The sequence below is a fragment of the Ancylobacter sp. VNQ12 genome, from assembly GCF_049445835.1.
GTDB lineage: Bacteria > Pseudomonadota > Alphaproteobacteria > Rhizobiales > Xanthobacteraceae > Ancylobacter.
In genome coordinates, this window is the sequence record NZ_JBMSDU010000011.1 from 113,778 (window position 1) to 166,851 (window position 53,074).

The following is a 53,074-nucleotide window of genomic DNA, read 5'->3' on the forward strand; positions in this document are numbered from 1 at the left end:
TTCCCTGCCCCCGAAATGTCAGGACAAGCCGGCCACGAGACGCGGCAGGGCCGCCTCCGTGGTGGCGAGATCCTGCACGAGCGCGATGCGCAGATAGTCCTGTCCCGGATTGCGGCCGTCCGGCTCACCGCGGCACAGATAGCCGCCCGGCACGGTACGCAGCCCCTCACGCTCCCACAGCCGGAGCGCGGCCGCTTCGCCGCCGCCGACGGAAGCGACGTTCAGCCAGAGGAAGAAGCCGCCATCGGGCCGGCGATAGCCGAAATGGCCCTCGAGCACGCGGTCGGCGATGTCGAACTTGGCGCGATAGAGCTCACGGCTGGCGATCACATGCGCCTCGTCGCCCAGCGCGGCGATGCCGACATGCTGCAGCGGCTCGGGCACCTGCGGCGCGGCCACGTTGCGGAATTCGGCGAAGGCTTCCATGAAGCGCGCGTCGCCGGCGCAGAAGCCGCAGCGCAGGCCGGGCAAGCTCGAGCGCTTCGACAGCGAGTTGAACGCCACCACATTGGCATAGTCGCCGCCGGCCACCTCGAGAATGCCGGTCGGCGGCTCGTCCCCGAGCCAGATCTCCGAATAGCACTCGTCGGAAAGGATCATCACCTCGTGGAAGCGGGCGAGGGCGACGAGGCGTTCGAGATAGGCGCGCGGCGCGATGGCGCCCTGCGGATTGGCCGGCGAGGCGAAATAGATGGCGACGGTGCGGTCGAGCAGTGCGCCGTCGAGCGCATCGAGATCCGGCAGGAAACTGCCGTCCCCGGCCAGCGGCAGGGCGACGCTCTCGCAGCCGGCGGCGTCGGCGCCGGCGCCATAGGCGGCATAGAACGGGTTGGGGAGCAGCACGGCGGGGGCATGGTCGCGCAGCAGGGACTGCTTGCGCGGCGAGATCAGCCGGCGCGCCATGAGGGCGGCGAAGAACAGGCCCTCGCGCGATCCGTTGAGCACCAGCACCTCGCGCTCCGCGTCGAGCGGGCGAGGGAGCGCGTAGCGGCGGGTGAACCAGTCGGCGGCGGCGCGGCGGAATTCCGGCAGGCCCTTGCCGGCGGGATAGCGGCCGAAGCCGTCGAGATGGGCCGCCAGCACATCACCCACAAAGCCGGGCGCCGCATGGCGCGGCTCGCCCACCGCAAGGCTGAGTGCCGGCTTGGCGGGCGTGACGCCGGCGAGCAGTTCGTTCAGGCGCACGAAGGGCGAACGGGCGGCCGGACCGGCATCGACTGCCGGCGCGGGCGCCATTCGGGTGTCGTTCTTCAAAGCGCGATCAGGCACGGAAAATGTCTCGCCGCAGGCCACGGAATGCGGCCCTCGCCTTAACTCTAGAGGGCCTGCGGTAAAGGCGCCCTTAACCATGGCGCGGAAAAGGCGAGGCGTGCAGGCGGGGATCTGCGCGCAGGCGGGGATTTGGCCAAGGGCACGACAGCTGGCGCGAGGCGTGTCCCCAAACAAAAAGAACCCCGGCGCGAGGCCGGGGTTCGAGAAGGCAGCGGGAGGCTGCTGGAAGGCGGTGACCGGCGCGGAAGAACGGAGTTCCGCCGCGCCGGCGCAGGATCGATCAGCTGTGATAGGCGCGCTCGCCGTGCTCGACGATGTCGAGACCCTCGCGCTCCTTCTCCACCGACGGGCGCAGCCCGATGATGATGTTGACGATGTAGTAGAGGATCGCCGAACCGACGCCGCCCCACACCAGGGTGGTCAGCACGGCCTGGATCTGCACCCACACCTGGTGACCCATCTCGTAGTCGGCGATGCCCGGGCCGCCGAGGGCCGGAGCGACGACGATACCGGTGCCGATGGCGCCGATGATGCCGCCGACGCCGTGCACGCCGAACACGTCGAGGCTGTCGTCATAGCCCAGAGCGTTCTTCACGGTTGTGCAGAAGAAGAAGCAGACGATGGCGGCGACGAAGCCCAGCACGATCGCGCCGAGCGGACCGGACAGACCGGCCGCCGGGGTGATGGCAACGAGACCCGCGACCATGCCCGAGATGGCGCCCAGCATGCTCGGCTTGCCCTTGGCCAGCCATTCGATGAGCGACCAGCCCACGATCGCGCCGGCGGTGGCGACGAAGGTGTTGATCACGGCGAGCGTGGTGCCGGCATTGGCTTCGAGGTTGGAGCCGGCGTTGAAGCCGAACCAGCCGACCCACAGGACGCTGGCGCCGACCATCGCGAAGGGCAGCGAGTGGGGCGGCATCAGTTCCTTGCCGTAACCCGTGCGCTTGCCGATGATGATGCAGCCGACGAGGCCGGCGATACCCGCATTGATGTGCACCACGGTGCCGCCGGCGAAATCGAGCGCGCCCATTGCGAACAGCAGGCCTTCCGAGAACCACACCATGTGCGCGATCGGGTAGTAGATGAAGGTCACCCACAGGATCGAGAACAGCACGATGGCCGAGAACTTCATGCGCTCGGCGAAGGCGCCGATGATGAGGGCCGGGGTGATGGCCGAGAAGGTCATCTGGAAGACGATGAAGATGTATTCGGGAATCTTCACGCCCTTCGAGAAGGTGTCGGCCAGGCTGTCCGTGCCGACGCCGGCGAGGAAGGCCTTCTCGAAGCCGCCGATGAAGGCGTTGCCGGCGGTGAAGGAGAGCGAGTAGCCGTAGAACACCCACAGCAGCATCATCACGGCGGCGATGACGGTGACCTGCATCAGCACCGACAGCATGTTCTTGGCGCGCACGAGGCCGCCATAGAACAGGGCCAGGCCCGGCACGGTCATGAACAGCACCAGGATGGACGAGATCATCATCCAGGTGATGTCGCCCTTGTCCACGGTCACCGCGTCGGCCGCGGCCTCGGCGGTCGCCACGGCGCCGGTCTGCGGCGCGTCCTGGGCGAGAGCGGCGGCTGCGATCAGCCCCGTCACCGCCAGCACGGGAAGGCCCGTGCGCATCCAGTTCTTAATCGTCATGGGTTCAATGCTCCGTCGCAATCGGAAAATATCGGGATCGAGGGTGCTGGCTCAGAGCGCGTCGGCGTCGGTTTCGCCGGTGCGGATGCGCACCGCCTGGTCGATCGCGTAGACAAAGATCTTGCCGTCGCCGATCTGGCCGGTCTTCGCCGAGGTCGTGATGGCGTCGATGACCTTGGTCACCTGATCGGAGGCAACGGCGACCTCGATCTTGAGCTTCGGCAGGAAGCTCACCGCATATTCGGCGCCGCGATAGATCTCGGTATGGCCCTTCTGGCGACCATAGCCCTTGACCTCCGTGACGGTCAGTCCGTGCACACCGATGCCGGTGAGCGCATCCCGGACTTCCTCAAGCTTGAAAGGCTTGATGATAGCCATGACGATCTTCATGGTTCCTGTCCCCGCTTGGCCCCAGACCCCACACAGCGGGCCTTGGGCGTTTCATGTCGGACTCGGCCAGGCGGATTTTTCGTAAACCCTTCGGTCAAGCCGGGCGGAAGGAATCAATTCGCGTGCCAACCCAGTCGGGAAAAGGATTTGCGACCCGCCAACCGTGCTTCTGCGCGCCGGGCGCATAGCGAGCCGGCGCAAAAGAGGTCACCGAAGCGTTACATCCTCTGCACAATTCTTGATCGGCGCAATATGGCAACCTTACGACCCGCCTAAAATCTGACACAGGCAGATTAATTATTAGGCAGCCCCTTCAAACGGGTTCGGCCACGGGGCGGATCAGCCCCTCCTGCGCCACGGAAGCGATGAGCCGGCGCCGCCGGTCGTAGATCAGCCCGCGGGCGAGGCCGCGCGCGCCGGAGGCGCTGGGGCTGTCCTGGACATAGAGCAGCCAGTCATCGGCGCGGAACGGGCGATGCAGCCACAGCGCATGGTCGAGGCTGGCCGCCTGGATGCGGGTACCGAGCACGCTGGTGCCGTGCACCACCGTGGTGGCCTCCAGGAGCGTCATGTCGGTGGCATAGGCAAGCACGGCGCGGTGCAGTTCCGGCGCATCCGGCAATGTGTCGGCAGCACGGAACCACACCATGCGGCGCGGCACGCTGTGGCGCTCGCCGAGCCCGATCGGCTTGAGCTCGATGGGACGCGGCCGCAGCCAGTAGTCGCGCACCGGCGCCGGCAGCGCGGCGAGCACGTCGGCGGCGAGCGCGGCCAGGCCCGGCACGTCCTCGGGCGCCGGCACGTCGACTTCAAGGTCGAGCTGGTGGTCGAGGCCGGGCTCCTCGCGATGGAAGGATACCGACATGATGAAGATCGGCCGGCCATGCTGGATGGCGACGGTGCGCCGCGTGGCGAAGCTGCGTCCGTCGCGCACGCGCTCCACCTCGTAGAGGATCGGCACGCTGGGGTCGCCCGCCAGCAGGAAATAGGCGTGCATGGAATGGGCGGCGATGTCGACGGTGCGCTGCGCCGCCACCAGCGCCTGCGCCAGCACCTGCCCGCCGAAGACGCGGGTGCGGAACGGCCACGATTCGGGTGGGTTCCGGCCACGGAACAGATTGTCGTCCAGCGTTTCCAGATCCAGCAGATCCACGAGTTCGGCCACGGTCGACATGTCGTTCCGGCTCCCCGGCGCGCGCAGGGCAGACCCGCGCGCGCTCATTGTCCCCCGCTCGTAGCTAAGGCATATGATGGCGCCCGCACAATGTGCCGGAAACAGATTTGGCGCCCAACCGATGCGCCGCTGAGAAGGGGTCGAAGCCATGCCGACAAGCGCGCCTTATGACGTGGTCGTCGCCGGCGGCGGGCTGGCCGGGCTGCCGCTGGCGCTGGCCTTGCGCCAGGGGCTGGGCGACGGCGCCCGCATCGCGATCGCCGACCCCGCCTTCGCCGTGCCTGACGCGCGCAGCACCGATATCCGCGCCTCCGCCTTCGCCGCCGGCGGGCGACGGCTGTTCGAGGCGCTCGGCGTGTGGGAACGCGTGGCGCGGGACGCGCAGCCCATGCTCGCCATGGAGATCACCGATTCGAAGCTGGGCGATGCCGCGCGGCCGGTGTTCCTGTCCTTCGACGGCGAGGTCGCGCCGGGGGAGCCCTTCGCCCATATGGTGCCGAACGCGGCGCTGCAGGACGCGATGACCGACCTCGCCCGCGCGCGCGGCATCGCGCTGCTGCCGGCCGGCATCACCACCTTCGCGGCAGGACCCGCCTCGACGCGGATCAGCCTCAGTGACGGCAGCGAGATCACCGCCCGGCTGCTGTGCGCCTGCGACGGCGGCCGTTCGAAGCTGCGCGCGCTTGCCGGCATCGGCGTGGTCGGCTGGTCCTATCACCAGTCCGCCATCATGCTCACCGTCGGCCATGAGCGCCCGCACGAGGGCAAGGCGATCGAGCATTTCCTCCCCGGAGGGCCGTTCGCCATGCTGCCGCTGACCGGCAACCGTTCCTGCGTGGTGTGGACCGAACCAACCGAGACGGCAAAGAGCCTTTTGCGCCTGCCGCGCATCCTGCTGCAGGACGAGCTGGAGCGCCGCTTCGGGCTGGAACTGGGCGCGATCGAGATTCTCGACGAGCCGAAGGCGTTCCCGCTCGGCTTCCAGATGGCGCGCGCCTTCGTGGCGGACCGCTTCGCGCTGGTTGGCGACGCGGCCCACACCATCCACCCCATCGCGGGCCAGGGCATCAATATGGGCCTGCGCGACGTCGCGGCATTGGCCGAGGCGGTGACCGACGCCGCCCGGCTCGGGCTCGACATTGGCGGGCCGGACGTGCTGGAGCGCTACCAGCGCTGGCGCCGCTTCGACACGCTGACCATGGGAGCGGCGACCGACGGGCTGAACCGCCTGTTCGGCGTGCGCGCGGATGTGGCGCGGCTCGTCCGCGATGTCGGGCTCGGGCTGGTGGAGCGGCTGCCGCGGCTGAAATCGTTCTTCATCCGCGACGCCGCCGGCATTGCCGGGGCGGCCCCGCGCCTGTTGCGCGGGGAAGCGCTGTGATCAGCGCGCGAGTTCTTCCTCGGTCAGCTGGCGGGCTTCGTCGGCCAGCATGATCGGGATGCCGTCGCGGATGGGATAGGCGAGGCGCGCCGCGCGGGAGACCAGCTCGCGGGCGCCCCGATCATATTCCAGCGCCCCCTTGGTCACCGGGCAGACAAGAATCTCCAGGAGCTTGGGATCGAGCTCGTAGCCGGAACGGGCGGCGGCGTGCGGGGTCTTCTCGGCCATGGCGGGTCACCAACTCCTTCTCGCGCCGGACGGAGGGATGATCCGCGGCGATTTGGGCTATATAGCGCAGCGAGCTGACAGTCTCACGTCATCCTTGCTCACGTCATCGCACAACGAATCGAAACGCATGGACGCTTCCCCGCTCGACCTCGTCACCGAACCGCGCCTGCATGGCGAGACCGTGCAGCAATGGGTGTTCCGCCAGCTGCGGCGCTCGGTGATGAGCGGACGCTTCCCGCCGGGGCAGGCGGTGACCATACGCGGCCTCGCCGAAGCGCTCGGTGTCTCCGCCATGCCGGTGCGCGAGGCACTGCGCCGGCTGGTGGCGGAGCGGGCGCTGGTGCTGCTCGACAATCGCCGCGTCCGCGTGCCGGAGATGACGGCGCGGCGCTTCGACGAACTGGTGACCGCGCGCACGCTGCTGGAATGCGAGGCCGCCGCCCGTGCCCTGCCCTACGCCGATTCCGCCTTCCGCGGCCGGCTCGACGCGCTCAACCGCGCCTCCGACGCGGCGGTGGAGGCCAACGACACCGAGGCGACGATCGAGACCAACCTCGCCTTCCACGCCGCGCTCTATGGCGGGCGCAAGGACAACGTCCTGCTGCCGCTGATCGAATCGGTCTGGCTGCAAATCGGCCCGTTCATGCGCATGGCGCTGGCCGACCTTGAGCAGCACTACCCGGTCGACCGCCATGCCGAGGCACTGGCGGCGCTGGAGGCGGGCGACGAGGACGGCCTCAGGCGCGCCATCGAGGCCGACATTCGCGACGGCATCGGCCATCTCAGGGCGCAGCTGGGCTGAGGCTCAGCCCACCGCCTTGAGCCTGGGACCGCCGCGACGGCGCTCGGCGGCGAGGCGTGCGGCCGCGCCGAAGGCAGTGAACACGCCGGTCGACAGCCGGTCCTCCCAGAAGCGCCATTCCGGATGCCACTGGATGGCCAGGTTGAAGCCCGGCGCATCCGGCACGCGGAACGCCTCGATGGTGCCGTCCTGCGCCCGCGCCTCGACGGCAAGACCGGGGGCCAGCGTGGCGATGCCCTGCCCGTGCAGCGAATTGACCCGCCATGTCGGCGCGCCGGCCAGGCTCTCCAGGAGGCCGCCCGGCTCCAGCGCCACATCGTGCGCCGGTGCGTACTGACCCTCGATATCGAGGCTCGAATCCTCGCGATGGTCGAAGCGGCCGGGCTGCTGGTAGAGCTTCTGGAACAGCGTGCCGCCGAGCGCGACATTCATCTCCTGGAAGCCGCGGCAGACGCCGAAGATCGGCACGCCGCGCTCCAGCGCCGCCTTGATCAGCGGCAGCGAGATGTCGTCGCGATGCGGATCGGCCGGCAGCGGCGGATCGTGCGGCAGGTCGCCATAATGCTGCGGGCCGACATTGGACGGGCTGCCCGGCAGGAAGATGGCGTCGACGGCGTCGAGCACCTCCTCCACCACCAGCCGCTCCGGCGCCATGGCGGCGTCGACCGCCGAGATGGTGCCCGGCACCAGCACCGGCATGGCCTGCGCGCCGCGCGCGACTGCGTAGATGTACTTCTCGGTGACGCCATGAACGACATGGCCGCCGCTCGCCTTGACGTCGCTGATCACGCCGATGACTGGACGCATGATGTCTCGATCCTGAAACCCGGTTCCCCGATGTGGGATCGGCAGGGCCCGCCTGTCAACGTCTCGCGTCGCCGGATCGGCTGCGCCGGGATCGCGGCGGATCGGCGCAGGACGCATGGCGGGGGCTGCGCGCGCGGCAAAGCCCGGCGCGTCTCGCGAAATTGAGCGCGCGGCGTATGACATGGAACATTTCAAATTATTTCCGAACGTGGCAGAAAGCCGCCTTCATGCCGACGGCTTCAAGCCATCTGCCTGCAGGGTTTTCATGGTTTTTTCGTCCGTCACATTCCTCTTCTACTTCCTGCCGGCATTCCTGATCTCCTATTTCGCCATGCCGGGCGTGCGGGCCAAGAACCTCGTTCTGCTGGCTTTCTCGCTGGTTTTCTACGCCTGGGGCGGGCTGGCGAACGTCGCCGTGCTGGCCGTGTCGATCCTCGCCAATTACGGCTTCGCGCTGCTGATCCAGCGCCAGCGCGAATCGTGGCGCCTGAAGGTGCTCGGCCTCGCCGTGGCGGCGAACCTCGCCGGGCTCATCGCCTTCAAATATGCCGGCTTCCTTGCCGAGAACCTGAATGTGCTGCTGGCGCCGGCCGGGCTCGCGCTGCCGGTGGTGCATCCCGCTTTGCCGCTCGGCATCTCCTTCTTCACCTTCCACGCCATCTCCTATCTCGTCGACGTCTACCGCCGGAAGGCGGCGGCGAACGGACGGTTCGAGGAGATCGCGGTCTACATCACCATGTTCCCGCAGCTGGTCGCGGGCCCGATCGTGCGCTACTCCACCATCGCGCACCGCATCCGCACGCGCCGCACCACGCTCGGCCGGGTGTCGGCGGGCCTGCGCATCTTCGTCATCGGCCTGTCCTGGAAGGTGCTGATCGCCGACCAGGTGGCGCCCATCGTCGCCACCGTGTTCGACGAGACGGCGGTGCCGAACCTCGCCGAGGCCTGGCTCGGCGTCGCCGCCTATGCGCTGCAGATCTATTTCGACTTCGGCGGCTATTCCAACATGGCGATCGGCCTCGCTTTGGCGATGGGCCTGAAGTTCCCGCGCAACTTCGACCTGCCCTATGGCGCGCTCTCGATCACCGATTTCTGGCGCCGCTGGCACATGAGCCTGTCCAGCTGGTTCCGCGACTACGTCTACATCCCGCTCGGCGGCAACCGGCGCGGCCATGTGCACACCGCGCTGAACCTGTGGACCGTGTTCCTGCTGTGCGGCCTGTGGCACGGCGCCAGCTGGACCTTCGTCATCTGGGGCATCCATCACGGCACTTTCCTGGTGCTGGAGCGCACGCGCCTCGGCGCGGCTTTGAGGGCGGCCCCGCCCGCCCTGTCCAGCGCCTATGTACTGCTGGTGGTGCTCTCCGGCTGGGTCTGGTTCCGCGCCAACGGGCTCGACGAGGCGCTGACGCTGTTCGAGAGCCTCGCCGGGCTGAACGGCATGGGGCCATTGTCGGTGAAGCTGTCCTCGCAGCTCGCCCCGATGACCATACTGGTCATGATCATCGGCTGGCCGCTCGCCATGTTCGGGCTGCCACAGCCGCGTGCGGGCTGGATGCCGGCGAAGGTGCGGTCCCTGCTCTACGCGACCTCGGACACGCTGGTGGTCGGGCTGCTCTATACGCTGTGCATCCTGTCGGTCGCCGCCGCGACCTACTCGCCCTTCCTGTATTTCCGGTTCTGAGGAAGGTCGCGATGCCCCTGCTTCTCGCCTTTCGCCGCTGGTGGGCCATTCTGTTCGTGGCTGTGCTCTGCCTGCCCGCCATCGGCCACTTCCTGCCCGACCTGCCCGCGCCGATGCGCACGACGGTGGCGCCGGAAGCGCGCTGGTGGGAAGAGGCCAACAAGCGGATGGATCCCTACATCAACAACGCCTTCGGCTTCCGCGGCGCCGTGCTCGCCGCCCATGGCGCCTATGTGCGCTTCATCGGCGCCCCGCGCGGACCGAACTACATGCGCGGCACCGACGGTTCGCTGTTCTACACCGGCGAGAACGCGGTGGAGCAGACCATCGGCCACCTGGTGCGGCCCGCCAAGGTCCAGGCCTTCGTGAACTGGGCCGACGGCTTCCGGCAGGTCATCGCGCCCTGGGGCGGCAAGCTCGTCGTCATCGTCGCGCCGAACGCGCAGACCATCGAATATGAGAAGCTGCCGGACTATGTGCGCCGGCAGATGAAGCAGCCGACCGAATACGACCTGCTCAATGCGGACCTCGCCAAGGCCGGCATCGCCCATGCCGACCTGCGCCCGCTGCTTACGGCGGCGAAGGCGGAGAGCAGCGTCTACTGGCGCTACGACACGCACTGGAACCAGCGCGGCGCGCTGCTCGGCTTCAACGCCGCCATGGCGGCAGCCGGACGGCCGGAGCTGGAAATCGATCCGGCCGTCGCGCTCGCCCCGCCGGAACCGAAACTCGACGGCGACCTGCTGCGGCTCCTCGGCGCCGTCACGGCCGATCCGCCGGACATCTTCTATCCCCTCAATCCCGCCGTCAAAGCGGGCGACAGACTGGTGCCGCTGCCCGGCCTGGTGGCGGCGCACTCGCCGCAATTCCCCTTCCAGCCGCTGGCCTTCGAGACCGGCCATCCCGGCCCGCGCATCATGGTGCTGGGCGATTCCTTCACCTACGGACATTGGAAGGACTATCTCGCCTATCGCAGCTCCGCCTTCGTGTGGACGCACCACCTGTTCTGCCGCGCCGGCACCGGTGCCGTACAGCGCTTCAAGCCGGACATACTGATCATCGAGGCGGCGGAACGGCTGTTCCCCTGCGCCGACAGGGTGCCCGACTGGGCTGCGGCCGAGACGGCCAACTGAGGCTTGCAGGCAAAGCTTGCGGGTGACGGCGCGGCGGCATTAGAACCCGCGCGAAAGGACCACCGCCCATGCCGCTTTCCTCCGACGACCTGTTCGCCCGCCTCGACGCGCTCGGCATCGAAACGCGCACCGTCACCCATCCCCCGCTGTTCACGGTGGAGGATTCGCAGGGCCTTCGCGGCGACATTCCCGGCGGGCACACCAAGAACCTGTTTCTCAAGGACAAGAAGGGCAACCTCTTCCTCGTCGTCGTCGAGGAGGAGGCGCGGGTGGACCTCAAGAGCCTGCACGGCCCGCTCGGCGCGGCGAGCCGGCTCTCCTTCGGCAGCGCGGAGCTGCTGGAGGAAGTGCTCGGCGTGAAGCCCGGCGCGGTGACCGCCTTCGGCCCGGTGAACGACACCGGCGGTCGCGTCACCGTCGTGCTCGACGCCGAGCTGATGCAGCACGAGGTGATCAACTGCCATCCGCTGATCAACACGGCGACCACCGCGATCGGCCGGGACGATCTCGTGCGTTTCCTGAAGTCCACCGGGCACGAGCCGCTCATCCTGACGGTGCCGCGCCGCGCCGACGCGGTGGAAGAGGCGTGAGCCGCACCGCCACGGTTGCATTCGCGGCCCGACCGACCATTTTAGGCGGCAGATAGGCTTTGAGTTTTGCGAGGATCCCCATGTTGCTGAACCAGCCCGCCAACCCGGCACAGGACGGAGCCTCCACGCCGGCCGGCGACGATGTCGTGATGGACGTCACGACCCGGAGCTTCATGAAGGACGTGGTCGAGGAATCGCGCAAGCGCCCGGTGCTGGTGGATTTCTGGGCGCCGTGGTGCGGGCCCTGCAAGCAGCTGACGCCGGTCATCGAGAAGGTGGTGCGCGCGGCCAAGGGCAAGGTGCGCCTCGCCAAGATGAACACCGACGAGCACCCCGCCATCGCCCAGCAGCTCGGCATCCAGTCGCTGCCCACCGTCTACGCCTTCGTCAACGGCCAGCCGGTCGACGGCTTCATGGGCGCCCAGCCCGAGAGCCAGATCCAGGCGCTGGTCGACCGCCTCGCCGGCGGGGCGGAGGGTGGCGACATCGCCGAGGTGGTGGCCTCGGGCGAGGCCGCGCTTGCCGAGGGCGACCTGGTCGGGGCGGCGGAGATCTTCGCCGCCGTGCTGGCCGAGGAACCGGCCAATCTGAAGGCCATCGCCGGCCTCGCCCGCACCGAGCTTCTGGCGGGCAACCCCGAGCAAGCCAAGGCGACGCTCGCTCTGGCGCCGGAGACCGCGGCGAACGATGCCGGCCTCGCCGCCGTGCGCGCCGCTATCGAGCTGGAGGAAGCCGCCGCCGCGCTCGGCGACGTGCGCGAGCTGGAGGCGAAGGTCGCCGCCAATCCGCTCGACCACCAGGCCCGCTTCGACCTCGCCGTGGCGCTCGCCGCCCATGGCAAGCGCGAGGAGGCGGTCGACGAGCTGCTCGCCATCGTCCGCAAGGACCGCAACTGGAACGAGGACGGCGCGCGCAAGCAGCTGGTCCAGTTCTTCGAGGCCTGGGGCCCGACCGACGAGCACACCCTCGCCGGGCGCCGCCGCCTGTCCTCCATCCTGTTCGCATAAGGCCGGACGGGCATGGCGCCCGTCCCCGCCGCTGAGGAGCGCCAATGGCGATCAACCGTGCCTATGGCGGCCCGTCCGATCTTCCGGACATCATCCCGCTCTTCCCGCTGGAAGGCGTTCTGCTGCTGCCGCGCGGCCAGCTGCCGCTGAACATCTTCGAGCCGCGCTATGTCGCGATGGTCGACGCCGCGCTCGCCGGCCCCCGCCTGATCGGCATCCTCCAGCCCGCGCTCGATGGCGGGGCGGGTGAGGCCGGCCCGCGGCTGACGCAGATCGGCTGCGTCGGCCGCATCACCGAGATCGGCGAGAGCGGGGATGGCCGCTACATACTGAACCTTACCGGCATCGCCCGCTTCCGCGTGCTGCAGGAGGTGGAGGCGGACACCCCGTTCCGGCAGGCACAGGTGGACTACAGCGCCTTCGGCGACGACTTCACCGCCAATGCCGGCGCCGAAGCGGTGGATCGCGGCACGCTGCTGCGCACGCTGGCGGATTATCTCGACGCCAACCAGCTGGAAGCGGACTGGAACAGCATCAAGGACGCGCCGAACGAGGCGCTGGTCAACGCGCTCGCGATGATGGCGCCGTTCGGCCCGCGCGAGAAGCAGGCGCTGCTGGAAGCCCCGAGCCTTGCGGCCCGCGCCGAGATGCTGATCGCGGTGACGCAGATGAGCCTCGCCCGCACCGCCGGCGGCGACGGCGACACCCCGCTGCAATAGTCCTCGCAGACGGGCGCCTAACGCCACCTTCTACTTTCCTCTCCCCGTCGGGGAGAGGTGGCCCGCGCAGCGGGTCGGTGAGGGGCCTAGCGATTGCGGGGCGTCGACGTCCCCTCACCCCAACCCTCTCCCGTCGGGGAGAGGGAGATATCGCCTTATTCCGCCGCCATGGGCGGGCGCGGGGTCGCCGGGCGCGGCATGGCATGGACGGTCGGCAGCACCGCGGCGCCGCCATGCTCGGGGGCTTCGTCCCGCGCGCCGACGAAGCGCCCGAAGATGCGCGCCAGGAACAGGCCGAGATCGTCCATCAGCGTGAACACGGCGGGCACGAAGACCAGCGACAGCGCGGTCGAGGCCAGGAGCCCGCCAATGACCGCGATGGCCATGGGCGAGCGGAAATCGCCACCCTCGCCGATCCCCATCGCCGAGGGCATCATGCCCGCCACCATGGCGATGGTGGTCATGATGATGGGCTGGGCGCGCTTGCGGCCCGCCTCGATCAGCGCGGTGGTGCGGTCGATGCCCGAATGCACCGCCTCGATGGCGAAATCCACCAGCAGGATGGCGTTCTTGGTGACAATGCCCATCAGCATCAGGAAGCCGATGACCACCGGCAGCGTCATGGCGTTGTTGGTGACGAGCAGCGCCACGAAGGCGCCGCCGACCGACAGCGGCAGGGCGACCAGGATGGTGATGGGCTGCAGGACATTGGCGAACAGCAGCACCAGCACCGCCAGCACCATCATCACGCCGGCGCCCATGGCGGTGGCGAAGCCGCCGAACACCTCGCCCATGATCTCCGCGTCGCCGCTCTCCTTGAGCACGACGCCGGACGGCAGGCGTTTCGCCACGGGCAGCGCATAGACCTCGGCCAGCGCCTCGCCGAGCTGGGTATTGCCGGCGAGATCGGCCTCGATGGCGATGCGGCGGGCCCGGTCGTAGCGGTCGAGGCTGGACGGGCCAGCGCCGAAGGAGATATCCGCCACCGCCGAAAGCGGCACGGAAGCGCCGGAGGCGGTGCGCACCTTCAGCGTCTCGAAGGTCGACAGGTCGGCGCGCGCCTTCTCGTCGAGCTGTACCCGGATCGGCACCTGCCGGTCGCCGGCGGAGAATTTGGCGAGGTTCTGCGAAATGTCGCCAATGGTGGCGATACGCACGGTCTGGGCGATGTCGGAAACCGAGACGCCGAGCTCGGCCGCCTCTGCCAGCTTGGGCACGACGCGCAGCTCCGGCCGGTCGATCGCGGCGCTGGTGACCACGTTCGACAGCCCCTTCACCTGGGTACGGATCTCGCGCTCCAGCTCCAGCGCGGCCTTCTCCACCGCCGCGCCGTCCGAGCCGGACAGGATGACGGTGAATTCGCGCCCACCGGGGCCGGCGCCGCCCGAGGCGCCGAAATTGAAACGCAGGTCGGGGATCTGCGCGATCGCGGCCATCATCCGCCCCTCGAACTGCTTCTGCGAGGCCTGGCGCTCCGCGCGCGGCACGAGGTTGACGATGACGGTGGCCTTGCGCACCTCGCCGCCGCTGCTCGCCGCGCCGCCGGCGACGCTCGAACCGGCGGTGACGAACACGCTCGCCACCTCGGGCTGAGCCTTCAGCTTGTCGGCGATGTCATCGACCACGCGGCGCGTCGCATCCAGCGTGGCGCCGGGCGGCAGCTCGACCGCCAGCACCGAGCGCGAGACGTCCGAATTCGGGATGAAGCCGGAGGGCAGCAGGGTGGACAGCCACATCGAGCCGATGAACAGCGCGATGCCGGCCGTGACGGTGATGAAGCGGTGGCGGATCGAGGTTTTCAGCAGCCGGACATAGAGGCGCATCAGCAGGCTGTCCGGCGTCTCCCGGTGCCCGTGATCGCGCAGGAAATAGGCCGCGAGCATCGGGGTCAGCAGGCGTGCGACCAGCAGCGAGAACAGCACGGCAACCGCGACGGTGATGCCGAACTGACGGAAATACTGCCCGGCGATGCCGCCCATGAAGCTGACCGGCAGGAACACCGCGACGATGGTCAGCGTGGTGGCGACCACCGCGAGGCCGATCTCGTCGGCCGCGTCGATGGCGGCCCGATAGGCGGATTTTCCCATGCGCATGTGGCGCACGATGTTCTCGATCTCGACGATGGCGTCGTCGACGAGAATGCCGGTCACCAGCGTGACGGCGAGCAGGCTCACCCCGTTCAGCGAGAAGCCGAGCATGTCCATCACCCAGAAGGTGGGCAGGATGGAGAGCGGGATCGCCGTCGCCGAGATGATGGTGGCGCGCCAGTCGCGCAGGAACAGCAGCACCACGATGACCGCCAGCACCGCGCCCTCGATGAGCGTGTGCATGGCGGATTCATAGTCCGCATGGGTGTATTTCACCGTCGAATCGATCAGCGTGATCGTCACGTCGGGATGCGCCGCCTCAAGCTTGCGCAGCTCCTTCTCGGCGGCCTCGGCCACCACGACGTCGGAGAAGCCCTTGGCGCGATAGATGCCGAAGGCGACCACCGGCTTGCCGTCGAGCCGGGCGAAGATGCGCGGCTCGGCCGCCCCGTCGGTCACCGTGCCGAGATCGGCCAGGCGCACATGGCGGCCGCCGGGAAGCGCGATGCGGGTTTCCGCAAGCTCGGCGACCGTGGTCGCGCCACCCAGCGTACGCACCGACTGCTCCTGCGTGCCGATTTCGCCGCGCCCGCCGGCGAGGTCGACATTGGTGGCGGCCAGCTGGCGGTTGACGTCGGCCGCCGTCACGCCGAGTGCGGCGAGGCGGTCGGGATCGAGCGAGATGCGGATTTCGCGGTCGACGCCACCCTCGCGCTTGACCTGCGCGACGCCGCGCACGCCCTGCAGCGCGCGGATCACCGTGTCGTCGACGAACCAGGAGAGCTCCTCCGGCGTCATGCCCGGTGCCGAGGCGGCATAGGTGACGATGGCCATGCCCTCGACATCGATGCGCTGGATCAGCGGCTCCTCGATGTCCTGCGGCAGTTCCGAACGGATCTTCGACACCGCGTCGCGCACGTCGTTCACCGCGCGGTCGACCTGGGTTTCCAGCTGGAACTCGATGACCGTGACGGAGGAACCCTCGGTCATGGTGGAGGTGATGTGCTTCACGCCCTGCACGCCGGCGACCGTGGTCTCGACGCGCTTGGTGACCTGCGTCTCCAGCTCGCTCGGCGCCGCGCCGGGCTGGGTGATGGTGACGGAAACGATCGGCACGTCGATGTTCGGCATGCGCGTGATCGGCAGCCGGTCGAAGGTGAACAGGCCAATCGCCGTCAGCACCACGAACAGCACGATGGAGGGGACCGGCTTGCGGATCGCCCAGGCGGAAATGTTGAGAGCCATCAGACGCCGCCCTTCGCATCGGCCGTCAGCGGCACCGGCGTCACCCGGTCGCCATCGCGCAGGAAGCCGCCGGCGCGGGCGACCACGCTCTCGCCCTCCGTCACGCCCTCGACGATCTCGATGACGCCGTCGCCCTGCAGGCCGGTCTTCACCGCCCGCCGTCGCACGATGTCGTTCTCGACCACCAGCACGAACACGCCGTCGGAGGCGAACTGCACCGCCGATTGCGGCAGGGCGACGCCTTCATGGCGGGCGATCTCGATGACGCCGCGCCCATAGGCGCCGGGACGAAGGCGCGGGTCGTCCGGCAGCGCCACGGCGACGCGGGCGAGACGGGTCGTGGTGTCGACATTGGCACCGACGAGCCGCACCTTCGCCTCGATCGGCGTGGTGAAGCCGGCCGGGGTGACCGACACCGGCAGGCCCGGCATCACTCGCGGCAGGGCGGATTCGGGCACTTCGGCATCGAGGTCGATGGCGCCGTCCCGGACGATGCGGAACAGCGGCTCGGCATTGGCGGACAGCACGATGGCGCCGAGCCGGGCGGCGCGCGAAGAGATGATGCCGGCTTCCGGTGCCTTGATGTCGGTGCGGGCGAGACGGACCTCGATCTCGTCGCGATTGGCCTTGATCTGGGCGGCGTCGGCCTCGGCGGCGGTGACCGCCTCCTCATTGGCGGTCACCTGCGCGGCGGCGACCTTCACCGCGCGCTCGCGCTGGTCCAGCACTTCCTGCGAGGTGGCGCCGGTCTTGATCAGCGTGCGGGCGCGCTCGACCGCCGCTTCCGCCTCGGTGCGCTGGGCCAGCGCCTGCTGCAGCTGGGCCTTCTGCTGGGCGATGGCGGCCTGGGCGCGGGCGGCGTTAGCGGTGTTCTGCGCCAGCAGCGTGTCGAGCGTGTCGCGCGACAGGCGGGCGAGCGCCTGGCCCTTCTCCACCCGGTCGCCTTCCTCGACGAGGATGTCGGTGATGCGGTAGCCGTCGATTTCCGGCCCGACCATGATCTCCTCGCGCGCCACCAGCGTGCCGGTGACCGGCAGGCGCTCGACCACCTCGCGACGGGTGGCGGGCACGACGGAAATGGTGATGCCGCGCACCGCGTTCGGCGCGGGGGCGGCGACATCGGCCTGCGCCGGCTCGGTGAGGCTGAGGCCGGCGGCGATGCGGTCGCGGAAGGCATAGCCGGCCACGCCGACCACGACGGCGGTCATGGTCAAAGCGAGCGCGATGCGGCCGCGAAAGGAGGGGGTCTTTTCGGTCATGGCGTAACGTCCGAGGGAGCGGCGGCAGGTGCGGTGGGCGCGAGCATGCGCCCGATCAGGCCGGCAAGCGCGGGCATTGCCCGGTCGAGCGACAGACCGGGTTCGAAACTGTGGCGCAGCACCAGTCCGTCGCCGATGGCGCTGATCAGCAGAAGGGCGATATCGGGGTCGATGGCGGCGTCGATCTCGCCGCGCGCCTGGGCGGCGAGGAAACAGCGGCGGATCGCCGCGTTCATCTCGTCCTCGACGCCGTCGAAGGTCGGCTTCAGGGCGAGATTGCGCGCCGCCTCGGCGTAGATCTCCGGGCCGAGCTCGAGGCAGACCATCGGCGTCTCGCCGGAGAACAGCGCATGGCCCATGCGCGCCAGCCCCTCAATGAAGCTCGGCGCGGTCTCCAGCATCTCGACGAAGCTCGCCCGTGCCGCCCGCTCCTCCTCGACGATGGCGATGATGATCGCCTCCTTGGAGCGGAAATAGCGATAGAGCGCGCCCGGGCTCATGCCGGCCTGCGCGCAGATCTCGTGCATCGAGGTGCCGTGGAAGCCGGACCGCGTGAAACAGGCGATGGCCGCATCCAGCACGCGGCGGCGCGGATCCGGCCGCGCGGGCGCGCGCTTCCCCTCGGCCGAAGCCGGGGCATCGGATGGCGGGACAGGACGGGCAAGCGCGGTCAAGCCGATCTCCAGTTCTGGAGCGAACGTTCGTTCGCATTTACGGCAGGCGAACGCCCCGAGTCAAGAACGAACGTTCGTTCGCATCTCCGCAACCGGACGCCTGCGCCGCTGCGGCTGGCTCCGCCTCAGCCGAGAGCGGCCAGCACCGGGGTGAATTCCTGCACCACCCGCAGATAGACCGGACGCTTGAAGGGAATGATGAGAGAGGGCGTGTGTTCCAGCCGCTCCCAGCGCCAGGCGATGAATTCCGGCTTGTGCTTGCCGCCGCCCGGCTGGCTGACATTGATCTCGCTATCCTCGCCGGTGAAGCGCAGCGCGATCCATTTCTGCGTCTGGCCGCGATAGCGCCCCTTCCACGCCTCGCGGGCGATGGGCTCGGGCAGGTCGTAGGCGAACCAGTCGGGCGCTTCCGCCAGCGGCTCGACGGAGGTGACGTTGGTCTCCTCATAGAGTTCGCGCAGCGCCGCCTCCCGCGGAAGCTCGCCGTCATCGATGCCGCCCTGCGGCATCTGCCAGGAATGCAGCGCGTCGACATGCTCCGCCCCGCCGATGCGCTGGCCGAGGAACACCAGCCCCTCGCGATTGACCAGGATGACGCCGACGCAGGGACGGTAGGGAAGCTGCTCGAAAGGAACCATCGCAAAAGCCGTTCAGACAAGCCGGACAGGGACAGGCGGGCACGAACATTCGCGCGGGAGGGCCCGCCGGGGACGAGGCGCCACGCAGCGCCATCATAGACCCGCACCGTGACACCGCGAGAAAGAGCTCGATTTATGCTTAGCGCGGCGTCGAGAGGTGCAGTGGGACCTTCGCCGGCACCTGCCGCTCAGCGCGCGACCACCGGATTTTCGGAAGCGCTGGAGGCCGAGCGGACCGGCGGCGCCATCTCGACGATTTCGCGCTGCCCGGTCGAACCGTCGAGGAAGGTGAAGGAGCCGACACCCGCATCCACGTCGTCGCCGGCGAAACCCGGCCGCAGCACCGGCATGTCGGCGCTCACCGCCGCGTTGATATCCTCGAAGACATTGAAGGCCTGCGCCGCCGGCCGCTCGCGCAGCGTGAGCCACAGGCCCGCCACGCCGACGATGGCGATGCCGACCACGGCGAAGATCGTCACGGCCGCGCAGTAATGCGCGTTGTCGCGGCCGGCGTCGCGTCCGAGCGGAGCATCGGCGGCAGCGTAATTCTGGGCGTCCATCGGCGACATGCGAAGCGTTTCACTGCTTTTCATGGCGCTCTTGTCGGCTCCGACCTAGGCGGGATCGCGGCAAAATCCGGCAGCGAAAGCGGCGGCGGAAAAAACAAAGCCCCGCTCTCGCGAAAGAGCGGGGCTTGTTGCCTTTGCGTCACACCGGCACCGGAGGGCTCTGGTGCCGTGGATCGCGCCTCAGTTCGGCACGGCCGCCTTGGGATCGGCGGGATAGGCCGCGTTCTTCTGCACGCCCTGCATCAGGTCGATGGCGAGCTTCAGCTGGGTGTCGTCCTTCGGATCCGGCGGCACATAGGCGGGCGAACCGGTCTTCTCGTCTTCGCCGTTCTTCAGATGCCCCTTGAGCGAAGCCTCGCCACGCGTCGTCTCGACGCCCGCGGCCTCCGCCTTCTCCTTCACTTCCTGCGGCACGTCCTGCACCAGCTCGATGTCGGGCTGGATGCCCTTGGCCTGGATCGACCGGCCCGACGGCGTATAGTAGCGCGCCGTGGTCAGCTTGATCGCCGCATTGCCGGAAACCGGGATCACGGTCTGCACCGAGCCCTTGCCGAAGGAGAGCGAGCCGAGGATGGTGGCGCGCTTGTGGTCCTGCAGCGCGCCGGCGACGATTTCCGACGCCGAGGCCGAACCGCCATTGACCAGCACGATCACCGGCTTGCCCTTGGCGAGGTCGCCGGGCCGCGCGTTGCGCCGCTCGGTCTCGTCGGCATTGCGGCCGCGGGTGGAGACGATCTCGCCACGGTCGAGGAAGGTGTCGGAAACGTCGATCGCCTGGTCGAGCAGGCCGCCGGGATTATTGCGCAGGTCGATGATGAAGCCCTTGAGCTTGTCCTCGCCGATCTGCTTGGTCAGGTCCTCGACCGCCTTCTTCAGGCTCTCGCCGGTCTGCTCGCTGAAGGAGGTGATGCGGATATAGCCGATATCGCCATCCTCGACGCGCGAGCGCACCGACTTGATGTTGATGACATCGCGAGTCAGCGTCAGCTCGAGCGGCTTTTCCGAGCCCTTGCGCAGGATGGTGAGCTTGATCGGGGTGGCCACCGCGCCGCGCATCTTGTCGACCGCCTGCTGCAGAGTGAGGCCCTTCACCTCGTCATCGTCCAGCTTGATGATGAGGTCCCCGGCCAACACGCCGGCCTTGGCGGCGGGCGTGTCGTCGATCGGCGTCACCACCTTCACCAGGCCGTCTTCCATCGTGACCTCGATGCCGAGACCGCCGAACTGGCCGCGCGTCTGCACCTGCATGTCGCGAAAATCCTTCGCGTCCATGTAGGTCGAGTGCGGATCGAGCGAGGCCAGCATGCCGTTGATGGCCGCTTCGACCAGCTTGGCATCGTCAGGCTTCTCAACGTAGTCGGCGCGTACGCGCTCGAACACGTCGCCGAACAGGTTCAGCTGGCGGTAGGTGTCGGAAGCCGCGGCCATGGCCTGGCCGGGCTGGAGCAGCAGCCGGGGCTGCGCAGCGCCCACGGCGACCAGCGCGCCGACGGCTGCGCCCAAGAGAAATACTGACGTCTTACGCATCATCCGCGTGCCTTCTCGCTCTCGCTCGTCGCCCACCATGGCGCTGGATCGATCGAGTTTCCATCCTTGCGGAACTCGACATAGAGAATGGGTTGGGCGGTTCCAAGGCCGACCGACGACACAAGTTGCGGTCCTTGTCCCATGACCGCCACCGGCTCGCCGGACAGCACGAACTGACCCAGTTCCACTGTGATCTTATCCATACCCGCCAGCAAGATATGGTAGCCGCCGCCGGCATTGATGATCAAGAGTTGTCCATAGGAGCGGAACGGGCCGGCATAGACCACCCATCCGTCGCTCGGCGCCAGCACCTGCGCCTCGATGCGGGTGCCGAAGGACACGCCCTTTTCCTGCCCGCCATAGCCGTCTTCCGTGCCGAATGCCTTCAGCGTGACGCCGCCCGCCGGCAGCGGCAGCATGCCCTTGGCCTCCTCGAAAGGCACGCCGGGCGTGAGCCGGCCGGGATTCTGCAACGCCGCCAGCCGGGCCGCGGGGCCTTGATCCGCCTTGCTCTGCGCCGCCTTCGCCGCTTCCGCCGCCTTGCGCGAGACGGAGACCTCGGTCTCCATCCGCGCCAGCAGCTCGCGCACATTGCCGACTTCGGCGGCCAGCGCGGCGGCGCGCGCTTCCTCATTGTGCAAGGCCGCCTCGCCGGCCTCCATCGATGCGCGGCGCTCGTCGATCAGCGCCGCCGTGCGGCGGCGTTCCTCGGCCAGCGAGCTTTTCAATTCTGCGAGAGCGTCGCGCTCGCGCGCCGTCTCCTGGCGCACCCGCTCCAGCGCGGCGAGCTCGCCCGAAAGCAGCTCGGTCTCCGCCTTCAGCTCCGGCAGCACCGCCCCGAGCAGGATGGCGGAGCGCACCGATTGCAGCGCGTCGTCCGGGCGCACCAGCAGCGCCGGCGGCGGACGCCGGCCGAGCCGCATCAGCCCGCCCAGCACCTCGGCGAGCACGTCGCGCCGCGAATCGAGCGATTCGCGGATGTCGCCCTCCTCGCGGCCCAGCTGCACGAGGCGCTGCTCGGACGTGTCGAGCTTGGCCTCGACCTCGCGCACCTTCTGCGCCGTCTCGAGGAGCGCGCTGGCGAGCTTCGCCCGGTCGCCCTTCAGCGCGGCGATCTCGCCGGCGAGGCGCTCGCGCTCGGCCGCGCTGCCCTGCAGGTCGGCATTGAGCTGGTCCATCCGCTTGTGATGTTCGGCCAGCGGATCGCTGCCGCCGGCGGCGGGCGGCGCCTCCTGCGGCCAGGCGGGCGAGAGCGCCGGCGAGGTGAGCAGCAGGACGCAGGCGAGCGCGACGCGCAGCGCATGCGGAAACCCGCGCCGGAGGCGGGGCGCGTCGAAGGCGGAAGGCGTGGGGCGCGCGAGCGGCATCGTGTGAGGGAACGTCGGCGTGGTTAATGTTCGGTTACCGACCGACGCCGGAAACGCTCAGGCCTTGTGGTAGGGGTGGCCTGCGAGGATCGTCGTCGCGCGGTAAAGCTGCTCGGCCATCATCACCCGAACCAGCTGGTGCGGGAAGGTGGCACGTCCGAAGGCGACCAACCGGTCGGCGCGCCCGCGTGCGGCATCGCTCAGCCCGTCGGCACCGCCGATCAGGAAGGACAGCGCCCGGACGCCACGGTCGCGCAGCGCGGCGATGTCGGCGGCGATCTCCTCGCTCGACGCCTCGCGGCCACGCGGGTCCAACGCGATGACCGCCGTCTCCTCGGGCAGGGCGGCGAGCAGCGCCGCGCCTTCCTCGGTCATGCGGTCGTCCGGCCGGCGCGCCGCGCTTTCGGCGATCTCGACGACGTCCGGCCCGGTAAGGCTCAGCGCCCGCCCGCTCTTTGCCGTGCGCTCGATATAGCGCGCACAAAGCTCACGCTCGGGCCCGGCCTTCATCCGGCCCACGGCAAGGATCAGCAGACGCACGAGCGGGTCTAGCCGCGCGCCGGGCTGGCCGCGCTGCCCGGCAGGGCGCCCGACCACATCTTCTCGATGTTGTAGAAGCCCCGCACCTCCGGCTGGAAGACGTGCACGATGACATCGCTGGCATCGATCAGCACCCAGTCGCAGGCCGGCATGCCTTCGACCCGAACGCCCTTGACGCCGTGCGCCTTCAGCGCCTCGACAAGGTGCTCGGCGATAGCGCCGACATGCCGCTGGGACCGGCCCGAGGCCACCACCATGTAATCGGCGATGGTCGTCTTGCCGCGCAGTTCGATGGAAACGATATCCTCGGCCTTGTCGTCTTCAAGACGGGCCAGGATGAGGGCCAGCATCTCCTCGGCGTCGAAACGCGTCTCGGAGACAGGGGCAGTCGCCGGTTCGGAGGCGGCTGCCGAGAGCGCCATGATGGACAGGGGTCCAGATCCTCTCGTCATTTCTGCAAGAACCACGGCGGGAAATTCCGCCGTCTCTGCGTGCCTAAGATAAGGCCGAAACGGCCCATTTTTCAACCGTCGCGCGTAAAATCGCGTCAGCCCTACACCGATGCCGCCCGCCGCAGCTGCGTGGATGACAGCGGCGACTTCAGCCCGTGCAGGAAAACCCAGGCCGGCGGAGACCGTCCCGCGAGCTTCGGCGCGGCGGCCTCGTCCAGCCGCCAGCGCCGCAGGGCGTGCGCCGCCGGCGCGCCCATCGCCGGAAAGGTGCAGCCCGCCCGATCGATCACCGCGATCGGCACGAGGCGGGCAATGTCGCGCCAGCGCTGCCAGCGATGGAACGAGGCCAGGTTGTCCGCCCCCATGAGCCAGACGAACCGGACCTTGGGATAGCGCCGCACCAGCGCCGCCACCGTGTCATGAGTGTAGCGCGTGCCCAGCGCCGCCTCGAGGCCGGTCGGCACCAGCGCCGGATGGTCGGCAACCGCCCGCGCCTGCGCCAGCCGGACAGCGAGCGGCGGCAGCGCGTCATTGTCCTTGAGCGGGTTGCCGGGCGTAACCAGCCACCAGACCTGATCGAGGTTCAGCCGCTTCAGCGCCAGCAGGCTCGCCGCGCGATGGGCGGCATGCGGCGGGTTGAAGCTGCCGCCATAGAGGCCGATGCGCATGCCCGGCGCAAGCGGCGGGAGGCGCGGCGCGGAAACGTTTCCTGCCGCGATCCCCAATGCTTCGCTCGGGCGATCCGTGCCGATGACGGCGCCCTCCGGCGTCAGCGGCGATGGGCGGAAGGACCGGAGACCCGATCAGCCGCCATTCTTCTCCGCCTCCATGCGGGCCTTGAGCGCCAGCAGCTTGGCGAAGGGCGAATCCGGATCCACCGGCTTGTCGCGGCGGGTATCGGGACGCGGCCCGGCCGAGAAGCGCTCCTGCGGCGGACGGCCGCCCTCGCGATTGCCATGCTCGCGGCCGCCGAATTCCTTGCGCTTATCGTCGCGGCGATTCTCGCGCCCGTCCTCGCGGCGCGGACCACGCGGGGCGCGCTCGCCCTCGCCGCCCTCGGGACGACGCTCCGGCCGGCCTTCCGCACGACGCTCGTCGCGGAACGGACGACGGCCACGCTCGCCTTCCGGCCGCGGCTCGCGCGGCGCGGCGGCATCGCCGGCAGGCGCGGCACCGGCTTCCGTGCGCGGCTGCGGGCCACGTCCCTGCTGCGGGCCGCCCTTGCGGTGATGGGCGGGACGGTGCTGGCCCGGCGGACGGCCGGGGCGCCACACCTCGATCATCGCCGGCTCGGCAGGAGCGGCAGCGTCGGTCGCGGTCTCAGTCTCGGTCTCGGTCGACACAGCTTCCACCGCCTCGGCCTCGACGACGGCTTCCAGCGCCGGCTCGACGGTCTGGTCGAACACCGGATCGGTGAACACCTCGCCGCTCACCGCGCTGACATCGGCCAGCGGCGCCACCTCGACCGGGGCCTCGGTCCGCGCCTCTATGGATTCGGCAACGGCCTCCGGCTCCAGCGCCGGCTCGACCGTGTGGTCGAAGGCGACATCGGTGCTGACCGGCACCGCGACCGCTTCGGTCTCCGCTTCGGTGGCCGGCGTCTCGGCTTCGACCGAAACGGCGTCAGCCGGCACGGCCTCAGCGGGGGCGGTCTCGGCCGGGGCAGTCTCCACCGGCGCGGGGCGGCGCTCCATGCGATAGCCGAGCGAGCGCAGGATCGAGGCGAAATCCTCACCCGCGCAGCCGGCCAGCGAGGTCATGGCGACCGTGGCGATGAAGCCGCTGCCGTCGAAGGCACCCGCCGGCTTCTCACCGGAGGTATTCGGCCGCCAGGCCAGCGCCGGGCGGATGAGATCGGCCAGGCGCTCCAGAATGTCGACGCGCACGGCGCGCTCGCCGGCGACGCGGAAGCCGACCGCGCGGTACAACCCCTTCTGGATCTCCGGATCGACCGGGATCGAGGTGCGGCCCGAAGCGGCCAGATGCGGCAGCTCATCCAGCCCCTTCTGCTGCAAACCACCATGCTTCAACGCCCAGAGCTGGGCGGCGAGCGCGCGCGGCGCCGGCTTCAGCAGGGTCGGGATATAGATGTGGTGGGCGCCGAAGCGCACGCCGTGGCCGCGCAGCACCGCACGGGCCTCCTGGGCGAGGCTCTTCATCTCCTCGGCCACCTTGTGGCGCTCCAAGACGCCGAGCGTCTCGACCAGCTGGAAGGCGATGCCGCGGCCGATGCCGGCAATATCCTCGGCCTTGCCGAGAACCATGAGCGGGCCGAGCAGCTTCTCGATATGCGCCTTCAGCCACAATTCGACGCGCGCCTGCACGGCATCGCGCGCGGGGCCGGTGAGATGCTCGTCGGCGATGATCTTGATCCGGGGGGTGAGCACCTCGTCGCCCGGAATGAGCTTGGCGACCGGATCGCCGATCCAGCGCAGCGTGCCATCGGACGAGAGCACGAAGGCATCGTCCGGCGCCTCGGCCAGGCGGGCGGCGCGCGCCTCGATCTCGCCGGAGAGCGCCTGCTGCGCGGCCGTGCGCAATGCCTTGGCCTCCGGGCCGCCGGCCGAAGCGTCGGCGGCGAACTGGAAGCCGAGCAGGTGGCCGATCACATGGCCTTCGACGACCACATCGCCGGTCTTGGTGATTTCAGTTTCGAGCATTGCATTCTCTCGCAAGCGCCGCATCAGCACGCTGGTCCGGCGATCCACGAAGCGGTGCGCCAACCGCTCGTGAAGCGCATCGGAAAGCCTGTCTTCCACACGCCGTGTGACACCCCGCCAGTGTTCCGGGTCGTCGAGCCAATCCGGCCGGTTCGCCGCGAAGGTCCAGGTACGGACCTGCGCAATGCGCCCCGACAGCGTGTCTATGTCACCTTCCGCTCGGTCCGCCAAGGCCACTTGTTTGGCGAACCAGTCGGTGGAGATGCGCCCGAGCCGCATCAGATCGTCGTAAACCGTCGAAACGAGGTCGGAATGGGAGGCCGGCGACACCTTCCGATAGTCCGGCAGCTGGCAGGCTTCCCACAGCCGCTCGACCGCCCGCGCACCCACCGCGTGGCGGCGGATCGCCGGGTCGCGCGCCAGCGTCTCAAGCACCAGGACGTCATCGGCGGTGGGCGCGCGGGTGAGCCCTTCCTCGCGCGGCACCTGCGCCAGCGAACGGCCCAGCGCCTCGATGGAGGCGAAGTCCAGCGCGCTGTTGCGCCATTGCAGCACGCGGTGCGCATCGAAGCTGTGCGCCTCCAGCCGCTCCACCAGCTCGGCGTCGAAGGGCGAGCAGCGCCCGGTGGTGCCGAAGGTGCCGTCGCGCTTGGCGCGCCCGGCGCGCCCGGCGATCTGCGCCAATTCGCCCGGATTGAGCCGGCGGAACTGCCAGCCGTCGAACTTCACGTCACCGGCGAAGGCGACATGGTCGACGTCGAGATTGAGCCCCATGCCGATGGCGTCGGTGGCGACGAGATAGTCGACGTCGCCATTCTGGTACATCTCCACCTGCGCGTTGCGGGTGCGCGGGGAGAGCGCGCCGAGCACCACCGCCGCCCCGCCGCGCTGGCGGCGGATCAGTTCGGCGATGGCGTAGACCTCGTCGGCGGAGAAGGCGACGATGGCCGATCGGCGCGGCAGGCGGGTGATCTTCTTCTCGCCGGCGAAGGAGAGGTTCGACAGGCGCGGGCGCACGAGGATGTTCACGCCCGGCAGCAGCTTCTCGATGATCGGGCGCATGGTGGCGGCGCCGAGCAGTAGCGTCTCCTCCCGCCCGCGCCGGTTCAGCAGGCGGTCGGTGAAGATGTGGCCGCGGTCGAGATCGGCGGAAATCTGGATCTCGTCCAGCGCCACGAAGGCGACGTCGAGGTCGCGCGGCATCGCCTCGACGGTCGACACCCAGTAGCGCGGATTGGCCGGTTTGATGCGCTCCTCGCCGGTGACGAGGGCCACCTGTTCGGGACCCACACGCTCGACGATGCGCTGATAGACCTCGCGCGCCAGCAGGCGCAGCGGCAGGCCGATCAGCCCGGAGGAATGGCCGAGCATGCGGTCGATGGCGAGGCTGGTCTTGCCGGTATTGGTCGGCCCGAGCACGGCCGTGACACCCCGCGAGCGCAGGGAGGGCGGCAGGGGCCGGTTCGCGAAGGGGCTGGCGTTGACCGGCGGTGCGGCGATGTTCATCAGATCAATATGTCCGTCGAGCCGGCGGCCCGGCTCGTTTAGCACATGGGCTCGACCAAGGGCGATAGATTGTTGCGCCCGGCGCTGCCGGACGCTCGCTCCACGGGAGCGCCCTGCATATGGGAATGGATTCGCGCCGCGGCATCGGGGCGGCGGGAAACGCGCCGGGCTACTCGTGCGGGCGAGAGAACGCGCCTACGGGATCGCCGCCTTGGCGGGGCCGGCCTGCCGGCCGACCATGGGTTCGCTGATGAAGCTCAGCGCCTCGAGCTGGGCGACGCCGATGGCGGTCGTCACCGCGGCGCGGAACGGCGCCAGCATGCGCGTGCCGGCGATGGGCGCCAGCCACACATACATTTCCTTGTTCTTCATCATGTATTTCACGCCGGAGCGGTTCGGCCGGTGGCCGGCGACCGGGCGATAGGCGATGCGGCAGACGACGGCCGGGCCGACATAGCCCTTCTCCGCCTTCACCTCTTCCATGCGCTCGAAGCTCAGCTCCAGATCGTAGCGCTGGCGGCCGTCGAAGATGGACAAAGTGCGCTCGCACGCCTTGGCGGAGAGCGCCTCCTCGGTGCCCGGCACCATGATGAGCGCGGCCGACATCGGATCGAACACGCCGCGCTTGTCCTTGTCGGTCAGCGGCACGCGGTCGGGCACGGGCATCACCGGCGGCTCGACATTCATGTCGGTCACGCCGGCGCCGTTCATCACCAGGCGGATCGCCTCGGCCTTCTTGTCGGTCTCGGCTTCCATGGCGAAGGCGCGGGGCGCGAGCACGCCGTGATCGATCTGGCCGCGCGCGCCGGCCGTGCCCTTGCCGGTGGACACCGCCTGCACCACGCCGGTGAGCCGGGCGCTGCCGGAGGCGGTGTAGGATTTCTCGTCGACTTCCAGCACCAGCGCCGCGCGGCCCAGCTCCAGGCCCGCCAGTGACAGCTTGTACCGCGCCTCCAGCCGCCCGTCGGCAAGGACCGGCGTCGCCAACGTGCCGGCCAGCGTGCCGGCACCGACAAGCGCAAGTGTCGCCGTGAGGCTGAAGCGAAGCATGTGAAAGCTGATCCTGACCCGGCCCGGCGAATCGCCCGCGATTGCGCCCAAACGTCATTTACCCCAGCATCGGATGGCGTTGGAAGTCGGCGGAACTGTGACTCGCGCGCTCACGAAGCCGGGAACGCGGCGCGCTCGCCACGTACGGGGGAGAACGGCCCGCGGCCTTGACGGCGCCGGGACGCTTCCTTATAGGAGCGCACTCTTAAATTGACAGATGCCGCATGCGGGATCGTCAGGCTGCCTTCGTGGCCTGCGGCGCAACGGCGTGAAAAGCAAGGAATTCCACGATGTCGCGTCGGTGCGAACTTACCGGGAAGGCGGTTCTGACCGGCAATCTCGTGAGCCACTCCAACCGCAAGACCCGTCGGCGCTTTCTGCCGAACCTGGTGAACGTTACGCTCACCAGCGATGTGCTGAAGCGGTCGGTGAAGCTGCGCGTGAGCGCCAACGCCCTCAAGACCGTCGACCACCGCGGTGGTCTCGATGCGTTCCTGATCAAGGCCCGCATCGAAGAGCTGTCGCCCAAGGCCGCCGAGTTGAAGCGCGCCGTGGCCAAGGCCTCGGTCACCGCCTCGGAAGCTGCGGCCGCCTGAGCGCGATGAACGTCGCCGGCATCGAGGTTTCCGCCTCCAGGCTCGCCCTCCCCGTCATCGCCATGATGGCGGTGGTGGCGGCTTCCAATGTGCTGGTGCAATACCCGGTGCAGCAGTTCGGCCTCGCCGAGGTGCTGACCTGGGGTGCGTTCACCTACCCGCTGGCCTTTCTCGTCAACGACCTGACCAACCGCCGCTTCGGCCCCGCCGTCGCCCGGCAGGTGGTCTATTTCGGCTTCGCGCTGGCGGTCGTGCTGTCGATCGCACTGGCGACGCCGCGCATCGCGCTGGCCTCGGGCACGGCCTTCCTGGTCGGCCAGCTGCTAGACATCGGCGTGTTCAACCGCCTGCGCCGCCTGAGCTGGTGGCAGGCGCCGCTGGCCGGCAGCCTGATCGGTTCGGCGCTCGACACGGCGATCTTCTTCTCGCTCGCCTTCGCCGGCGATGCCGACATGTCCTTCCCCGTCACCTACGCCTCGACCGGCATCACCGTGCCGCTCTGGGTCGGCCTCGCCTTCTTCGATTTCCTGGTGAAGGTCGGCTGCGCGCTGCTGGCGCTGGTGCCCTATGGCGCGCTGATGGGCTGGCTGAAGCCGTGGGCCGGTGCCCAGGGCGCGGGCATCCCGGCGCGCTGACGTCCCGCGCGCTTCGTCACTTCCCTGCTATTGCATCACCGCGAAGCGCAGCAGCAAGCTGCGCTGGAGCGGCGAGAAATTGTCGTCCGACAACAGTGTGATGATCAGCTCGCCGGCCGCGTTGCGGTGCAGGGCGATGGCTTCCATGTTGTCGATTGCCGCGCTGCGGTTGGCCTCGGCCAGAACCTCGCCGCGAATGCGCGCGCCGGGCGCGATCTCGCTGAGCGGGAAGCGGCGGATGCGCATGGCCGGGCCGCGCAGCATGTCGTAGCGGCGCTCCAGGAGATAGACCATGCCGTCGTCGGACAGGGCGGCGTCGGTGGCGGCGAATTCGTCGATCCGCTCGATGGCGAAACGCCCGGTAGCGACCGGCTTGTCCAGCGGGCCGAACAGGAATCCCGGCAGGGTGGCCGGATCGTCCGGGCTTTCCTCGGCGATGACGATAAGCGCGGCGGGTGCGCCGGAGGGCGGCGCCAGCAGCGCCTCCGGCCCCTCATTCGAGCCGCGCCGGGCGATGTCGGCATCGGCGAGCAGCCGCCGCCCGGTCGCCTTCAACGGATCGTCCCCATCGAACCGCCAGATCTCCTGCACGCGCTCGATGCCGACGACGAGGCCGCCCTTGACGCGGGCGAGCGATTCGACGTCGCCGCGCCGCTGTCCGGCCAGCGTGCCCCCGCCGGCCGCGCGCATCGGCGCCAGCCGCGCTTCGGCGATGCCCGTCGGCCGGTCGCCCTCGCTGTCGATCCGGCCGGCGAGCCAGGTGCCGCGGTCGCTGACGGCGAGGATGCCGGCCCCGTCGGGATCGATCACCAGTCCCGACCAGCCGCCGAAATCACCGGAGGCGGCGGACAGCACCAGCCCGCCGCGAAACTCCAGCGCGCCGATGCGGGCGGCGCCGCTGGGCACGAAGCGCTCGATCGGCGTCGCGGCGATGTCGAGGGCAACCGTCTGCGCCTGACCGGCGAGGGGCAGCGCCAGCAGCAGGGCGGTGGCCGCCAGCAGGCTGCGGGAGACGTCGGTAAGCATCAGGTGGGATTCCGGTCAGCGGGCGGGAAGCATGCGCGAGACGAGCCCGTCGCGGCGGATGAACTGGTGCCACAGCGCCGCGCCGACATGCAGTACGACAATGCCGGCGATGAGATAGGCCAGGGCGACGTGAACAGGCCCGGTGCCAAGCTGCTTGCCGAGCGCCGTGGTCGTCACCGCGCCGAGGACCGGCTGGACGAGGATGGCGAGGTAGAGCACCCCATGGGTGGCGTGCGCCGCGATCCGGGTGAGCCGGGACATGCCCTCCGGCAGCGGCGGTGCGCGATGGGTCAAGCGCCAGACGATGCGCAGCAGCGCGAGGGCGAGCACCGCGTAGCCCACGAAGAGATGGGTGCGGAACAGGTAGAACCGGGGTTCCGAACCGCGCTCGAAATATCCCCAGCTCCAGCCGGTGGCGAACTGGACCAGCACGAGCCCCGCCACCAGCCAGTGCAGATTGCGGGCAACGCGGTCGTAGCGGGCATTCATCCGTCGAGCTCCGGCTGGTCGAATCGACACGGGTGGGCGGACAACATATTGCGGCGCGTTTCATTTCCGTGCCATGTCACAAAAGGGGCATGACGGGTTCGGGAGCAATCGGGGTGGCACGCGCCGCATCAACGGACCGCACGCCTGAGCGCCGGCCGGCACTGGCCGGCGAGGGCGAATCGCAGACGACCTTGCGCAAGAGTTCCCGCTCCGCCGAGCCCCGTACGCCGCGCCGCCGCAAGCAGATCGAGGCCAAGCGCAGCGCGATTCTCGATGCCGCGCTCCTGCTGTTCTCGCGCGCCGGACTGCACGGCACCACGGTCGAGCAGATCGCCGAGCAGGCGGCCGTCTCCAAGACCAACCTGTTCTATTATTTCGCCTCCAAGGAGGAGGTCTATGTCGCGGCGCTGACGCGGCTGCTCGACCAGTGGCTGGATCCGCTGCGCGGGCTGGAGCTCGACAGCGACCCGGTGCAGGGCATCGGCGAGTACATCCGGCGCAAGATCATGTTCTCGCGCACCCACCCGGAAGCCTCGCGGCTGTTCTGCCTGGAGCTGGTGCAGGGCGCGCCGCTGCTGCGCCACGAACTGGAAACGTCGCTGAAGGAACTGGTGGACGCCAAGGCGGCGGTGATCCGCGCCTGGACCGCCGCCGGACGCCTCGCGCCGGTCGACCCGCATCATCTGATCTTCTCGATCTGGGCCACCACCCAGCACTATGCGGACTTCGCCTCGCAGATCGACGCCCTGCTCCAGACCGGGCTGGACGACGAGGCCTTCGCCGAGGAGGCCGTACGCAATATCCAGCGCATCATTCTCGACGGCGTGCGTGTACGCTCGGATGATTGAGGCAGCACAGATTTTCAGGAGCCCTCGCATGCACCGCCGTGACGTTCTGCGCTCCGCCGCCCTGGCGTCGATGGCGGCCGCTGTGCTGGCGGTTCCACTGGTGAACGCGCCGCGGGGCGGTGCGCCGGAACTCGACATCGAGGCGCTGCTGTTCGACCCGCAGGCGCCGACCGGCGGCAATCCCAAGGGCGATGTCACCATCGTCGCCTTCTTCGACTATAATTGCGGCTATTGCCGCAAGTCGGCCCCCGCCCTCGCCCGGCTGATCAGCGAAGATCGCGGCATCCGCATCGTCTACAAGGACTGGCCGATCCTCGCCGAGAGTTCGGTGGTTGCGGCCCAGCTGGCGCTGGCGGCGAACTACCAGGGCAAATATACCCTCGCCCACACGACGCTGATGGGCCTGAAGGGAAGCCTCACCGCCGAGCGGATGAGCGCCGCGCTGGAGAAGGCCGGCATCGACCGCAAGAGACTGGCGGCGGATCTGGGCAGCCACGCGCATGAGATCGGCGACCTGCTGAAGCGCAACAACGAACTGGCGCAGGCGCTCGGCCTGCCCGGCACGCCGGTCTATCTGGTCGGCCCCTACAAGGTCGCCGCGGCGCTGGACTATCAGGGCTTCCGCGACGTCGTCGCCGACGCCCGCGCACGCGCCAAGGACAAGTAGCGCCCGCCCCTGTCGATCCGGGCCGCAGGTCCATTACGCGAGAATTCCGCTTGCCCGCACGCTGGCGGCTGTCCGGCCTATGGCATCGGCACGGCGGATTCCGAGGCGACGTTCGATAGGAAATTACGATGCAGGTGATTATCTCTAGTAATAATTTGCCAAATCGCGCGAGCCATACTAATTCGACGTTCAGGTCCTTTATCTACGTTATTGAATTATAGTTTTTATCTATTCAATAGATCAGATTGCATAATATTATCTGATGAAACACTAATCCTATGCCGCAACGGCATGCACCAATAATGTGCATAAGGTGTTTTACGTAGAGGCGAATGCTTTAGATCCGCCACGTGGCACGCCGCCTGCAAAAGTATTTCCGTATTTCCCGTCCCCACAGGCAAGGAAGCGGAACATGCGTGCTCTCACCTCCCTCAAGCGGTTGGCGACCTTGGGCGTCGTCGCCTCGCTCATCGGCCTGTCCGGCCTCGCGGCGCCCGCGTCAGCCCAGACCAAGCTGCGCCTCGCCGTCGAGACCAATAGCGGCGACCCGCTCAACATCATGCTGGCGAATTTCCGCGACGCGCTGGCCAAGTCGGCCGGCCCGGACGTGGCGATCGAGTTTTTCGAGGGCGGCGCGCTCGGCGACGAAACCGCGCTGATGGAGCTGATCCGCGCCGGCGAGGTGCAGGTGGTGCCGCTCGGCTCCGACGTGGTGACGCTCGACAAGGGCTTCTCGGTGCTCGACACGCCGTTCCTCTTTCCCGACAAGGCGAGCGCCCGCGCCGCCTTCGACGGGGCGTTCGGCAAGCTGCTCGCCGCCTCGCTGCGGCAGAAGGCCGGGCTCGAAGTTCTCGCCTTCGGCGAACTCGGCTTCCGCACCATCTCCACCACCAACAAGCAGATCAACGTCCCCGCCGACCTCAAGGGCCTGAAGATCCGCACGCCGGGCAGCCCGACCCGCATCCTCGCCTTCAAGACGCTCGGCGCCGCCCCGACCCCGATGCCGCTCGGCGAAGTCTACATGGCGCTCAAGCAGGGCGCGCTGGACGGCCAGGAGAACCCGCTCTCAGTGATCAAGGAATTCTCCTTCTTCGAGGTGCAGAAATTCATCGCCCTGACCAACCACGTCTACACGCCGATCACCCTCGCCATGAACGGCGCGGCCTATGACGCGCTCTCCCCCGAGCTGAAGACGAAGATCACCGAGGCCGCCAAGGCCGGCTCCGCCGCCACCCGCAAGGCCTCCGACGACAGCGACGCCCGCCTGGTCGACGAGTTCAAGGCGAAGGGCGTGACCGTCACCACGCCGGACCTCGCCGCCTTCCGCAAGGCTGCCGAGCCGGTGAAGGGCGAGATCGCCAAGGTTATCGGACCGGAGCTGATGGGCAAGCTCGAGGCCTCGCTGAAATGAGCGTTCCCACAGGTGCAGAGGCCAGCACGGGCTTCCGTTACGACGGCTACGGAACGCTCGGCCGCATCGGCCTCATCTACATCGCCTCCTCCATCGTCATGGACGCCGAATGGGCGGCCATGGCGGCGCCGGGCCTCTCGGTGCACACCACCCGCGTGCGCCTGCCCAAGGTCACGCTGGAGGGCATCGACCAGATGATGAACGCGCCGGAGCTGGAGCAATCCGCCCGGCTGGTCGGCTCGGCGCCGATCGACGTGCTGTGCTTCGGCGGCACCAGCGCCTCCTTCGTCTATGGCACCGCCTATGACAAGGCGCTGATCACCCGCATGGAAGGCTGGGCGCCGGGGGTGAAGGCGACCACCGCCTCCACCGCCTCGCTCGCCGCGCTGGCGGCCGTGAAGGCCGGTCCGGTGGCGCTGGCGACGCCTTATGTCGACGCCATCCACCAGCGCGCCGTCGCCTTCCTCGAATCCAACGGCCACCCCGTCCTGAAGAGCGGCAATCTCGGCATCGACGAGGACTGGGCGCTGGCCGAGGTGCCGCTGGAGAAGGTGTTCGACCACGTGGTCGCCTGCGACCACCCGGACGCCACCGCCATCTTCATCTCCTGCACCAATTTCCGCTCCTCCGGCGTGATCGAGGCGCTGGAGCGCGCGCTCGGCAAGCCGGTGATCTCCGCCGTGCAGGCCTCGTTCTGGCACTGTCTCGAAGTGACCGGCATCAACGGCGCGCGGCCCGGCTACGGCCAGCTGTTCGCCAACCGCCTCGCCCCCGCAACCGAGGGAGCCTGCGCATGACCTTCAAGCTCATGGAGGCGCGGCCCGCGCCCTCGGAACTCATCGGCCGCTTCTCGCTGATCGGCGCGGCCACCTGGCTGGTCGAGACCGCCGGCGTGGTGCTGATGGCGACACTCAGCCTGCTGGTGCTGTCCAACGCGACGGGCCGCTACTTCTTCAACCACCCGCTGCCCTGGACGGAAGAAGCCGTCTCGGTCCTTCTCGTCTGGATCGCCGCCATCGGCGTGGTGCTGGCGGCCGGGCGCGGAGCACTGGTCGGCTGCGAGATCGTCACCAGCCGGCTGCGGCCGCGACAGGGCCGGGCGCTGGCGCGGGCGATAAGCCTCGCCGGCGCGCTCCTGATGCTGGTCGTCGCCTGGTACGCCTGGCGCTACATGAACGTGTTCGGCCGCGACACCACGCCGATGCTGGACATCCCGAAATCCTGGATTTCCGGCGGGCTGCTCGCCGCCGCGCTCGGCATGGCGGCGGCATTCCTCTACCGCAGCGTCAAGCCGCACGATCCGAGCCAGTTCGCGCGCGAGACGGCCCCGGAGGTGCACTCATGATGCTCGCCCTCGCCGGCGGTTCGCTCGTCGCCCTCTGCGCCCTCGTCATACTGGGCTTTCCCATCATCGTGGCGCTGGTCGCCTCGGTGCTGATCTTCCTGTCGGTGAGCGGGGGCTGGGCGCTTGCCCTGCCGCAACAGACGCTGACCGGCGTCGCCGACTACATCCTCGTCACCCTGCCCTTGTTCATCCTCGCCGGCGGCATCATGAACAATGGCGGTATCGCGAAACGGCTGTTCGACTTCGCGGTGGCGCTGGTCGGCTGGATGCGCGGCGGCCTCGCCCATGTCGACGTGGTCACCTCGGTGCTGTTCGGCGGCATGATCGGCACCTCGGTGGCGGACCTCGCCGGCACCGGCTCGGTCACCATCCCGCATCTGAAGAAGCACGGCTATCCCGGCCCCTTCGCAGCGGCGGTGACGGCGACCTCGTCGGGCATCGGCGTGCTGATCCCGCCCTCCTCGCCGATGATCCTCTATTCGGCGGTGACCGGCACCTCACTGGGCGCGCTGTTCCTCGCCGGCGTCGTGCCGGGTCTGCTGATGGGCGGCATGATGATGGGCGTCATCTCCTGGATGGCGCGCCGGCATGGCTGGGGCACGGCCGGTCCCTTCGTGCCGCACGAGGTGTGGCGCACCGGCAAGCGGGCGATCCTGCCGCTCGGCCTGCCGGCCTTCATCCTGATCAGCCTGATCTCCGGCGTTTGCACGCCGAGCGAGGCCGGCGCCTTCGCCCTCGCCTATGCCTTCGTGCTGTCGAAATTCGTCTACCGCTCGATCTCCTGGTCGGAGCTGCGCCAGGTGACGGTGGACGGCGTGATCATGACCGGCGAGGTGCTGATCGTGGTGGGCTTCTCCACCGCGCTCGGCTGGGCGCTGTCGCAGGCCAAGGTGCCGATCGTGCTGGCCGACGGGCTGCAGACGCTGTTCCCCTTCGAGGCGACGACGCTGAAGATCCTCGTCCTGCTGCTGCTGGCGCTGATCGCCGGCATGGTGCTCGACCCGCTCATCCCGATGATCATGCCGGTGCTGCTGCCCTCGCTGATCGCGATGCAGGTCGATCTCGTGCATTTCGGCGTGCTGATCGTGGTGACGGTGGTGATCGGCCAGATCACCCCGCCGGTCGCCATCGCGATACTGGTCTCGGCCAAGATCGCGCGGGAGGACGTGGTGCATGTGTTCCGCGCCAACATGCCGTTCTTCTGGGGCATGGTCGGCTTCCTCATCCTGCTCACCGCCGTGCCCTGGCTGTCCACCGGACTGCCCTCGCTGATGGCGGACTGAAGCAGGGCAACGCACATGAAAAAGGGCGCGCCCCGCGGGACGCGCCCTTCGCATGTCAGGCGGGATCAGAGGCCGCCGATGCAGACATATTTGATGTCGACATATTCATCGACGCCATACATCGAGCCCTCGCGGCCGACGCCGGATTCCTTCACCCCGCCGAACGGCGCCACTTCCGTGGTGATCACGCCGGCATTGATGCCGACCTGGCCGTAGCGCAGCGCCTCGGACACGCGGAAGGCGCGGGCGAGGTCCTTGGTGTAGAAATAGCAGGCGAGGCCGAACTCGGTGTCGTTGGCGAGGCGCACCGCCTCCTCCTCGGTCTCGAAGCGGAACACCGGCGCCACCGGGCCGAAGATCTCCTCGCGCGCGAAGCTCATCTCGTTCGAGGCATCGGCGATGACGGTGGGCTCGAAGAACTGGCCGCCCAGCGCGTGGCGCTTGCCGCCGGTGACGACCTTAGCCCCCTTGGCGAGCGCGTCGGCAATGAAGCTCTCGGTCTTGGCCACTGCCTTGTCGTCGATCAGCGGGCCCTGCACCACGCCCTCCTCCAGCCCGGAGCCGACCTTGAGCTTGGCCGAGGCGGCGGCGAACTTCTCGACGAAGGCGTCATAGATGCCGGCCTGCGCATAGAACCGGTTGGCGCAGACGCAGGTCTGGCCGGAATTGCGGTACTTCGAGGCGAGCGCGCCCTCCACCGCCTTGTCGAGATCGGCGTCGTCGAAGATGACGAAGGGCGCGTTGCCGCCGAGTTCCATGGAGACGCGCTTCACCGTGTCGGCGGCCTGCTTCATCAGGATCTTGCCGATCGGCGTCGAGCCGGTGAAGGTGATCTTGCGCACGGTCGGGTTCGAGGTCATCTCGCCGCCGATCTCGGAGGCCGAGCCGGTGAGGATGTTGACCACGCCGGCGGGATAGCCGGCCTGCTCGGCCAGCACGCCCCAGGCGAGGCCGGAATAGGGCGTCTGCGTCGCCGGCTTCACCACCGAGGTGCAGCCGGTCGCCAGCGCCGGGCCGATCTTGCGCGCCAGCATGGAGGAGGGGAAGTTCCACGGCGTGATCGCCGCGACCACGCCGACCGGCTGCTTGATGGCGAGGATGCGCCGCTCGCCCCAGGGCGAGGGGATCACGTCGCCATAGACCCGGCGGGCCTCCTCGGCGAACCACAGCACATAGGCGGCGCTGGCGCCGACCTCGCCCATCGACTCAGTGAGCGGCTTGCCCTGCTCGATGGTCAGCAGCTCGGCCAGCGCGCGCTGGTTGTCCATGATGGCGGCGTGCAGCCGGCGCAGCAGCTTGGCCCGCTCGTCGGCGGTGGTGCGCGAGAAGCTCGCAAACGCCTTGTCCGCCGCCGCGATGGCGCGCACCGTCTCGGCCCGGCCGGCATTCGGCACGGTGCCGATCACCTCGCCCGTGGCCGGATTGGTGACGGCGATGGTGGCGCCGCTGTCGGCGGCCTGCCATTCGCCGCCGATGAAATTCGCCTCGCGCTTGAAATCCGACCAGCTCATGAGCCCTGCCTCTTTCTTCGCTGCCGACCCTCATGGCCGATGCCGCGTCGAGGCTATCTAGCGCCCGCGCGCGCGAGCGACAACGGCAATGTGATCACAGATCGGGAGCGCGAGGCGGGCCGGGCGCCCAAAAGCAAAAGGCCCCGGTTTGCACCGGGGCCTCTCACGTCTCGAACCTCGTCGGCCGCTCAGTTGTTGCGGTTGCCGAACAGCTGCAGCAGCATGACGAAGAGGTTGATGAAGTCGAGATACAACGTCAGCGCGCCCATGATCGCCTTGCGGCCGGCCACCACGTCGTCGTCGCCGGCGAAGTACATCTCCTTGATGCGCTGCGTGTCCCAGGCGGTGAGGCCGGAGAAGATCAGCACGCCGGCGACCGAGATGACGAACTGCATCATGGTCGAGGCGAGGAAGATGTTCACCACCATGGCGATGATCAGGCCGAACAGGCCCATGATCAGGAACGAGCCCATGGCCGAGAGGCTGCGGGTCGTGGTGTAGCCATAGAGGCTCAGCGCGCCGAAGGCGGCAGCGGTGATGAAGAACACCCGCACGATGCTGTCATGGGTGTAGACGAGGAAGATCGACGACAGCGAGACGCCGATCAGCGCGGCATAAATCCAGAACACCGACTGCGCCGCGCCCACGCTCATGCGGTCGACACGGAAGTTCAGGAACAGCAGCGCCGCGAAGGGGGCGAGGATCACCACCCAGCGCAACGGGCTCATGAACAGCGCGACGCCGAGATCGGTGAGGTACAGGCCCGGCGCGATGGCGGCCGCGGTCGGCACGTCGGAGACGGCGAGCATGTAGATGCCCAGCGCCGCCGCGCCGGTGATGGCGAGGCCGAGCGTCATGTAGTTGTAGACGCGCAGCATGTAGGAACGCAGGCCCTGGTCGATCTCGGCCTGCGTCCGGGCCGCGCTCGCTCCGAAGCGCGGAACGGAGGCGTTGCGGTTGAAGTCGGACATGGTCGGAAAATCTCCCTGATGCGGTACTGCCTGCGCCACGGGCGGGATCGCCCGCGAACGCGAGGTAAGTTCGCATGAAATATGAGGGTCGCCCCGACCTGCCGCAAGTGAAGTTTGCGACAGGATTAACGCATGGGCACGGCGCCGTGCCCCCGGAGACGGCTACAGGTTGCGCAGGATGCGCGCCGGCTTCTGCCCCAGCGCCCGCCAGGTGCCGATCAGCCCGAAGCCGACGGTGAGCACCAGCGCCACCGCCACCGCCCCGAGCGCCGCCCCCGCCGACCAGGCGAAGGCGAGCTTCATCACCTGCGTCACCACGACATAGGCGGCGATGGTGCCCGCGCCCACCGCCACCAGCGCCGTCACCAGGCCCAGCGCGGCATATTCCAGCGCATAGGCGCCGACCAGCCGCGCCCGCGTCGCCCCGAGCGTCTTCAGGATCACCGCGTCATAGACCCGGTGGTGCTGCCCCGCTGCCAGGGCGCCGGCCAGCACCAGCACGCTGGAGGCCAGGGTGACGAGGCTGGCGCCGCGGATCGCCATCAGAAGCTGCGACGCGATCTCGCCGATCTGCGCCAGCGCCTCCTTCACCCGCACGGCGGTCACCGCCGGGAAATCCGTCGCCACCGCGCGGGCCACCGCGCGCTCGCCAGCGGTATCGCCCCCACCGGGAAAGGTCAGCGTCGCCAGCGAGGTGTGCGGCGCGCCGGTGAAGGTGTTGGCCGAGAACACCATGACGAAATTGATCGCGAGCCGCTCCCATTCCACGTCGCGCAGATTGGCGATCTTCGCCGTGATCGGCCGGCCGAGCACATTGACGGTGATCGGATCGCCGACCTTCAGCCCGAAGGCATCGGCGATCTCGCGCTCGAAGGAGACCAGCGGCGGCCCGGCATAGTCCGGCGCCCACCACTCCCCGGCCACGACCTTGGAGCCTTCCGGCACCTCGTTGGCATAGGTGATGCCCCGGTCCGAGGAGAGCACCCAGGCGAAGTCCGGCGGCGGGGTGATGCTCTCCACCGGCCGGTCGCCCAGCGTGATCAGCCGCCCGCGCAGCATCGGCACGATCTCGACATCGCCCTGCGGCGCCTTCTCCTTCAGGAACCGCACGAACTGGTCGGTCTGCGTGCTCTGCACATCGAGGAAGAAGAAGCTCGGCGCCTCCTCCGGCAGGCGCGAGGTGAGCTCGCGCGTCAGGCTGCGGTCGATCAGCGACAGCGTCACCAAAAGGGTCAGGCCGAGCCCGAGCGAGAGCACGATGGTCGGCGTCAGCGCCGCCGGGCGATGGATATTGGCCAGCGCGAGCCGCACCACGGTGGAGCGCGGACGCGGCAGCCGGCGCGCAACCGCCATGATGCCGAGGCCGACAAGGCGCAGCGTCACCAGAACCAGCGCCGCGGCGACGAGATAATACAGCGCAATGCGCCGCTCCTCGGAGGCGGCCACCGCCAGCGCCGCCAGCGCCCCGATGGCCAGCGCGGTGAGCACGAGATAGGTGCGGCGCGGGCGGCGGCGCGCGGTCTCGATCTCGTCGCGGAACAGCGCCGACACCGGCACGTCATGCGACAGGCCGAGCGGCCACAGCGCGAAGGCGAGCGCGATCAGCGCGCCATAGGCCAGAGCGAGCGCCAGCGCCGCCGGCTGGAGGCTCGGCTCGATCGGCACCGGGAGCAGATGGCCGAAGGCGGCATTCGCCGCGAAGGGCAAGGCGGCCCCCACGACAAGCCCGATGGCGATGCCGATGGCGGCGATCAGCCCGACCTCGACGAGATAGATGGTGAATACCGTGCCGCCCGGCGCGCCCAGGCTCTTGAAGGTGGCGATGACGCCGCGCTTGGCGTCGAGATGGCTTTTCACCGCATTGGCAACGCCGACGCCGCCGACCAGCAGCGCGGTGAGCCCGACGAGAGTGAGATACTGGGTGAAGCGCCGGACATTGTCCTCCAGCCGCGGCGCGGCGGCCTCGCGGGTGCGCACCTCGAAGCCGGCCTGCGGCGCGCCCTGCTTCACCGTGTCGAGGAAGGGGTGGAGGCGGGCGGGATCGGTCAGCGCCACCCGGTAGTGCCAGCGCACCAGGCTGCCCGGCTGGAGCAGTTGCGAGGCGCGCAGCGCGTCGAGCGACACCATCAGGCGCGGGCCGAAACCGAGGCCGGTGGCGAGAGCGTCCGGCTCGCGTTCGATGAGGCCGGTGAGGCGCAGGGACACCGAGCCGAATTCGAACTGGTCGCCCGGCTTGATGCCGAGACGCTCGGCCAGCACGGGATCGGCGAGCGCGCCATAGGAGCCGTCGAGCTGCGCCAGCGCTTCGGCGAGCGGCTGCGGCGGAGCGATCTCCAGCGACCCGGCCATGGGATAGGCGCCGTCGACCGCCTTGGCCTCGACCAGCGTCGCGTTGAGGCTGTCGCCGCTGCCGGCCCGCGCCATGGCGCGCAGCGTGGCGATGGTGGAAACCCGCCCGCCGGCGGAAATCAGCGCCAGTTCCTGCGGCGTCGCCTCGCGCTGGACCAGGCTGAACGCCGCGTCGCCGCCGAGCAGCGTGACGCCCTGGCGCTCCAGCCCGTCGGTCAGCGCCCGCGAGAACGAGCCGACGCCGGCAATGGCCGCGACGCCAAGCGCGAGGCAGCCGAGGAACACGCCGAAGCCGCGCACCCCGCCGCGCAGCTCGCGCGCGGCGAAGCGCAGGGCCAGCGCGAAGCGGCCCGTGAAGCCGAGCGCGCCCTGCCGGGAACCGCCGGCGCGGGCGGAGGTGCTCGCCGCCAGCGTCATGCCGGCACTCCCGAAGCGGCCGGCTGGTCGATCTCGATATGGCCGGAGCGCAGCCGCACCGTGCGGTCGCAGCGCCGCGCCAGCGCCGCGTCATGGGTGACGATGACCAGCGTCGCCCCCCGCCGCGTCTGCGCGGCGAACAGGAGGTCCATGATCTGCCGGCCGGTCGCCTCGTCGAGATTGCCGGTCGGCTCGTCGGCGACGAGGATGCGCGGTTCCGGCGCCAGGGCGCGGGCCACCGCCACGCGCTGCTGCTCGCCGCCCGACAGCTGCGAGGGGTAATGGTCGAGCCGGTGGCCGAGGCCGACCGAGGTCAGCTCGGCGGCGGCGCGCTCGAAGGCGTCGGCCCGGCCGGCCAGTTCAAGCGGCACCGCGACATTCTCGATCGCGGTCATGGTCGGGATGAGGTGGAAGGCCTGGAACACGATGCCGACATGCCGGCCGCGAAAGCGCGCCAGCGCATCCTCGTCGAGACGGGTGAGTTCCTCGCCGGCCACGCTCACCGTGCCGGCATTGGCCTGCTCCAACCCGGCCAGCACCATGAGCAGGCTCGATTTGCCCGACCCCGACGGTCCGATGAGACCGACCGCCTCGCCTTGATCTATGGTAAGCGATACACCCCTGAGGATGTGAACACGCGCCGCGCCGGAGCCGAGGGAAAGCTCGACCTTGTCGAGGCGGATGGCGGGCGGGACGATCGGCAAGGTCTGGGAGTTCGACGGCATGTCTTCCTTAGCGTTCTTCGGCGACTGGCGCGGCCTGCTCGGCTTCCGGGCACCATATGGTGCAGTGCATACCGGGCGAAAGAGCACGCGCACGAACTGGCCGGCGCTGATCGCCCTCGCCATAGCGGGCCTGCTCGCCGCCTCGCTGCCCGCGCGGGCCGAGCCTTTGCGCCTCGTCGCCTTTGGCGACAGCCTCACGGCGGGTCTCGGCCTGCCGGCGGACCAGGCATTTCCGGCGAAGCTCCAGGCCGCGCTGAAGGCGCGGGGACACGATGTTTTGATCGAGAATGCCGGGGTTTCCGGCGACACGACCAGCGCCGGCCTCGCCCGGCTCGACTGGTCGGTGCCGCAGGGAACCGACGGGGTGATTCTCGAACTCGGCGCCAATGACGCGCTGCGCGGGCTCGATCCCGCCATCACCGAGAAGGCGCTCGATTCCCTGCTCGGCCGGCTGAAGGGCCGCGACATTCCGGTGCTGCTCGCCGGCATGCTGGCGCCGCCCAATCTGGGCCCGGCCTATGGCAGGCAGTTCAACGCGATCTATGGCCACCTCGCGGAGAAATATCAGGTGCCGCTCTACCCGTTCTTCCTCGACGGGGTCGCCGGCCAGCCGGGAATGAACCAGCCGGACGGCCTGCACCCCACCAGCGCCGGCGTCGACGTGATCGTCGGGAAGATGCTGCCGGCGGTCGAGGCCTTCGTCGAAAAGATCAAGGCCGGCAAGACAGGCTGACGCCGCCCACGCCTCGACAAGACAAGAATCGTTCGATATCGCTCGCCCCGGGGACGCAGCGAGGCTTTACCGTGACAGCCGCGCCGCGCATCGGGCGAACGGTATTTGATGAAGTACAGAAGCGAAATCGACGGCTTGCGGGCCGTCGCCGTCCTTCCTGTGATCCTGTTTCATGCAGGCGTCGGCCTCTTCAGCGGCGGTTTCGTCGGCGTCGACATCTTCTTCGTCATCTCGGGCTATCTGATCACCTCGATCCTCGTCGCCGATATCGAGCGCGGGGAATTCTCCATCCTGCGCTTCTACGAGCGGCGCGCCCGGCGCATCTGCCCGGCGCTGTTCCTCGTCATGGCGGCCTGCATCCCCTTCGCCTGGCTCTGGATGGGTCCGGACGAGATGCGCGACTTCGGGCGCAGCATCGTCTCCGTCGTGTTCTTCGTCTCCAACGTGCTGTTCTGGCGCGAGACCGGCTATTTCTCCGGCCCGGCGGAGTTGAAACCGCTGCTGCACACCTGGAGCCTGGCGGTCGAGGAACAATACTATCTGCTCGCGCCGATCTGCCTGTTCCTGCTCTGGCGCTACGGACGCAACGCGGTGTTCTGGGCGACGCTGGCCACGGCCGGGGCAAGCCTGGCGCTGAGCGAATGGGGCTGGCGCTTCGCCCCCAGCGCCAATTTCTACCTGACGCCGTTCCGCGTCTGGGAACTGCTCGCCGGCGCGCTGTGCGGCCTCGCCATGTCCGGGCGCACGCCGCTGGGCGCGCGCGTGCTGCGGCCCAATGAGGGGCTCGCCGCCCTCGGCCTCGGCCTGATCGTCTTCGCCATCTTCGGCTTCGACGCCACCACGCCGTTTCCCGGCCTCTATGCCCTCGCGCCGGTGGGCGGGGCCGGGCTCATCATCCTGTTCGCCCGCGAGGGCACCCTGGTGGCGCGGCTGCTGTCGCTGCGCGTGCTGGTGGGGATCGGGCTGATCAGCTACAGCGCCTATCTCTGGCATCAGCCGCTCCTCGCCTTCGCCCGCATCCGCAGCCTCGCGTCGCCGCCGGAGACGCTGATGCTGGCGCTGGCCGCGCTCTCACTGGTGCTCGCCTATTTCAGCTGGCGCTTCGTCGAGCAGCCGTTTCGGCGCGGCAAGGCGTCGCTGCTGCCCACCCGCCGCGCGGTCTTCGCCGCCAGCACCGCCGTCGGCACGCTGTTCGTCGCGCTCGGCGCCTTCGCCAGTCTCAGCGGCGGCATTCCCGGCCGCCTGGCCCAGCCGGCGCCCGGCAGCCGCGAGGCCGGACTGCTCGCCACGCTCAAGGGCAACGAACTCGGGCGGGAGTGCTGGGCGGATGTGCTGAAGGCCGGCGGGCCGCGCAAGAAGATCATCTGCCCGATCTTCGAGCCGGCGAACCCGGCGCGGCGCATCCTCGTCATCGGCGACAGCCACGCCCACACGCTGCTGCCGGCCTTCGCCGAAATCGGCAAGACCGACGCCGTCTCGTGGATGGGGCTCGCCAGCTGTCCGCCGGTGCTCGGCGTCACCTTCCGCCGCAACTTCTTCGGCACCGGCGTGTGCGAGACCTTCGCGCTCCAGCAATATGAGGCGGTGAAGGCGGGCGGGTACGACATCGTCGTCTTCGTGGTGGCGTGGTCGTTCCATGTCGGGCAGATGGAGCCCGCCCCGCCGCTGCTCGCCCCCATGCTCAAGGCCGGGGACGACACGCTGACGGACGACCCGCAGTCCATCTTCCGGTACTACGTTCTGGCGACCCTGCGGGCCTATGCCGATCTCGGCGTCACCCTCGTGCTAATCCCGCAGATCCCCTTTCAGCCGGCGCTGCCGGACAAGCTCGTCAGGCAGGCCGTCTATCTCGGCCAGACCGGCGGAGTTTCGCCGGAGCAGTTCACCAAGGCGATCGCCGAGACCTCGCCGACCGTCCAGGCGGATGCGACGATGAACGGCTTCACCCGCTCGGTGCTGGAAAAGGCGGCGACCGTGCCGGGCGTATGGCTGATTCCGCTCAGCGCCCCGTTCGAAAAGGACGGGCGCTATGTCTGGGGCGATGCCGACGGAAGCTATTATTTCGACAACAACCACCTGTCGCTTTACGGCACGCGCGCGATCGAAGGCGAGCTGACGGAAGGTTTCCGGCGGATCGAGGCGACCTTGCCGCCGCGCTAGAGCACGCGCCGATCAGGTTGTCTCAACCTGATCGGATCAGGCTCTAGGCGCGAGCGGGAGGCCGGCGGTCGCAGGCGACTTGCCGGCCCGGCGCGAGCCCCCTATCCTGATCTGCCCTGCCCCAATTCAATTGAAACATCGCCATGCATTATCGCCCGCTCGGCCGCACCGGCCTTGAGGTCAGTGCCATCTGTCTCGGCACCATGACCTATGGCCAGCAGAACACCGAAGCCGAAGGCCACGCGCAGCTCGACTACGCGCTCGATCGCGGCATCAACTTCATCGACACTGCCGAACTCTATTCGATCCCGCCCAAGCCGGAGACCCAGGGCTCGACCGAGCGCGTCATCGGCTCGTGGTTCAAGGCACGCGGCAACCGCGACAAGGTGATCCTCGCGACCAAGGTCTGCGGACTCTCCGAGATGACCTGGTTTCGCGACGACGGCGCGCCGGCGCGCCCGACCCGGGCGCAGATCTTCGAGGCGGTCGACAAGAGCCTGAAGCGGCTGCAGACCGACTATATCGACCTCTATCAGCTGCACTGGCCGGGCCGGCCGATTTCTGGCTTCGGTTCCAACCCCACCCGCTGGAAATCGGCGCCGGGCGAGGAGACGCCGATCGCCGAGACGCTGGACGCCTTCGGTGAATTGGTGAAGGCGGGCAAGGTGCGCCATATCGGCCTCTCCAATGAGAGTGCCTGGGGCACGATGCGCTTTCTCCACGAGGCCGAGCGCACGGGCGGCCCGCGCATCGCCTCGATCCAGAACGCGTACAACCTGCTGAACCGCACCTATGAGACCGCGCTCGCCGAGGTGAGCCTGCGCGAGGATGTCGGGCTGCTGGCCTATTCCCCGCTGGCGCAGGGCTTTCTCACCGGCAAGTACCAGAAGGGTGCCCGCCCGGCCGGGGCGCGCTCGACACTGTTCGACCGCGGCCAGCGCTACCAGAAGCCGGGCACGGAAGAGGCGATCGACGACTATCTCGCCATCGCCCGCGCGGCGGGGCTCGACCCTTCGCAGATGGCCATCGCCTTCTGCCTGTCGCGCGAATTCATGACATCGGTGATCATCGGCGCCACGACGATGGAGCAGCTCGCCACCGACATCGCCGCCATCGACATCGCGATCACGCCGGAACTGGAGGCGAAGATCGACGCGGTGCACCAGATGCGCGGCAACCCGGCGCCGTAGGCCGGACCGCCACCACCCGGCGGGGCGTCGTTCCCGCCGGCTACTTCTTCCCGCCGGGCTCCACGCCGTGGCGCGTCATCAGCGGCATCTGCGCCATGGCGAAGACCAGCGTCAGCGGCAGATAGCCGAAGGTCTTGAACGCCACCCAGGCATCGGTCGAGACGCTGCGCCAGACAATCTCGTTGACCACCGCCATGAGGATGAAGAACACGCCCCAGCGAATGGTGAGGACGCGCCAGCCTTCCGGCGTCAGCTCGAACACGTCGCCGAGCACATAGGGCAACAGCGGCTTCTTGACCGCGAGCCCGCCGAGCAGGGCGATGCCGAACAGCGCGTTCACCAGCGTCGGCTTCATCTTGATGAAGTGGTCGTCCTGCAGCACCAGCGTCAGCGTGCCGAACACCAGCACCACGCCGGCCGAAACCAGCGGCATGACGGCGATCTTGCGGGCGAGGACCCACATCACCGCCAGCGCTATGAGCGTCGCCAGCATGAAGGCGCCGGTGGCGACATAGATGCCCGCCTTGGCATTGGCGATGAAGAAGACGGCGAGCGGGCCCATCTCCAGCGCGAACTTGGTGGCCGGGTGCATGCGGCGCAGGCTGGTCTCGCCAGCCTTCGTCGTCTCGCTGGAAGTCATGGCTGCTCCTTCGTTCTCGGCAGCATATGGGGCGTCAGCCCTGCTTGGCGAGCTGCTTCAGCCAGCGCTTGGCCTGCGCCCGCACATTCTTCGGCGCGGTGCCGCCATAGGAGACGCGGCTCGCCACCGACTTCGTCACCGACAGCACGCCGAACACTTCCTTAGTGATGCGCGGCTCGATGCCCTGCATCTCGCCCAGCGGCAGCTTGTGCAGCGGGATGTTCCGGCCCGACGCCAGCGCGACGATGCGCCCGGTGACATGGTGCGCCTCGCGGAACGGCAGGCCGAGCACGCGCACCAGCCAGTCGGCAAGGTCGGTGGCGGTGGAATAGCCCGAGCCCGCCGCGTCCTTCATCTTCTTCTCGTCCGGCACCATGTCGCGCACCATGCCGGCGGTGGCCGCGATCATCAGCGACAGGGTGGACAGCGCATCGAACGCGCCTTCCTTGTCCTCCTGCATGTCCTTGGCATAGGCCAGCGCCAGGCCCTTCATCACCATCAGCAGGCCCGAGAAGGCGCCGGCAATGCGGCCGATCTTGGCGCGCACCAGTTCGGCCGCGTCCGGGTTGCGCTTCTGCGGCATGATCGAGGAGCCGGTGGTGAAGCGGTCGGAGAGCTTGAGCAGGCCGGTGAGCGGCGAGGTCCAGATGACGATCTCCTCGGCGAAGCGCGAGAGATGCATCGCCGCGATCGAGGCCGCCGCCAGCGTCTCCAGCACGAAGTCGCGGTCGGACACCGAATCGAGCGAGTTCGCCGTCGGCCGGTCGAAGCCGAGCGCCTTGGCGGTGGCGAAGCGGTCGATCGGGAAGGAGGTGCCGGCCAGCGCCGCCGCGCCGAGCGGGCACTCGTTGAGCCGCGCGCGCGCATCGCGGAACCGGCTGCGGTCGCGCCCGAGCATCTCGACATAGGCCATGAGATGGTGGCCGAGCGTCACCGGCTGGGCGGTCTGCAAATGGGTGAAGCCCGGCATCACCGTGGCGGAATGGATGAGCGCCTTCTCCACCAGCGCCTGCTGCAGGTCGCGCAGCTGGACATCCAGCGTGTCGATGGTGTCGCGGACATAGAGCCGGAAGTCGGTCGCCACCTGGTCGTTGCGCGAGCGCGCGGTGTGCAGCCGCCCTGCCGCCGGGCCGAGCAGCGCGGCGAGGCGCGACTCCACGTTCATGTGGATGTCCTCAAGCGCGCGCTGGAACACGAAGTCGCCGCGTTCGATCTCTGACAGGATCGTGTCTAGACCAGCGACGATCTTTTCGGCATCAGCCTTGTCGATGATCCCCTTGGCCGCCAGCATCGAGGCATGCGCCTTCGACCCCGCAATGTCCTGCGCATATAGGCGCTGGTCGAAACCGATGGAGGCGTTTATCTCCTCCATGATCGCGTCGGGGCCCGTCTCGAACCGGCCACCCCACATCTTGTTGCTCATGTTAGACTTTTCTCCGCGAGGACGGTCATGACCGAACGACCTGAGGATGCGACGCCGCCCGAAAAGCCGGGCAAGGCGCGGTCCAGCGGCCGGTTCGCCCTCATCGTGGCGGCCGCGCTGGTGCTCGGCGCCGCTGCCGGGCTGGCAGGCGTATACGGGATCGGAGGCGGCCCGCGCAACGTCGTTGCGCGCGCGCCGGCTCCCGCCGTGCCCGAAACCGGCGGCGACGCCGCCTGCACCGCCGCCAGCGAGACCGGCCGGCGCATCGGCGACCTCGCCAAGGGCGAGCTCGTCGCCTTCGCGCCGACGCTGAAGCCGACCCGCATTCCCGACCTCGCCTTCCTCGATCCCGAGGGCAAGCCGATGCGGCTGTCGCAGGTCGGCGGCGACGGGCTCAAGCTCGTCAACATCTGGGCGACCTGGTGCGTGCCGTGCCGCAAGGAAATGCCCGCGCTCGACGCCCTCCAGGCCGCGCTCGGCAGCAAGGGCGGCGACGGCAAGGGCGACGGCGGCAAGCCGGGTTTCGAGGTGGTGACGATCAATATCGACCAGCGCAACCCCGACAAGCCGAAGACCTTCATGCAGGAGACCGGGATCGCCAACCTCGCGCTCTACACCGACCCCAAGGCGCAGGCCTTCCAGGATCTGCGCGCGGTCGGGCGCGGCTTCGGCCTGCCGACCACCATGCTGATCGACGCGCAGGGCTGCGAGATCGGCCATATCGCCGGTCCCGCCGAATGGGCGAGCCCGGACGCCATCGCGCTGATCAGGGCGGCGCTCGCCGACGGCGCGCCGACGCAGTGAGCCGGCCTTTTCCACGCGTCCTCCCGGAAGAACCGCCGGCCACGTTCGGGACCGTTGGAGGGCTTGCGGAAGCCTCACGCGATCCCGTCTCCGCCCTGCAGGTCGTCCGGAAGGGCCGCGGAGATGGCGGCTCCGCCGTCTGAAACGGGTGGCACTTTCGTTGCGGAAGGACTATGTGGCGGCTCCCACGCGTTGCAGGAGCCTGAAAATGTCCGCCTCCGAGCCCGCCACCCCTTCCGGGCTCGCCCGTCCCGCCACAGGCCCGGTGCCGATGGCAACCGGGGACTGGGGCGCTCTGGTCCTGCTCTCGCTGATCTGGGGCGGCTCGTTCTTCTTCGGCAAGGTGGCGGTGCAGGAGATTCCCCCGCTGACCATGGTGTTCGGCCGGGTCGCCATCGGCGCCTGCGCACTGTTCGTCATCGCCCGCATGAGCGGCGTGAGCATCCGGCTCGACCGCACGCTCGCCGGCGAATTCCTGTTCATGTCGGTCATCGCCAACATCATCCCGTTCGGGCTGATCGCCTGGTCGCAGCAGCACATTCCCTCGGGGCTGTCCTCGATCCTCAATGCCGCGACGCCGCTGTTCACCGTGCTGGTGGCGCAGACCTTCACCCGCGACGAGAAATTCACCGCCGGCAAGCTCACCGGCGTGCTGCTCGGCTTTGCCGGCGTGGCGCTGATGATGGGGCCGGCCCTGCTCGGCCAGATCGGCGGACATCATCTGCCGGCGCAGCTCGCCGCCATCGGCGCCACGGTGTCCTACGGCTTCGCCGCCGTCTATGGAAGGCGCTTCCGCCGCCTGCCCTCGCTCGCCGTCGCCCTGCTGCAACTCGCCGCGTCGAGCGTGCTGCTGGCACCGATCGCGCTCGCCATTGATCGCCCCTGGCAACTGCCGGCGCTCTCGCCGCATGTGATCGGCGCGCTGCTGGGGCTCGGCGTGCTCTCCACCGGCATCGCCTATATCCTGTTTTTCCGCATCCTGTCGCGCAACGGCGCCACCAACATCTCGCTGGTCACCTTCCTGGTGCCGGTGAGCGCGATCCTGCTCGGCGCGCTGTTCCTCGGCGAGGCGCTGGAGCCGCGCGAACTCGCCGGCTTCCTGGTCATCGCGCTGGGCCTGGCGGCGATCGACGGCCGGCCGGCGCGGTGGATCGGGCGAATGGCGCGGTAGCAGGCTGGCTGCTCCTGAAGCCGTCATCCCGGACGGCCAACGGCCGATCCGGGATCGCGAGCCGTGCTCGAATAGGAAACCTAGCCCGTCTCTATCGAGCGGCGCACCTCCGGCTAATGAGCGCAGACGTCTCTACAGAAAAGTGTCATCCTAGCTGTCGGAGGCGGCTAAGTGTAACTGCGCAACACAAAGCGCAATAGTACTGCGACCTCACTGAAGACATCTAGATCACACGCATATGCTGGAATTATCAACGTGAACAACACCATTGATAGTTTTGGGCGGCTATACGTCTCTCTGACAGAAGCCAAGTCTCTCATCGACTATGGCTCTCGTCGCTTCAATCCGTTCGGCTTTTCGTTCGATTCTAGACCAGATACTCTCCAAGAACCCAACGAACAATGGGAAGATGACATTAAACGACAACACTATGAAAATCGCGAAAAATATAAACTTTACCTTTCCAATAAGTACGGCAATGCGAATCTTGATGTTATAATTAATAATGTTAATGATTTAGGGATAAAAAATTTTTCCCTAATCTCATATCACAATGAGTTCTTTCAGCAGTGTCGAGATTCATTCATCATCGGCGCATATTATCCAGCACTCGTCTCCGCTTGCGCTCTAGGAGAACGGATAATTAATCATCTGATTGTTGATCTGCGCGAATTTTATTCGTCATCGAAATTTTATCAAAAGGTACACAGTAAAAGCTCATTCGACAACTGGATAAAATCAATAGAGATTCTCAATGATTGGGGAGTATTGATCAATGACGTTCCTGAATTATTTCAAGAGCTTTCGCAGATAAGGCATAGATCTGTTCATTTTAATCCAAGCACTTATAAATCAGTCCGAACTGACGCTCTAACTTCTCTAACTTTAATGAACAAAATAACATCGAAGCAATTCGGCGTCTTTGGTGGGCAGCCTTGGTATATCGAGGGAACGTCGGGAGCTCAGTTTATAAAGAAAGAATACGAGGAAAATCCGTTTGTGAAAACCTACATCCTTCCCATATCGGGGTTCGTTGGCCCAGAATATGGAATGAACTATGATTCAGATTTTGGATGGCAACATCTCGATTATTCCAGATACTATCAATCTTCGCTTTCAGATACTGAATTCGCGCGTGCATACCGAGAACGAGACCCCAGCAAAGTTGTCTCTATCGAGATGATACAGAAGAAAAATAACCGATAAGCCCCGCCTCTACCTCGTCGGCACCGGCTTCTCGCCGCGGTAGTCGTAGAAGCCGCGCTGGGTCTTGCGGCCCAGCCAGCCGGCCTCGACATATTTCACCAGCAGCGGGCACGGCCGGTACTTCGAATCGGCCAGTCCCTCATGCAGCACCTGCATGATGGACAGGCACGTATCCAGCCCGATGAAGTCGGCGAGCTGGAGCGGGCCCATCGGATGGTTGGCCCCGAGCCGCATCGCGGTGTCGATGGCGTCCACCGAGCCGACACCCTCATAAAGCGTGTAGATCGCCTCGTTGATCATCGGCAGCAGGATGCGGTTGACCATGAAGGCGGGGAAATCCTCCGACACCGCATAGGTCTTGCCGAGCCGGGTGACGAAGCCCTTGGAAAGCTCGAAGGTCTCGTCCTCGGTGGCGATGCCGCGCACCAGCTCGACGAGCTGCATCAGCGGCACCGGATTCATGAAGTGAATGCCGATGAAGCGCTCCGGCCGGTCGGTCGAGGCGGCGAGCCGGGTGATCGAGATCGACGAGGTGTTGGTGGCGAGGATCGCCTCCGGCTTCAGATAGGGGCAGACGGCGGAGAAGATCTTGCGCTTGATCTCCTCCTTCTCGACCGCCGCCTCGATGACGAGGTCGACCTCGGCGAGATCGGCCGTCTGGTCGGTGCCGTGGATGCGGCCGAGCGCGGCCTGCTTTTCCTCGTCGGAATACAGCCCCTTGCTTACCTGCCGGGACATGTTGCCATTGATGGTGGCGAGGCCCGACCGGATGCGGTCGCTTTCGAGGTCGTTGAGGACGACGTCATAGCCGGCCAGCGAGCAGACATGCGCGATGCCGTTGCCCATCTGTCCGGCGCCGATGATACCGACGCGCTTGATCTCGAAAGCCATGGTTACGCTGCCCTGCCCTGCTGACGGCTGTCTGGTATGCAGTATAGAGCCCCGTCAGGGTTTTTGCTTCTGAATTTCGGTGGTGATCTCGGGGGCGAGGGCGAAGAGGTCGCCGACCAGGCCGAAATCGGCGACGGCGAAGATCGGCGCTTCCTCGTCCTTGTTCACCGCCACGAT

The 53,074-nt window shown here is 68.2% G+C and carries 48 protein-coding genes and 1 pseudogene; 21 read left to right on the plus strand and 28 right to left on the minus strand.

The window, feature by feature from the left end:
* Positions 1–18: 18 nt before the first annotated feature.
* From ACO2RV_RS15615 to ACO2RV_RS15630, 4 genes are all read right to left on the minus strand, one after another.
* Positions 19–1,236, minus strand: a complete 1,218-nt coding sequence (locus ACO2RV_RS15615; RefSeq protein WP_423294684.1) for an aminotransferase class I/II-fold pyridoxal phosphate-dependent enzyme — start codon at positions 1,234–1,236, stop codon at positions 19–21.
* A gap of 316 nt (positions 1,237–1,552) precedes the next feature.
* Positions 1,553–2,917 (minus strand): ammonium transporter, encoded by a 1,365-nt coding sequence (locus ACO2RV_RS15620; protein ID WP_423294586.1) that lies wholly within the window; start codon positions 2,915–2,917, stop codon positions 1,553–1,555.
* Between the two features lie 51 nt (positions 2,918–2,968).
* Positions 2,969–3,307 carry a P-II family nitrogen regulator gene (locus ACO2RV_RS15625; RefSeq protein ID WP_423294588.1) on the minus strand — a complete coding sequence of 113 codons (339 nt, stop codon included), beginning with the start codon at positions 3,305–3,307 and terminating at the stop codon, positions 2,969–2,971.
* A 313-nt stretch (positions 3,308–3,620) separates the two neighbouring features.
* Positions 3,621–4,481: an acyl-CoA thioesterase gene (locus ACO2RV_RS15630; protein WP_423294590.1), complete on the minus strand. Its 861-nt coding sequence runs from the start codon at positions 4,479–4,481 to the stop codon at positions 3,621–3,623.
* Positions 4,482–4,629: 148 nt separating this feature from the next.
* Between ACO2RV_RS15630 and ACO2RV_RS15635 the strand changes: the two genes are divergently transcribed.
* A complete protein-coding gene (locus tag ACO2RV_RS15635; RefSeq protein WP_423294592.1) occupies positions 4,630–5,862 on the plus strand; it encodes a ubiquinone biosynthesis hydroxylase in 1,233 nt (410 codons plus the stop codon).
* Here the strand turns inward: ACO2RV_RS15635 and ACO2RV_RS15640 are convergent, their stop codons facing one another.
* Positions 5,863–6,090 carry a Trm112 family protein gene (locus ACO2RV_RS15640; RefSeq protein ID WP_423294594.1) on the minus strand — a complete coding sequence of 76 codons (228 nt, stop codon included), beginning with the start codon at positions 6,088–6,090 and terminating at the stop codon, positions 5,863–5,865.
* A 127-nt stretch (positions 6,091–6,217) separates the two neighbouring features.
* Between ACO2RV_RS15640 and ACO2RV_RS15645 the strand changes: the two genes are divergently transcribed.
* Complete coding sequence (locus ACO2RV_RS15645) at positions 6,218–6,892, plus strand: GntR family transcriptional regulator (RefSeq protein WP_423294596.1); 675 nt, start codon at positions 6,218–6,220, stop codon at positions 6,890–6,892.
* Between the two features lie 3 nt (positions 6,893–6,895).
* Here ACO2RV_RS15645 and ACO2RV_RS15650 read toward each other — a convergent pair whose 3' ends face one another.
* Positions 6,896–7,699: a gamma-glutamyl-gamma-aminobutyrate hydrolase family protein gene (locus tag ACO2RV_RS15650; protein ID WP_423294598.1), complete on the minus strand. Its 804-nt coding sequence runs from the start codon at positions 7,697–7,699 to the stop codon at positions 6,896–6,898.
* A gap of 265 nt (positions 7,700–7,964) precedes the next feature.
* Here ACO2RV_RS15650 and ACO2RV_RS15655 point away from each other — a divergent pair, with 265 nt between their 5' ends.
* The 5 genes from ACO2RV_RS15655 to ACO2RV_RS15675 all read left to right on the plus strand — a co-directional run bounded on the left by ACO2RV_RS15655 (position 7,965) and on the right by ACO2RV_RS15675 (position 12,832).
* On the plus strand, positions 7,965–9,383 hold the full coding sequence (locus ACO2RV_RS15655; RefSeq protein ID WP_423294600.1) for an MBOAT family O-acyltransferase: 1,419 nt from the start codon (positions 7,965–7,967) through the stop codon (positions 9,381–9,383).
* Positions 9,384–9,394: 11 nt separating this feature from the next.
* The gene (locus ACO2RV_RS15660; protein ID WP_423294602.1) at positions 9,395–10,516 is read left to right on the plus strand and encodes an alginate O-acetyltransferase AlgX-related protein; all 1,122 of its coding nucleotides are present in this window, start codon (positions 9,395–9,397) and stop codon (positions 10,514–10,516) included.
* A 68-nt stretch (positions 10,517–10,584) separates the two neighbouring features.
* Positions 10,585–11,106, plus strand: coding sequence for a prolyl-tRNA synthetase associated domain-containing protein (locus ACO2RV_RS15665; RefSeq protein WP_423294604.1), 522 nt, complete (start codon positions 10,585–10,587; stop codon positions 11,104–11,106).
* An 80-nt stretch (positions 11,107–11,186) separates the two neighbouring features.
* Positions 11,187–12,113 carry a thioredoxin gene (gene trxA / locus ACO2RV_RS15670; protein ID WP_423294606.1) on the plus strand — a complete coding sequence of 309 codons (927 nt, stop codon included), beginning with the start codon at positions 11,187–11,189 and terminating at the stop codon, positions 12,111–12,113.
* Positions 12,114–12,157: 44 nt separating this feature from the next.
* Positions 12,158–12,832 (plus strand): LON peptidase substrate-binding domain-containing protein, encoded by a 675-nt coding sequence (locus ACO2RV_RS15675; RefSeq protein ID WP_423294608.1) that lies wholly within the window; start codon positions 12,158–12,160, stop codon positions 12,830–12,832.
* A gap of 155 nt (positions 12,833–12,987) precedes the next feature.
* Here the strand turns inward: ACO2RV_RS15675 and ACO2RV_RS15680 are convergent, their stop codons facing one another.
* From ACO2RV_RS15680 to ACO2RV_RS15735, 12 genes are all read right to left on the minus strand, one after another.
* Positions 12,988–16,164: an efflux RND transporter permease subunit gene (locus ACO2RV_RS15680; protein WP_423294610.1), complete on the minus strand. Its 3,177-nt coding sequence runs from the start codon at positions 16,162–16,164 to the stop codon at positions 12,988–12,990.
* Positions 16,164–17,423 (minus strand): efflux RND transporter periplasmic adaptor subunit, encoded by a 1,260-nt coding sequence (locus tag ACO2RV_RS15685; protein WP_423294612.1) that lies wholly within the window; start codon positions 17,421–17,423, stop codon positions 16,164–16,166. The genes ACO2RV_RS15680 and ACO2RV_RS15685 overlap by 1 nt, the downstream gene beginning before the upstream one ends.
* Positions 17,420–18,097 (minus strand): TetR/AcrR family transcriptional regulator, encoded by a 678-nt coding sequence (locus tag ACO2RV_RS15690; protein ID WP_423294614.1) that lies wholly within the window; start codon positions 18,095–18,097, stop codon positions 17,420–17,422. The genes ACO2RV_RS15685 and ACO2RV_RS15690 overlap by 4 nt, the downstream gene beginning before the upstream one ends.
* 125 nt (positions 18,098–18,222) lie before the next feature.
* Entirely contained in the window at positions 18,223–18,735 is a 513-nt protein-coding gene (locus ACO2RV_RS15695) for an RNA pyrophosphohydrolase (RefSeq protein WP_423294616.1), read from the minus strand.
* Positions 18,736–18,923: 188 nt separating this feature from the next.
* Positions 18,924–19,328 carry a hypothetical protein gene (locus ACO2RV_RS15700; protein WP_423294618.1) on the minus strand — a complete coding sequence of 135 codons (405 nt, stop codon included), beginning with the start codon at positions 19,326–19,328 and terminating at the stop codon, positions 18,924–18,926.
* Between the two features lie 156 nt (positions 19,329–19,484).
* Positions 19,485–20,834, minus strand: coding sequence for a S41 family peptidase (locus ACO2RV_RS15705; RefSeq protein WP_423294620.1), 1,350 nt, complete (start codon positions 20,832–20,834; stop codon positions 19,485–19,487).
* Positions 20,831–22,198: a murein hydrolase activator EnvC family protein gene (locus tag ACO2RV_RS15710; protein ID WP_423294622.1), complete on the minus strand. Its 1,368-nt coding sequence runs from the start codon at positions 22,196–22,198 to the stop codon at positions 20,831–20,833. The genes ACO2RV_RS15705 and ACO2RV_RS15710 overlap by 4 nt, the downstream gene beginning before the upstream one ends.
* A gap of 57 nt (positions 22,199–22,255) precedes the next feature.
* Positions 22,256–22,738, minus strand: coding sequence for a 23S rRNA (pseudouridine(1915)-N(3))-methyltransferase RlmH (rlmH, locus tag ACO2RV_RS15715; RefSeq protein WP_423294686.1), 483 nt, complete (start codon positions 22,736–22,738; stop codon positions 22,256–22,258).
* An 8-nt stretch (positions 22,739–22,746) separates the two neighbouring features.
* Positions 22,747–23,160, minus strand: a complete 414-nt coding sequence (gene rsfS / locus ACO2RV_RS15720) for a ribosome silencing factor (RefSeq protein ID WP_423294624.1) — start codon at positions 23,158–23,160, stop codon at positions 22,747–22,749.
* Positions 23,161–23,291: 131 nt separating this feature from the next.
* Entirely contained in the window at positions 23,292–23,858 is a 567-nt protein-coding gene (locus ACO2RV_RS15725) for a nicotinate-nucleotide adenylyltransferase (protein WP_423294626.1), read from the minus strand.
* Between the two features lie 135 nt (positions 23,859–23,993).
* Positions 23,994–27,356, minus strand: a complete 3,363-nt coding sequence (locus ACO2RV_RS15730) for a helicase-related protein (RefSeq protein WP_423294628.1) — start codon at positions 27,354–27,356, stop codon at positions 23,994–23,996.
* Between the two features lie 195 nt (positions 27,357–27,551).
* Positions 27,552–28,406 (minus strand): DUF3108 domain-containing protein, encoded by an 855-nt coding sequence (locus ACO2RV_RS15735; protein ID WP_423294630.1) that lies wholly within the window; start codon positions 28,404–28,406, stop codon positions 27,552–27,554.
* Between the two features lie 290 nt (positions 28,407–28,696).
* Between ACO2RV_RS15735 and rpmB the strand changes: the two genes are divergently transcribed.
* Both rpmB and ACO2RV_RS15745 read left to right on the plus strand, forming a co-directional pair.
* On the plus strand, positions 28,697–29,002 hold the full coding sequence (gene rpmB / locus ACO2RV_RS15740; RefSeq protein WP_423294632.1) for a 50S ribosomal protein L28: 306 nt from the start codon (positions 28,697–28,699) through the stop codon (positions 29,000–29,002).
* 5 nt (positions 29,003–29,007) lie between these two features.
* The gene (locus tag ACO2RV_RS15745) at positions 29,008–29,637 is read left to right on the plus strand and encodes a queuosine precursor transporter (RefSeq protein ID WP_423294634.1); all 630 of its coding nucleotides are present in this window, start codon (positions 29,008–29,010) and stop codon (positions 29,635–29,637) included.
* Between the two features lie 27 nt (positions 29,638–29,664).
* Here ACO2RV_RS15745 and ACO2RV_RS15750 read toward each other — a convergent pair whose 3' ends face one another.
* A complete protein-coding gene (locus tag ACO2RV_RS15750) occupies positions 29,665–30,663 on the minus strand; it encodes an esterase-like activity of phytase family protein (RefSeq protein WP_423294636.1) in 999 nt (332 codons plus the stop codon).
* 15 nt (positions 30,664–30,678) lie between these two features.
* Positions 30,679–31,152, minus strand: a complete 474-nt coding sequence (locus ACO2RV_RS15755; RefSeq protein WP_423294638.1) for a cytochrome b — start codon at positions 31,150–31,152, stop codon at positions 30,679–30,681.
* 191 nt (positions 31,153–31,343) lie between these two features.
* Here ACO2RV_RS15755 and rutR point away from each other — a divergent pair, with 191 nt between their 5' ends.
* The 6 genes from rutR to ACO2RV_RS15785 all read left to right on the plus strand — a co-directional run bounded on the left by rutR (position 31,344) and on the right by ACO2RV_RS15785 (position 36,706).
* The gene (rutR, locus tag ACO2RV_RS15760) at positions 31,344–32,000 is read left to right on the plus strand and encodes an HTH-type transcriptional regulator RutR (RefSeq protein WP_423294688.1); all 657 of its coding nucleotides are present in this window, start codon (positions 31,344–31,346) and stop codon (positions 31,998–32,000) included.
* Positions 32,001–32,028: 28 nt separating this feature from the next.
* Positions 32,029–32,667 (plus strand): DsbA family protein, encoded by a 639-nt coding sequence (locus tag ACO2RV_RS15765; RefSeq protein ID WP_423294640.1) that lies wholly within the window; start codon positions 32,029–32,031, stop codon positions 32,665–32,667.
* A 412-nt stretch (positions 32,668–33,079) separates the two neighbouring features.
* A complete protein-coding gene (locus tag ACO2RV_RS15770) occupies positions 33,080–34,078 on the plus strand; it encodes a TRAP transporter substrate-binding protein (protein ID WP_423294642.1) in 999 nt (332 codons plus the stop codon).
* A complete protein-coding gene (locus tag ACO2RV_RS15775) occupies positions 34,075–34,875 on the plus strand; it encodes a maleate cis-trans isomerase family protein (protein ID WP_423294644.1) in 801 nt (266 codons plus the stop codon). Before ACO2RV_RS15770 ends, ACO2RV_RS15775 begins: the two co-directional genes overlap by 4 nt.
* Positions 34,872–35,423, plus strand: coding sequence for a TRAP transporter small permease (locus ACO2RV_RS15780; RefSeq protein ID WP_423294646.1), 552 nt, complete (start codon positions 34,872–34,874; stop codon positions 35,421–35,423). The genes ACO2RV_RS15775 and ACO2RV_RS15780 overlap by 4 nt, the downstream gene beginning before the upstream one ends.
* Positions 35,420–36,706 (plus strand): TRAP transporter large permease, encoded by a 1,287-nt coding sequence (locus ACO2RV_RS15785; protein ID WP_423294648.1) that lies wholly within the window; start codon positions 35,420–35,422, stop codon positions 36,704–36,706. Before ACO2RV_RS15780 ends, ACO2RV_RS15785 begins: the two co-directional genes overlap by 4 nt.
* Before the next feature lie 65 nt (positions 36,707–36,771).
* On the opposite strand, the gene ACO2RV_RS15790 is transcribed toward ACO2RV_RS15785, so the two are convergent.
* From ACO2RV_RS15790 to ACO2RV_RS15805, 4 genes are all read right to left on the minus strand, one after another.
* Positions 36,772–38,217, minus strand: coding sequence for an NAD-dependent succinate-semialdehyde dehydrogenase (locus ACO2RV_RS15790; protein WP_423294650.1), 1,446 nt, complete (start codon positions 38,215–38,217; stop codon positions 36,772–36,774).
* Between the two features lie 188 nt (positions 38,218–38,405).
* Entirely contained in the window at positions 38,406–39,188 is a 783-nt protein-coding gene (locus ACO2RV_RS15795; protein ID WP_423294652.1) for a Bax inhibitor-1/YccA family protein, read from the minus strand.
* A gap of 162 nt (positions 39,189–39,350) precedes the next feature.
* Positions 39,351–41,954, minus strand: a complete 2,604-nt coding sequence (locus ACO2RV_RS15800; RefSeq protein WP_423294654.1) for an ABC transporter permease — start codon at positions 41,952–41,954, stop codon at positions 39,351–39,353.
* Positions 41,951–42,679 (minus strand): ABC transporter ATP-binding protein, encoded by a 729-nt coding sequence (locus ACO2RV_RS15805; RefSeq protein ID WP_423294656.1) that lies wholly within the window; start codon positions 42,677–42,679, stop codon positions 41,951–41,953. Before ACO2RV_RS15805 ends, ACO2RV_RS15800 begins: the two co-directional genes overlap by 4 nt.
* On the opposite strand from ACO2RV_RS15805, the gene ACO2RV_RS15810 reads away from it, so the two are divergent.
* From ACO2RV_RS15810 to ACO2RV_RS15820, 3 genes are all read left to right on the plus strand, one after another.
* Positions 42,678–43,412 carry an arylesterase gene (locus tag ACO2RV_RS15810; protein ID WP_423294658.1) on the plus strand — a complete coding sequence of 245 codons (735 nt, stop codon included), beginning with the start codon at positions 42,678–42,680 and terminating at the stop codon, positions 43,410–43,412. The two genes, ACO2RV_RS15805 and ACO2RV_RS15810, sit on opposite strands and share 2 nt — an antisense overlap.
* A 108-nt stretch (positions 43,413–43,520) precedes the next feature.
* Positions 43,521–45,572, plus strand: a complete 2,052-nt coding sequence (locus ACO2RV_RS15815) for an acyltransferase family protein (RefSeq protein ID WP_423294660.1) — start codon at positions 43,521–43,523, stop codon at positions 45,570–45,572.
* A gap of 143 nt (positions 45,573–45,715) precedes the next feature.
* The gene (locus ACO2RV_RS15820; protein WP_423294662.1) at positions 45,716–46,762 is read left to right on the plus strand and encodes an aldo/keto reductase; all 1,047 of its coding nucleotides are present in this window, start codon (positions 45,716–45,718) and stop codon (positions 46,760–46,762) included.
* A 40-nt stretch (positions 46,763–46,802) separates the two neighbouring features.
* Here the strand turns inward: ACO2RV_RS15820 and ACO2RV_RS15825 are convergent, their stop codons facing one another.
* The gene (locus tag ACO2RV_RS15825) at positions 46,803–47,402 is read right to left on the minus strand and encodes a septation protein A (RefSeq protein WP_423294664.1); all 600 of its coding nucleotides are present in this window, start codon (positions 47,400–47,402) and stop codon (positions 46,803–46,805) included.
* Positions 47,403–47,436: 34 nt separating this feature from the next.
* Positions 47,437–48,825, minus strand: coding sequence for an argininosuccinate lyase (argH, locus tag ACO2RV_RS15830; protein WP_423294666.1), 1,389 nt, complete (start codon positions 48,823–48,825; stop codon positions 47,437–47,439).
* 27 nt (positions 48,826–48,852) lie between these two features.
* On the opposite strand from argH, the gene tlpA reads away from it, so the two are divergent.
* The 3 genes from tlpA (at position 48,853) to ACO2RV_RS15845 (ending at position 52,006) form a co-directional block, all read left to right on the plus strand.
* Positions 48,853–49,629 (plus strand): thiol:disulfide interchange protein TlpA, encoded by a 777-nt coding sequence (tlpA, locus tag ACO2RV_RS15835; RefSeq protein ID WP_423294668.1) that lies wholly within the window; start codon positions 48,853–48,855, stop codon positions 49,627–49,629.
* Between the two features lie 208 nt (positions 49,630–49,837).
* Complete coding sequence (locus ACO2RV_RS15840) at positions 49,838–50,800, plus strand: DMT family transporter (RefSeq protein ID WP_423294670.1); 963 nt, start codon at positions 49,838–49,840, stop codon at positions 50,798–50,800.
* 255 nt (positions 50,801–51,055) lie between these two features.
* Complete coding sequence (locus tag ACO2RV_RS15845; RefSeq protein ID WP_423294672.1) at positions 51,056–52,006, plus strand: hypothetical protein; 951 nt, start codon at positions 51,056–51,058, stop codon at positions 52,004–52,006.
* A 9-nt stretch (positions 52,007–52,015) separates the two neighbouring features.
* Here the strand turns inward: ACO2RV_RS15845 and ACO2RV_RS15850 are convergent, their stop codons facing one another.
* Complete coding sequence (locus ACO2RV_RS15850) at positions 52,016–52,897, minus strand: 3-hydroxybutyryl-CoA dehydrogenase (protein WP_423294674.1); 882 nt, start codon at positions 52,895–52,897, stop codon at positions 52,016–52,018.
* A 54-nt stretch (positions 52,898–52,951) separates the two neighbouring features.
* Positions 52,952–53,074, minus strand: a pseudogene (locus ACO2RV_RS15855) (electron transfer flavoprotein subunit alpha/FixB family protein); the annotation flags it as partial.

What these genes read in the sequence shown, in the direction of transcription:
- ACO2RV_RS15615 (WP_423294684.1), bottom strand. Translation starts at nt 1,236, where the DNA reads ATGGCGCCCGCGCCGGCAGTCGATGCCGGTCCGGCCGCCCGTTCGCCC.
- ACO2RV_RS15620 (WP_423294586.1), bottom strand. Translation starts at nt 2,917, where the DNA reads ATGACGATTAAGAACTGGATGCGCACGGGCCTTCCCGTGCTGGCGGTG.
- ACO2RV_RS15625 (WP_423294588.1), bottom strand. Translation starts at nt 3,307, where the DNA reads ATGAAGATCGTCATGGCTATCATCAAGCCTTTCAAGCTTGAGGAAGTC.
- ACO2RV_RS15630 (WP_423294590.1), bottom strand. Translation starts at nt 4,481, where the DNA reads ATGTCGACCGTGGCCGAACTCGTGGATCTGCTGGATCTGGAAACGCTG.
- ACO2RV_RS15635 (WP_423294592.1), top strand. Translation starts at nt 4,630, where the DNA reads ATGCCGACAAGCGCGCCTTATGACGTGGTCGTCGCCGGCGGCGGGCTG.
- ACO2RV_RS15640 (WP_423294594.1), bottom strand. Translation starts at nt 6,090, where the DNA reads ATGGCCGAGAAGACCCCGCACGCCGCCGCCCGTTCCGGCTACGAGCTC.
- ACO2RV_RS15645 (WP_423294596.1), top strand. Translation starts at nt 6,218, where the DNA reads ATGGACGCTTCCCCGCTCGACCTCGTCACCGAACCGCGCCTGCATGGC.
- ACO2RV_RS15650 (WP_423294598.1), bottom strand. Translation starts at nt 7,699, where the DNA reads ATGCGTCCAGTCATCGGCGTGATCAGCGACGTCAAGGCGAGCGGCGGC.
- ACO2RV_RS15655 (WP_423294600.1), top strand. Translation starts at nt 7,965, where the DNA reads ATGGTTTTTTCGTCCGTCACATTCCTCTTCTACTTCCTGCCGGCATTC.
- ACO2RV_RS15660 (WP_423294602.1), top strand. Translation starts at nt 9,395, where the DNA reads ATGCCCCTGCTTCTCGCCTTTCGCCGCTGGTGGGCCATTCTGTTCGTG.
- ACO2RV_RS15665 (WP_423294604.1), top strand. Translation starts at nt 10,585, where the DNA reads ATGCCGCTTTCCTCCGACGACCTGTTCGCCCGCCTCGACGCGCTCGGC.
- trxA (WP_423294606.1), top strand. Translation starts at nt 11,187, where the DNA reads ATGTTGCTGAACCAGCCCGCCAACCCGGCACAGGACGGAGCCTCCACG.
- ACO2RV_RS15675 (WP_423294608.1), top strand. Translation starts at nt 12,158, where the DNA reads ATGGCGATCAACCGTGCCTATGGCGGCCCGTCCGATCTTCCGGACATC.
- ACO2RV_RS15680 (WP_423294610.1), bottom strand. Translation starts at nt 16,164, where the DNA reads ATGGCTCTCAACATTTCCGCCTGGGCGATCCGCAAGCCGGTCCCCTCC.
- ACO2RV_RS15685 (WP_423294612.1), bottom strand. Translation starts at nt 17,423, where the DNA reads ATGACCGAAAAGACCCCCTCCTTTCGCGGCCGCATCGCGCTCGCTTTG.
- ACO2RV_RS15695 (WP_423294616.1), bottom strand. Translation starts at nt 18,735, where the DNA reads ATGGTTCCTTTCGAGCAGCTTCCCTACCGTCCCTGCGTCGGCGTCATC.
- ACO2RV_RS15700 (WP_423294618.1), bottom strand. Translation starts at nt 19,328, where the DNA reads ATGAAAAGCAGTGAAACGCTTCGCATGTCGCCGATGGACGCCCAGAAT.
- ACO2RV_RS15705 (WP_423294620.1), bottom strand. Translation starts at nt 20,834, where the DNA reads ATGATGCGTAAGACGTCAGTATTTCTCTTGGGCGCAGCCGTCGGCGCG.
- ACO2RV_RS15710 (WP_423294622.1), bottom strand. Translation starts at nt 22,198, where the DNA reads ATGCCGCTCGCGCGCCCCACGCCTTCCGCCTTCGACGCGCCCCGCCTC.
- rsfS (WP_423294624.1), bottom strand. Translation starts at nt 23,160, where the DNA reads ATGGCGCTCTCGGCAGCCGCCTCCGAACCGGCGACTGCCCCTGTCTCC.
- ACO2RV_RS15725 (WP_423294626.1), bottom strand. Translation starts at nt 23,858, where the DNA reads ATGCGCATCGGCCTCTATGGCGGCAGCTTCAACCCGCCGCATGCCGCC.
- ACO2RV_RS15730 (WP_423294628.1), bottom strand. Translation starts at nt 27,356, where the DNA reads ATGAACATCGCCGCACCGCCGGTCAACGCCAGCCCCTTCGCGAACCGG.
- ACO2RV_RS15735 (WP_423294630.1), bottom strand. Translation starts at nt 28,406, where the DNA reads ATGCTTCGCTTCAGCCTCACGGCGACACTTGCGCTTGTCGGTGCCGGC.
- rpmB (WP_423294632.1), top strand. Translation starts at nt 28,697, where the DNA reads ATGTCGCGTCGGTGCGAACTTACCGGGAAGGCGGTTCTGACCGGCAAT.
- ACO2RV_RS15745 (WP_423294634.1), top strand. Translation starts at nt 29,008, where the DNA reads ATGAACGTCGCCGGCATCGAGGTTTCCGCCTCCAGGCTCGCCCTCCCC.
- ACO2RV_RS15750 (WP_423294636.1), bottom strand. Translation starts at nt 30,663, where the DNA reads ATGCTTACCGACGTCTCCCGCAGCCTGCTGGCGGCCACCGCCCTGCTG.
- ACO2RV_RS15755 (WP_423294638.1), bottom strand. Translation starts at nt 31,152, where the DNA reads ATGAATGCCCGCTACGACCGCGTTGCCCGCAATCTGCACTGGCTGGTG.
- ACO2RV_RS15765 (WP_423294640.1), top strand. Translation starts at nt 32,029, where the DNA reads ATGCACCGCCGTGACGTTCTGCGCTCCGCCGCCCTGGCGTCGATGGCG.
- ACO2RV_RS15770 (WP_423294642.1), top strand. Translation starts at nt 33,080, where the DNA reads ATGCGTGCTCTCACCTCCCTCAAGCGGTTGGCGACCTTGGGCGTCGTC.
- ACO2RV_RS15775 (WP_423294644.1), top strand. Translation starts at nt 34,075, where the DNA reads ATGAGCGTTCCCACAGGTGCAGAGGCCAGCACGGGCTTCCGTTACGAC.
- ACO2RV_RS15780 (WP_423294646.1), top strand. Translation starts at nt 34,872, where the DNA reads ATGACCTTCAAGCTCATGGAGGCGCGGCCCGCGCCCTCGGAACTCATC.
- ACO2RV_RS15785 (WP_423294648.1), top strand. Translation starts at nt 35,420, where the DNA reads ATGATGCTCGCCCTCGCCGGCGGTTCGCTCGTCGCCCTCTGCGCCCTC.
- ACO2RV_RS15790 (WP_423294650.1), bottom strand. Translation starts at nt 38,217, where the DNA reads ATGAGCTGGTCGGATTTCAAGCGCGAGGCGAATTTCATCGGCGGCGAA.
- ACO2RV_RS15795 (WP_423294652.1), bottom strand. Translation starts at nt 39,188, where the DNA reads ATGTCCGACTTCAACCGCAACGCCTCCGTTCCGCGCTTCGGAGCGAGC.
- ACO2RV_RS15800 (WP_423294654.1), bottom strand. Translation starts at nt 41,954, where the DNA reads ATGACGCTGGCGGCGAGCACCTCCGCCCGCGCCGGCGGTTCCCGGCAG.
- ACO2RV_RS15810 (WP_423294658.1), top strand. Translation starts at nt 42,678, where the DNA reads ATGTCTTCCTTAGCGTTCTTCGGCGACTGGCGCGGCCTGCTCGGCTTC.
- ACO2RV_RS15805 (WP_423294656.1), bottom strand. Translation starts at nt 42,679, where the DNA reads ATGCCGTCGAACTCCCAGACCTTGCCGATCGTCCCGCCCGCCATCCGC.
- ACO2RV_RS15815 (WP_423294660.1), top strand. Translation starts at nt 43,521, where the DNA reads ATGAAGTACAGAAGCGAAATCGACGGCTTGCGGGCCGTCGCCGTCCTT.
- ACO2RV_RS15820 (WP_423294662.1), top strand. Translation starts at nt 45,716, where the DNA reads ATGCATTATCGCCCGCTCGGCCGCACCGGCCTTGAGGTCAGTGCCATC.
- ACO2RV_RS15825 (WP_423294664.1), bottom strand. Translation starts at nt 47,402, where the DNA reads ATGACTTCCAGCGAGACGACGAAGGCTGGCGAGACCAGCCTGCGCCGC.
- argH (WP_423294666.1), bottom strand. Translation starts at nt 48,825, where the DNA reads ATGAGCAACAAGATGTGGGGTGGCCGGTTCGAGACGGGCCCCGACGCG.
- tlpA (WP_423294668.1), top strand. Translation starts at nt 48,853, where the DNA reads ATGACCGAACGACCTGAGGATGCGACGCCGCCCGAAAAGCCGGGCAAG.
- ACO2RV_RS15840 (WP_423294670.1), top strand. Translation starts at nt 49,838, where the DNA reads ATGTCCGCCTCCGAGCCCGCCACCCCTTCCGGGCTCGCCCGTCCCGCC.
- ACO2RV_RS15850 (WP_423294674.1), bottom strand. Translation starts at nt 52,897, where the DNA reads ATGGCTTTCGAGATCAAGCGCGTCGGTATCATCGGCGCCGGACAGATG.